Annotated in this window: 51 protein-coding genes and 1 pseudogene (2 of these 52 running past the window's edge); 18 read left to right on the top strand and 34 right to left on the bottom strand. The window is 37.9% G+C overall.

Annotation, left to right across the window (positions count from 1 at the left end; all coding sequences use genetic code 11):
- The 15 genes from topA to EQJ87_RS01380 form a co-directional block, all read left to right on the top strand.
- Positions 1 to 2,132: the 3' portion of a type I DNA topoisomerase gene (gene topA / locus EQJ87_RS01450; protein WP_130123010.1), read on the top strand. It extends 4 nt beyond the left edge of the window; 2,132 of the gene's 2,136 nt are visible here — the last part of the coding sequence; the start codon falls outside the window, past its left edge; it ends in the stop codon at positions 2,130 to 2,132.
- 295 nt (positions 2,133 to 2,427) lie between these two features.
- Positions 2,428 to 2,811 (top strand): ArsC/Spx/MgsR family protein, encoded by a 384-nt coding sequence (locus tag EQJ87_RS01445; protein ID WP_130123009.1) that lies wholly within the window; start codon positions 2,428 to 2,430, stop codon positions 2,809 to 2,811.
- A gap of 152 nt (positions 2,812 to 2,963) precedes the next feature.
- Positions 2,964 to 3,134: a DUF3042 family protein gene (locus tag EQJ87_RS01440; RefSeq protein ID WP_130123008.1), complete on the top strand. Its 171-nt coding sequence runs from the start codon at positions 2,964 to 2,966 to the stop codon at positions 3,132 to 3,134.
- A 133-nt stretch (positions 3,135 to 3,267) separates the two neighbouring features.
- Positions 3,268 to 4,608 carry a methylenetetrahydrofolate--tRNA-(uracil(54)-C(5))-methyltransferase (FADH(2)-oxidizing) TrmFO gene (gene trmFO, locus EQJ87_RS01435; protein WP_130123007.1) on the top strand — a complete coding sequence of 447 codons (1,341 nt, stop codon included), beginning with the start codon at positions 3,268 to 3,270 and terminating at the stop codon, positions 4,606 to 4,608.
- Positions 4,609 to 4,786: 178 nt separating this feature from the next.
- The gene (locus EQJ87_RS01430; RefSeq protein ID WP_130124559.1) at positions 4,787 to 5,566 is read left to right on the top strand and encodes an ABC transporter ATP-binding protein; all 780 of its coding nucleotides are present in this window, start codon (positions 4,787 to 4,789) and stop codon (positions 5,564 to 5,566) included.
- Positions 5,567 to 5,673: 107 nt separating this feature from the next.
- Positions 5,674 to 7,386, top strand: a complete 1,713-nt coding sequence (gene ilvD, locus EQJ87_RS01425) for a dihydroxy-acid dehydratase (RefSeq protein ID WP_130123006.1) — start codon at positions 5,674 to 5,676, stop codon at positions 7,384 to 7,386.
- A gap of 10 nt (positions 7,387 to 7,396) precedes the next feature.
- The gene (locus EQJ87_RS01420; protein ID WP_130123005.1) at positions 7,397 to 9,124 is read left to right on the top strand and encodes an acetolactate synthase large subunit; all 1,728 of its coding nucleotides are present in this window, start codon (positions 7,397 to 7,399) and stop codon (positions 9,122 to 9,124) included.
- Entirely contained in the window at positions 9,117 to 9,593 is a 477-nt protein-coding gene (gene ilvN / locus EQJ87_RS01415; RefSeq protein ID WP_010905839.1) for an acetolactate synthase small subunit, read from the top strand. The genes EQJ87_RS01420 and ilvN overlap by 8 nt, the downstream gene beginning before the upstream one ends.
- A 46-nt stretch (positions 9,594 to 9,639) precedes the next feature.
- A complete protein-coding gene (gene ilvC / locus EQJ87_RS01410) occupies positions 9,640 to 10,662 on the top strand; it encodes a ketol-acid reductoisomerase (protein WP_017864494.1) in 1,023 nt (340 codons plus the stop codon).
- Positions 10,663 to 10,729: 67 nt separating this feature from the next.
- The gene (ilvA, locus tag EQJ87_RS01405; protein ID WP_130123004.1) at positions 10,730 to 11,980 is read left to right on the top strand and encodes a threonine ammonia-lyase IlvA; all 1,251 of its coding nucleotides are present in this window, start codon (positions 10,730 to 10,732) and stop codon (positions 11,978 to 11,980) included.
- A gap of 547 nt (positions 11,981 to 12,527) precedes the next feature.
- Positions 12,528 to 13,241: a metal ABC transporter ATP-binding protein gene (locus EQJ87_RS01400; protein WP_130123003.1), complete on the top strand. Its 714-nt coding sequence runs from the start codon at positions 12,528 to 12,530 to the stop codon at positions 13,239 to 13,241.
- Between the two features lie 7 nt (positions 13,242 to 13,248).
- Complete coding sequence (locus EQJ87_RS01395) at positions 13,249 to 14,103, top strand: metal ABC transporter permease (RefSeq protein WP_130123002.1); 855 nt, start codon at positions 13,249 to 13,251, stop codon at positions 14,101 to 14,103.
- Positions 14,087 to 15,028 (top strand): metal ABC transporter substrate-binding protein, encoded by a 942-nt coding sequence (locus EQJ87_RS01390; protein WP_305034251.1) that lies wholly within the window; start codon positions 14,087 to 14,089, stop codon positions 15,026 to 15,028. The genes EQJ87_RS01395 and EQJ87_RS01390 overlap by 17 nt, the downstream gene beginning before the upstream one ends.
- Positions 15,029 to 15,351: 323 nt before the next feature.
- Positions 15,352 to 16,062 carry an acetolactate decarboxylase gene (gene budA / locus EQJ87_RS01385; RefSeq protein ID WP_130123001.1) on the top strand — a complete coding sequence of 237 codons (711 nt, stop codon included), beginning with the start codon at positions 15,352 to 15,354 and terminating at the stop codon, positions 16,060 to 16,062.
- A 38-nt stretch (positions 16,063 to 16,100) separates the two neighbouring features.
- Complete coding sequence (locus EQJ87_RS01380) at positions 16,101 to 16,481, top strand: RidA family protein (RefSeq protein ID WP_130123000.1); 381 nt, start codon at positions 16,101 to 16,103, stop codon at positions 16,479 to 16,481.
- 49 nt (positions 16,482 to 16,530) lie between these two features.
- Here the strand turns inward: EQJ87_RS01380 and xerS are convergent, their stop codons facing one another.
- On the bottom strand, positions 16,531 to 17,601 hold the full coding sequence (gene xerS, locus EQJ87_RS01375; protein WP_130122999.1) for a tyrosine recombinase XerS: 1,071 nt from the start codon (positions 17,599 to 17,601) through the stop codon (positions 16,531 to 16,533).
- Positions 17,602 to 18,053: 452 nt separating this feature from the next.
- The gene (locus EQJ87_RS01370) at positions 18,054 to 19,079 is read right to left on the bottom strand and encodes a 3-deoxy-7-phosphoheptulonate synthase (protein WP_130122998.1); all 1,026 of its coding nucleotides are present in this window, start codon (positions 19,077 to 19,079) and stop codon (positions 18,054 to 18,056) included.
- A gap of 660 nt (positions 19,080 to 19,739) precedes the next feature.
- Between EQJ87_RS01370 and EQJ87_RS01365 the strand changes: the two genes are divergently transcribed.
- A complete protein-coding gene (locus EQJ87_RS01365; protein WP_130122997.1) occupies positions 19,740 to 20,606 on the top strand; it encodes a histidine phosphatase family protein in 867 nt (288 codons plus the stop codon).
- Positions 20,607 to 20,725: 119 nt separating this feature from the next.
- On the opposite strand, the gene EQJ87_RS01360 is transcribed toward EQJ87_RS01365, so the two are convergent.
- The 17 genes from EQJ87_RS01360 to msrB all read right to left on the bottom strand — a co-directional run bounded on the left by EQJ87_RS01360 (position 20,726) and on the right by msrB (position 41,001).
- On the bottom strand, positions 20,726 to 22,114 hold the full coding sequence (locus EQJ87_RS01360; protein WP_130122996.1) for an APC family permease: 1,389 nt from the start codon (positions 22,112 to 22,114) through the stop codon (positions 20,726 to 20,728).
- A gap of 131 nt (positions 22,115 to 22,245) precedes the next feature.
- A complete protein-coding gene (locus EQJ87_RS01355) occupies positions 22,246 to 23,166 on the bottom strand; it encodes a choloylglycine hydrolase family protein (RefSeq protein ID WP_130122995.1) in 921 nt (306 codons plus the stop codon).
- Positions 23,167 to 23,347: 181 nt separating this feature from the next.
- On the bottom strand, positions 23,348 to 24,106 hold the full coding sequence (gene tpiA / locus EQJ87_RS01350) for a triose-phosphate isomerase (protein WP_130122994.1): 759 nt from the start codon (positions 24,104 to 24,106) through the stop codon (positions 23,348 to 23,350).
- Between the two features lie 110 nt (positions 24,107 to 24,216).
- On the bottom strand, positions 24,217 to 24,342 hold the full coding sequence (locus EQJ87_RS11765; protein WP_255411613.1) for a hypothetical protein: 126 nt from the start codon (positions 24,340 to 24,342) through the stop codon (positions 24,217 to 24,219).
- Between the two features lie 55 nt (positions 24,343 to 24,397).
- Complete coding sequence (locus EQJ87_RS01345; RefSeq protein ID WP_130122993.1) at positions 24,398 to 25,144, bottom strand: class A sortase; 747 nt, start codon at positions 25,142 to 25,144, stop codon at positions 24,398 to 24,400.
- An 85-nt stretch (positions 25,145 to 25,229) separates the two neighbouring features.
- Positions 25,230 to 26,315: an FAD:protein FMN transferase gene (locus tag EQJ87_RS01340; protein ID WP_130124557.1), complete on the bottom strand. Its 1,086-nt coding sequence runs from the start codon at positions 26,313 to 26,315 to the stop codon at positions 25,230 to 25,232.
- Positions 26,316 to 26,409: 94 nt separating this feature from the next.
- Positions 26,410 to 28,938, bottom strand: a complete 2,529-nt coding sequence (gyrA, locus tag EQJ87_RS01335) for a DNA gyrase subunit A (RefSeq protein ID WP_130124556.1) — start codon at positions 28,936 to 28,938, stop codon at positions 26,410 to 26,412.
- Positions 28,939 to 29,149: 211 nt separating this feature from the next.
- Entirely contained in the window at positions 29,150 to 30,136 is a 987-nt protein-coding gene (locus EQJ87_RS01330; RefSeq protein WP_130122992.1) for an L-lactate dehydrogenase, read from the bottom strand.
- 46 nt (positions 30,137 to 30,182) lie between these two features.
- Positions 30,183 to 31,085, bottom strand: a complete 903-nt coding sequence (locus EQJ87_RS01325; protein WP_130122991.1) for a bifunctional riboflavin kinase/FAD synthetase — start codon at positions 31,083 to 31,085, stop codon at positions 30,183 to 30,185.
- Between the two features lie 27 nt (positions 31,086 to 31,112).
- Positions 31,113 to 32,117, bottom strand: a complete 1,005-nt coding sequence (gene truB / locus EQJ87_RS01320; RefSeq protein ID WP_130124555.1) for a tRNA pseudouridine(55) synthase TruB — start codon at positions 32,115 to 32,117, stop codon at positions 31,113 to 31,115.
- A gap of 342 nt (positions 32,118 to 32,459) precedes the next feature.
- Positions 32,460 to 33,299 carry a nucleotidyl transferase AbiEii/AbiGii toxin family protein gene (locus tag EQJ87_RS01315; protein ID WP_190289014.1) on the bottom strand — a complete coding sequence of 280 codons (840 nt, stop codon included), beginning with the start codon at positions 33,297 to 33,299 and terminating at the stop codon, positions 32,460 to 32,462.
- Positions 33,296 to 33,889: a type IV toxin-antitoxin system AbiEi family antitoxin domain-containing protein gene (locus tag EQJ87_RS01310; RefSeq protein WP_130122990.1), complete on the bottom strand. Its 594-nt coding sequence runs from the start codon at positions 33,887 to 33,889 to the stop codon at positions 33,296 to 33,298. Before EQJ87_RS01310 ends, EQJ87_RS01315 begins: the two co-directional genes overlap by 4 nt.
- A gap of 192 nt (positions 33,890 to 34,081) precedes the next feature.
- A complete protein-coding gene (rlmD, locus tag EQJ87_RS01305) occupies positions 34,082 to 35,449 on the bottom strand; it encodes a 23S rRNA (uracil(1939)-C(5))-methyltransferase RlmD (RefSeq protein ID WP_130122989.1) in 1,368 nt (455 codons plus the stop codon).
- A 71-nt stretch (positions 35,450 to 35,520) separates the two neighbouring features.
- Positions 35,521 to 38,652 (bottom strand): AAA family ATPase, encoded by a 3,132-nt coding sequence (locus EQJ87_RS01300; RefSeq protein WP_130122988.1) that lies wholly within the window; start codon positions 38,650 to 38,652, stop codon positions 35,521 to 35,523.
- Positions 38,649 to 39,830, bottom strand: coding sequence for an exonuclease SbcCD subunit D (locus tag EQJ87_RS01295; protein ID WP_130122987.1), 1,182 nt, complete (start codon positions 39,828 to 39,830; stop codon positions 38,649 to 38,651). Before EQJ87_RS01295 ends, EQJ87_RS01300 begins: the two co-directional genes overlap by 4 nt.
- Before the next feature lie 112 nt (positions 39,831 to 39,942).
- Positions 39,943 to 40,311, bottom strand: coding sequence for an ArsC/Spx/MgsR family protein (locus EQJ87_RS01290; RefSeq protein ID WP_130122986.1), 369 nt, complete (start codon positions 40,309 to 40,311; stop codon positions 39,943 to 39,945).
- A 258-nt stretch (positions 40,312 to 40,569) separates the two neighbouring features.
- The gene (gene msrB, locus EQJ87_RS01285; RefSeq protein WP_130122985.1) at positions 40,570 to 41,001 is read right to left on the bottom strand and encodes a peptide-methionine (R)-S-oxide reductase MsrB; all 432 of its coding nucleotides are present in this window, start codon (positions 40,999 to 41,001) and stop codon (positions 40,570 to 40,572) included.
- A gap of 188 nt (positions 41,002 to 41,189) precedes the next feature.
- Between msrB and EQJ87_RS11760 the strand changes: the two genes are divergently transcribed.
- The gene (locus tag EQJ87_RS11760; RefSeq protein WP_255411611.1) at positions 41,190 to 41,324 is read left to right on the top strand and encodes a hypothetical protein; all 135 of its coding nucleotides are present in this window, start codon (positions 41,190 to 41,192) and stop codon (positions 41,322 to 41,324) included.
- Positions 41,325 to 41,439: 115 nt separating this feature from the next.
- The gene (locus tag EQJ87_RS01280; protein WP_130122984.1) at positions 41,440 to 42,921 is read left to right on the top strand and encodes an alpha-amylase; all 1,482 of its coding nucleotides are present in this window, start codon (positions 41,440 to 41,442) and stop codon (positions 42,919 to 42,921) included.
- A 37-nt stretch (positions 42,922 to 42,958) separates the two neighbouring features.
- Here EQJ87_RS01280 and EQJ87_RS01275 read toward each other — a convergent pair whose 3' ends face one another.
- From EQJ87_RS01275 to folE, 15 genes and pseudogenes are all read right to left on the bottom strand, one after another.
- Positions 42,959 to 44,332 (bottom strand): M24 family metallopeptidase, encoded by a 1,374-nt coding sequence (locus EQJ87_RS01275; protein WP_130122983.1) that lies wholly within the window; start codon positions 44,330 to 44,332, stop codon positions 42,959 to 42,961.
- Between the two features lie 233 nt (positions 44,333 to 44,565).
- On the bottom strand, positions 44,566 to 45,633 hold the full coding sequence (locus EQJ87_RS01270) for an ABC transporter substrate-binding protein (protein ID WP_130122982.1): 1,068 nt from the start codon (positions 45,631 to 45,633) through the stop codon (positions 44,566 to 44,568).
- 21 nt (positions 45,634 to 45,654) lie between these two features.
- Entirely contained in the window at positions 45,655 to 46,452 is a 798-nt protein-coding gene (locus EQJ87_RS01265) for an ABC transporter permease (RefSeq protein ID WP_130122981.1), read from the bottom strand.
- A gap of 2 nt (positions 46,453 to 46,454) precedes the next feature.
- Positions 46,455 to 47,243, bottom strand: coding sequence for an ABC transporter permease (locus EQJ87_RS01260; protein WP_130122980.1), 789 nt, complete (start codon positions 47,241 to 47,243; stop codon positions 46,455 to 46,457).
- On the bottom strand, positions 47,240 to 48,529 hold the full coding sequence (locus EQJ87_RS01255; protein ID WP_130122979.1) for an ABC transporter ATP-binding protein: 1,290 nt from the start codon (positions 48,527 to 48,529) through the stop codon (positions 47,240 to 47,242). Before EQJ87_RS01255 ends, EQJ87_RS01260 begins: the two co-directional genes overlap by 4 nt.
- Positions 48,530 to 48,779: 250 nt before the next feature.
- Complete coding sequence (locus tag EQJ87_RS01250; RefSeq protein WP_130122978.1) at positions 48,780 to 49,022, bottom strand: hypothetical protein; 243 nt, start codon at positions 49,020 to 49,022, stop codon at positions 48,780 to 48,782.
- A gap of 73 nt (positions 49,023 to 49,095) precedes the next feature.
- On the bottom strand, positions 49,096 to 49,995 hold the full coding sequence (murB, locus tag EQJ87_RS01245) for a UDP-N-acetylmuramate dehydrogenase (protein ID WP_130122977.1): 900 nt from the start codon (positions 49,993 to 49,995) through the stop codon (positions 49,096 to 49,098).
- 94 nt (positions 49,996 to 50,089) lie between these two features.
- Positions 50,090 to 50,689 carry a hypothetical protein gene (locus EQJ87_RS01240; RefSeq protein WP_130122976.1) on the bottom strand — a complete coding sequence of 200 codons (600 nt, stop codon included), beginning with the start codon at positions 50,687 to 50,689 and terminating at the stop codon, positions 50,090 to 50,092.
- A 260-nt stretch (positions 50,690 to 50,949) separates the two neighbouring features.
- A complete protein-coding gene (thrB, locus tag EQJ87_RS01235; RefSeq protein WP_130122975.1) occupies positions 50,950 to 51,840 on the bottom strand; it encodes a homoserine kinase in 891 nt (296 codons plus the stop codon).
- A gap of 1 nt (position 51,841) precedes the next feature.
- A complete protein-coding gene (locus EQJ87_RS01230; protein WP_130122974.1) occupies positions 51,842 to 53,128 on the bottom strand; it encodes a homoserine dehydrogenase in 1,287 nt (428 codons plus the stop codon).
- 270 nt (positions 53,129 to 53,398) lie between these two features.
- Positions 53,399 to 54,040, bottom strand: coding sequence for a deoxynucleoside kinase (locus EQJ87_RS01225; RefSeq protein ID WP_130124553.1), 642 nt, complete (start codon positions 54,038 to 54,040; stop codon positions 53,399 to 53,401).
- Positions 54,041 to 54,088: 48 nt separating this feature from the next.
- Positions 54,089 to 55,387 (bottom strand): bifunctional folylpolyglutamate synthase/dihydrofolate synthase, encoded by a 1,299-nt coding sequence (locus tag EQJ87_RS01220; RefSeq protein WP_130122973.1) that lies wholly within the window; start codon positions 55,385 to 55,387, stop codon positions 54,089 to 54,091.
- 14 nt (positions 55,388 to 55,401) lie between these two features.
- Entirely contained in the window at positions 55,402 to 55,905 is a 504-nt protein-coding gene (locus EQJ87_RS01215; RefSeq protein ID WP_130122972.1) for an NUDIX domain-containing protein, read from the bottom strand.
- The gene (gene folP, locus EQJ87_RS01210; protein ID WP_130124552.1) at positions 55,905 to 56,978 is read right to left on the bottom strand and encodes a dihydropteroate synthase; all 1,074 of its coding nucleotides are present in this window, start codon (positions 56,976 to 56,978) and stop codon (positions 55,905 to 55,907) included. Before folP ends, EQJ87_RS01215 begins: the two co-directional genes overlap by 1 nt.
- Positions 56,978 to 57,671 (bottom strand): annotated as a pseudogene (gene folE, locus EQJ87_RS11475) (GTP cyclohydrolase I FolE); it runs 352 nt beyond the window's last position. The gene folP and the pseudogene folE overlap by 1 nt, the downstream one beginning before the upstream one ends.

The raw sequence follows: 57,671 nt of genomic DNA, 5'->3' as shown, positions 1-57,671 counted from the left end.
CAACTACTACTGAAAATAAAATAAAAACAACAACAACTAAGAAAAAAACAACTCGGAAAAAGATTACACCGGGAAAAAATCTTGTTATTGTTGAATCACCAGCTAAGGCTAAGACAATCGAAAAATATTTAGGTCGCAATTATAAAGTTGTCGCCTCGGTTGGACATATCCGAGATCTCAAAAAATCAACTATGTCGGTTGATATTGAAAATAATTATGAGCCACAATATATCAATATTCGTGGAAAAGCACCGCTAATCAACTCTCTTAAAAAAGAAGCCAAAGCTGCAAAAGCTGTCTATCTCGCAAGTGACCCGGACCGAGAGGGCGAAGCTATTTCATGGCATTTAGCCCATATTTTAAATCTTCCACTTGAAGAAAGAAATCGAGTGGTTTTCAATGAAATCACTAAAGATGCGGTCAAAAATGCATTTAAGGAGCCTCGTCAAATTGATGTTGATCTTGTCGATGCTCAACAAGCACGCCGTGTTCTTGACCGTCTAGTAGGTTATTCAATCAGTCCTATTCTTTGGAAAAAAGTTAAAAAAGGACTTTCGGCAGGACGAGTTCAATCCATTGCCCTCAAATTGATTGTTGACCGTGAAAATGAAATCAATAGCTTTATCCCTGAAGAATATTGGACCATTGATGGTGAATTTAAAAAAGGGACTAAAAAATTCAAAGCCGCATTTTGGGGAGTTGATGGGAAAAAACGTCCTTTAAAAACGAATCAAGACGTAATCGAAGTCATGGAACGTTTGGATGGACCAGATTTTAATGTTGACAAAGTTGAAAAGAAAGAACGTCGTAGAAACGCTCCTCTGCCTTATACAACAAGTTCGATGCAACAGGATGCTGCAAATAAAATTAATTTCCGTACCCGCAAAACGATGATGGTTGCCCAACAGCTTTATGAAGGTTTGACACTTGGAAGTCAAGGCCATCAAGGGTTAATTACATATATGCGGACAGACTCAACACGAATTTCACCCGTTGCACAAAGTACTGCACATGATTTTATTTCTGAAAAATTTGGTGAAAAATATAGTAAACATGGTTCAAAAGTAAAAAATGCAGCCGGTGCTCAAGACGCCCATGAAGCTATTCGTCCTTCAAATGTATTTAACACCCCAGAATTAATTGCCAAATATTTAGATAAAGATCAATTGAAGCTTTATACACTTATTTGGAATCGCTTTGTTGCTAGCCAAATGGTTCCTGCAATTTTTGATACTGTGAAAGTTACTCTATCGCAAAACGGTGTTGTTTTTATTGCCAATGGTTCTCAGGTAAAATTTGATGGTTATTTAGTAATTTACAATGACTCTGATAAATCAAATATGTTGCCAGAAATGGTAGAAAATGAAATAGTCAAAAAATCAAATATCAAACCTGAGCAACATTTTACTCAGCCACCAGCCCGCTATTCAGAAGCTACCTTGATTAAGACTTTGGAGGAAAATGGAGTAGGACGTCCTTCAACATACGCTCCAACTTTAGAAACTATACAGAAAAGATATTATGTAAGGCTGGTAGCCAAGCGCTTTGAACCTACAGAACTTGGCGAAATTGTAAATAAACTCATCGTAGAATTTTTCCCAAATATCGTTAATTCAGAATTTACTGCAGAGATGGAAAAAGATCTTGACGAAGTTGAAGAAGGAAAACGTCAATGGATTGAAGTCGTTGATCAATTTTATAAACCATTTGCAATTGAACTTGAAAAAGCTGAAGAAGGCATGGAAAAAATCCAAATCAAAGATGAGCCAGCAGGTTTTGACTGTGATGTTTGCGGAAATCCAATGGTAATCAAACTCGGCCGCTTTGGGAAATTCTATGCTTGTAGCAACTTTCCTGACTGTCGCAATACCAAAGCAATTGTGAAAGAGATTGGTGTGAAATGCCCACTTTGTCACGAGGGTAATATTATTGAACGAAAAACTAAGAAAAATCGACTTTTCTACGGTTGCGATCGGTACCCAGAGTGCGAATTTACAAGTTGGGACAAACCAATCGGACGTGATTGTCCAAAATCAGGACATTTTCTCGTTGAAAAGAAAGTACGTGGTGGTGGGAAACAAGTTATTTGTTCCAACGAAGAATGTGATTATCAAGAAGAAAAACAAAAATAGATATCAATATTTAGTGTTTCAACCTTGCTCATTTTAAAAATAGTTCCTCTCGTTAAAATAATTTAACCTTTTCCAAAAGGCCTTGCTTCAAGATAGAATATAAAAAATAATTCGTAGTGGTCGAATTATTTTTTTATATCTTTCTATGCCAGGCTCAAATAAAACATAATATTATTTTCTAAGAATTTATCAATATAAAAACTCAAAAGTTATTGCAAAGAATCCAATTAAATTGTATAATTAACTAACGTTTTTAACACTTCTACAACATATAGTATAAAAAAGAAATAAAAATATGATTACAATTTACAGAGCAAAAGCTGGATCCGTATCCACAAGGCAAGCCATCAAATTCATGGAACATTACCATATCCCCTTTAAACTCAAAGATACAACTGGAATAGACAAAAAGGACTTACGAAAAATTCTTCAGCTTTCGAATGGATTTGAAGATATTTTAGTTTCCAAAAAGAAAGCTAAGAAAGTCTACCTCCATGTTGAAGAAGAAGTCAGTTTAGATGACTTAAGCTTTAACGAAATGATAAAACTCATTTATCAAAATCCTCAATTACTCAGGCAACCTATTATCTTTGATGACCATAAACTATTAGTTGGCTATAATTCCGATGATATCCGTACTTTTCTTCCTCGCTCCCTGAGAAATGACAACACTTTTTAACAGGAGAAGGTAGAGCTATCCATTTCATCTTCAAAAATAAATAAGAAGTAGTTGTTTCTGAGTTTGGAATAAAATTAGTATTCAAATCACTATTTGATTATTATATTTAGTGGTAAAATAGTAGTAACAGGAACAAAAAGGAGGAAAATCAGATGAAACACACTTTTATTAAAGGTTTCGCTGCCGGAAATGCAGTCATCTTACTAGGACTCGCTGCAACAGCTCTTGGAGTCAAAGCAAAAATAATTAACCCAAGCAAACAAAAAGAAGCCAAGATTGAATTGGGTCGAAAAAGAGCGGCAAGGAAACGAATTGCACCCTAAAGAATTTTGAATGTGAAAACCATAGGATTATCTATGGTTTTTTTACTGTTTCCCATTTTAAAAAAATTAAACTAATCTTGACAATAAGAGTTCAAAATAAATATTGCTGAATAGTGTATGGTATAATAAGAGAATGAAAAAAACACACATCAATGTTATTGGAGCAGGCCTTGCAGGCTCTGAAGCAGCTTATCAGATTGCAAAACGTGGCATCCCCGTCAAATTGTACGAGATGCGTGGAGTAAAACCGACTCCGCAGCATAAAACAGACAAATTTGCAGAATTAGTTTGTTCAAATTCTCTGCGCGGTGCAGCCATTACTAATGCTGTTGGACTTTTAAAAGAAGAGATGAAGCGTTTGGATTCAGTGATTATTCAAGCAGCACAAGCCACTCAAGTACCTGCAGGTGGAGCTTTGGCTGTAGATAGAGAGGGGTTTGCTGATTTTATTACTGAACGTATCTCTAACCATCCATTGATTGAAATCAATCGTGGAGAAATTACCGAAATTCCTCAGGATGAAATTACAATTATTGCGACAGGGCCTTTGACTTCGGATGCTCTCGCAGCTAAAATCCATGAATTAAACGGTGGCGATGGTTTTTATTTTTACGATGCCGCAGCGCCGATTATCGATGCTAATTCTATTAATTTCAATAAGGTTTATAAAAAATCACGCTACGACAAGGGAGAAGCAGATTATATCAATTGTCCGATGACAAAGGAAGAATTTCAGGCTTTTCAGGAAGCTTTGATTTCAGCAGAAGAAGCACCACTCAATTCCTTCGAAGACATGAAAGTTTTTGAAGGGTGTATGCCAATTGAAGAAATGGCAAAACGTGGTTATAAGACAATGTTGTTCGGTCCAATGAAACCAGTTGGACTTGAATATCCTGAAGATTATAATGGACCAAGAGATGGTGAGTTTAGAACACCTTATGCTGTTGTTCAACTCCGTCAAGATAATGCCTCAGCATCACTATATAACATCGTTGGCTTCCAAACACATCTCAAATGGGGTGAGCAAAAACGCGTCTTCCAAATGATTCCAGGTTTGGAAAATGCTGAGTTTGTACGTTATGGTGTAATGCACCGCAACTCTTATATGGATTCTCCTAATCTCCTAAAACAAACTTTCCAATCTCGTAAACAAGAAAATCTATTTTTTGCGGGTCAAATGACAGGAGTAGAGGGATACGTAGAATCTGCGGCTTCTGGCTTAGTGGCAGGAATCAATGCTGTTCGCCTTTTTAACGAACAGGAAGATGTTATTTTTCCACGTACAACTGCTATCGGAAGCTTACCTTACTACATTACTCACACAGATAGCAAACATTTCCAACCAATGAATGTTACTTTTGGTATTGTTGGGGAATTGGAAGGTCCACGTATTCGTGATAAAAAAGAACGGTACACGAAAGTTGCTGAACGAGCATTAGGCGACTTAGAAAAAATTATCAATACTTTAGATTAACAAAAACCCTCTGATTAAAACAGAGGGTTTTTTATTCGCATATAAATATACTGTTATTTTATTGACAATTCCAAATATTAAGAGTATTATAATTGAAAACAATAAATTAACCCTTTCTCCTACAAGGCTCTAACTAGAGGAGAAATTGGATGAAACAAAAAGAAAATTTGAGGAGTTTATGACTATTATTGATTTTAAAAATGTTGATTTGATCCGAAATAAAAGACAAATTTTATCGAATATAAGCTGGCAAGTCAACCAAGGAGAACATTGGGCAATATTGGGTTTGAACGGTTCAGGAAAGACAAGTTTACTCAAACTTATCTTAGCTGAAGAATGGAAAACTAAAGGCTCAATTTCTGTTTTAGGAACGGAATTTGGCAAGGGAGAAATTCCAAAATTGAGACGACGAGTGAGCGTAGTAGGATCCTATATCGCTGAGCGTTTCACATCAACTATAAAATCTGAAAATGTAGTGTACACAGGGAAATTCAATTCTAGTATGCTCTATAAATTCTATACTGATAAGGAGCTTGATGAGGCCAGAGAACTTTTGAGAACAATTGGGGCGGAAGCGCTAATTGGAAGAGCTTATGGAAGTTTATCTCAAGGTGAGAAACAAATTTTACTTATTGCTCGTAGTTTGATTTTACAACCCGATATCCTGATTTTAGATGAAGCTACAAATGGTTTAGACTTATTTGCAAAAGAGAAATTCTTGTCACACTTGCATCATATTATCGTGCTAGATAACTCGCCGACGGTAATTTATATTACGCATCATTCTGATGAAATTACAGATGACTTTAGCCACCTCCTATTATTAAGAAAAGGGACAATTGTTAAACAAGGAGATAAAAATCAACTCCTCACTAAAGAAGTTTTATCTGATTTCTACGAACGAGCTGTGGAACTTCACCGAATAGCTCATAAAATATTCGTTATCCCTACACAATAAAAGAAAAGATTTAAAATTGGTTTGAATTGTATGAAAAATTATTGATTTTTTTGTTTTTTATTGTTAAAATGTGGATATTAAAAATTTTTGAAGAGGGTCATTATAAAATGGAATTTAAATATAACGGTAATACGGAAACTATTGAACTCAATAAATATTCTAAAACATTGACGCAAGATCCAACACAGCCAGCGACTCAAGCGATGTACTACGGCATTGGTTTTAAAGATGAGGATTTCAAAAAAGCTCAGGTCGGAATCGTCAGCATGGATTGGGACGGAAATTCATGTAATATGCACTTGGGAACACTTGGGAGTAAAATCAAAAGTTCTGTCAACCAAACTGACGGATTGATTGGACTTCAATTTCATACAATTGGAGTTTCTGATGGAATTGCCAACGGAAAGCTTGGCATGAGATACTCTTTAGTCAGTCGTGAAGTTATTGCTGACAGCATCGAAACCAACGCTGGTGCTGAATATTATGACGCCATCGTTGCCATTCCTGGTTGTGATAAAAATATGCCAGGTTCAATTATCGGACTGGCTCGCTTAAATCGTCCGTCAATTATGGTCTATGGCGGAACGATTGAACATGGCGAATATAAAGGTGAAAAATTAAATATTGTTTCGGCCTTTGAAGCTCTGGGACAAAAAATCACTGGGAATATTTCTGATGAAGATTATCATGGCGTCATTTGCAATGCCATTCCAGGACAAGGTGCTTGTGGAGGAATGTACACTGCTAATACCCTGGCTGCTGCTATTGAAACTTTAGGAATGAGTTTACCTTATTCCTCTTCCAATCCAGCAATCAGTCAAGAAAAACAAGAAGAGTGTGATGAAATTGGTTCAGCCATCAAAAATTTATTAGAAAAAGATATTAAACCAAGTGATATCATGACCAAAGAAGCTTTTGAAAATGCCATAACAATTGTCATGGTCCTTGGAGGTTCAACCAATGCTGTGCTTCATATCATTGCAATGGCAAATGCTATAGGTGTAGAAATTACGCAAGATGATTTCCAACGAATTTCAGATATTACCCCTGTTCTTGGCGATTTCAAACCGAGCGGAAAATATATGATGGAAGATTTGCACAAGATTGGTGGCCTTCCTGCTGTTTTGAAATACCTACTTAAAGAAGGCAAACTTCACGGTGATTGTTTGACCGTCACAGGTAAAACTTTGGCTGAAAATGTTGAAACAGCATTAGATTTGGACTTTGACAGTCAAGATATTATGCGACCGCTAAAAAATCCAATTAAAGCAACTGGACATTTACAAATTTTGTACGGTAATCTTGCCCAAGGAGGTTCTGTTGCAAAAATTTCTGGTAAAGAAGGCGAATTTTTCAAAGGAACTGCTCGTGTTTTTGATGGAGAACAACACTTTATCGATGGCATTGAGTCTGGCCGATTGCATGCTGGTGATGTTGCGGTCATTAGAAATATTGGCCCAGTCGGAGGTCCGGGAATGCCAGAGATGTTAAAACCAACTTCAGCATTAATTGGAGCAGGACTTGGAAAATCTTGTGCCCTCATTACTGACGGAAGATTTTCTGGCGGCACACACGGCTTTGTTGTGGGTCATATCGTCCCTGAAGCAGTTGAAGGTGGGTTGATTGGTTTAGTTGAAGATGATGATATTATCGAAATTGATGCGGTGAATAATAGTATTAGTTTAAAAGTTTCTGATGAAGAAATTGCTAAACGACGTGCCAATTATCAAAAACCAGCCCCTAAAGCAACGCGTGGTGTTCTTGCAAAATTTGCCAAACTTACACGCCCCGCTAGTGAAGGTTGCGTTACAGATTTATAAAAAGGTTTGAATGAAAAAAATAAAGTTAGAAAAACCTACTTCCGGTTCCCAACTTGTTCTCCAAACCTTAAAAGAACTTGGAGTAGAAATTATTTTTGGTTATCCTGGTGGGGCCATGCTCCCCTTGTATGATGCGATTCATAATTTTGAAGGAATTCAACATATTTTAGCCCGTCATGAGCAAGGAGCAACGCATGAGGCTGAAGGTTACGCTAAATCGTCTGGTAAAGTTGGTGTCGTCGTTGTTACATCTGGGCCGGGGGCGACTAATGCAGTAACCGGGATTGCTGACGCTTATCTTGATTCAGTCCCATTGTTAGTTTTCACAGGTCAAGTTGGCCGTCAGTCAATTGGTAAAGATGCTTTTCAAGAAGCAGATACTGTTGGAATTACAGCCCCAATTACAAAATATAATTATCAAATTAGGGAAACCGCAGATATTCCAAGAATTGTTACAGAAGCCTATTATTTGGCAAGGACAGGACGTCCTGGACCAGTAGAAATTGATTTACCAAAAGATGTTTCAACTCTTGAAGTCACTGAAATTAATGATCCAAGTTTGAATCTTCCCCATTATCACGCAAGTGAAGAAGCGACTGATGAGCAATTACAAGAATTACTGACGCAACTTTCTGTCAGTAAAAAACCAGTCATTATTGCTGGCGGAGGAATTAATTATTCTGGATCAGTTGATATTTTCAGAGCATTTGTCGAAAAATATCAAATTCCAGTTGTTTCTACACTACTTGGCTTAGGAACATTACCAATCAGCCATGATTTGCAATTAGGAATGGCAGGGATGCACGGTTCATACGCTGCAAATATGGCTTTAGTTGAGGCTGACTATATTATTAATTTGGGATCACGTTTTGACGATAGAGTTGTATCCAATCCTGCAAAATTTGCTAAAAATGCTGTCGTTGCTCATATTGATATTGACGCTGCTGAACTTGGCAAAATTGTAAAAACTGATATTCCAATCCTTTCTGATTTGAAAGTGGCTTTAAGCAGACTTTTGCAATTAAATAAGGTCAAGACTGACTTTAATGATTGGATTAAAACTGTCATTGAAAATAAAGAGAAAGTACCATTTACTTATGAGCCCCAAAACCATGATATCCGTCCACAGGAAACAATTAAATTAATTGGAGAATACACTCAAGGAGACGCAATCATTGTGACCGATGTTGGGCAACATCAAATGTGGGTGGCGCAATATTATCCTTATAAAAATGCAAGGCAGCTTATTACTTCTGGGGGAATGGGGACAATGGGCTTTGGCATTCCTGCAGCAATCGGTGCAAAGCTGGCACAGCCAAATAAAAATGTCATTGTTTTTGTTGGCGATGGTGGCTTTCAAATGACTAATCAAGAATTAGCATTACTTAATGGCTACGGTATTGCAATCAAAGTTGTTCTGATTAATAATCATTCATTGGGAATGGTACGTCAATGGCAAGAATCATTCTATGAAGAGCGACGTTCACAATCCGTTTTTGATGTTGAACCCAATTTTCAATTGTTAGCCGAAGCTTATGGCATCAAACATGTTAAGTTAGATAATCCAAAAACTTTGGCTGATGATTTAAAAATTATTACAGAAGATGAGCCAATGCTTATTGAAGTTCTAATTTCAAAATCTGAACATGTTTTACCAATGATACCAGCTGGATTACACAATGACGAAATGATTGGACTTCATTTTACTGATGAGAATGAGGAGGTAGATAATGCGTAGAATGATTATCGCAAAACTTCATAATGTGACAGGAATTATGAATCGATTTACCGCCGTTCTCAATCGGAGGCAAGTGAATATTCTCTCAATTACCGCTGGGGTTACTGAAAGTCAAGACTTAACTCATACCACTTTTGTTATTGAAGTTGATCATCTTGATGAAGTAGAACAAATCATTAAACAATTAAATCGCTTAATAGATGTGATTGAAGTAGCTGATATTACAGATTTGCCTCATGTAGAACGTGAAGTCGTCTTGATTAAAGTATCAGCTCCACCGACCATTAGGGCAGAAATTTTTACAATGATTGAACCTTTTAGAGTAAATGTGGTTGATGTCAACCTGGAAAATGTCACCATTCAATTAACGGGTGATTCAGCAAAAATCGAAGCACTTATTGATGTTGTTAGTCCTTATGGCATTCTAAATATGGCTCGGACAGGTAGTGCAGGCTTCGAGCGTGGCTAAATTTAAATAAGTTAACAAATAAATAGAAAAAATAGAGGAAACAAAAATGGCAGTTACAATGTATTATGAAGATGATGTAGAAGTATCAGCACTTGCTGGAAAGCAAATTGCGGTAATCGGTTATGGTTCACAAGGACATGCTCACGCACAGAATTTGCGTGATTCTGGTCACAACGTTATCATTGGTGTGCGCCACGGAAAATCTTTTGATAAAGCAAAAGAAGATGGCTTTGAAACATTTGAAGTAGGAGAAGCAGTAGCTAAAGCTGATGTTATTATGGTTTTGGCGCCAGATGAACTTCAACAATCCATTTATGAAGAGGACATCAAACCAAACTTAAAAGCGGGTTCAGCCCTTGGTTTTGCTCACGGATTTAATATCCATTTTGGCTATATTAAAGTACCAGAAGATGTTGACGTCTTTATGGTTGCACCTAAGGCTCCAGGTCACCTTGTCCGTCGGACTTATACTGAAGGTTTTGGTACGCCAGCTTTGTTTGTTTCCCACCAAAATGCAAGTGGTCATGCACGTGAAATCGCAATGGATTGGGCCAAAGGAATTGGTTGTGCTCGAGTGGGAATTATCGAAACAACCTTTAAAGAAGAAACTGAAGAAGATTTGTTTGGGGAACAAGCTGTTCTATGTGGAGGTTTGACAGCACTTGTTGAAGCCGGTTTTGAAACACTGACAGAAGCTGGATACGCTGGCGAATTGGCTTACTTTGAAGTTTTACACGAAATGAAATTGATTGTTGACCTCATGTATGAAGGTGGTTTTACTAAAATGCGTCAATCCATCTCAAATACTGCTGAGTTTGGCGATTATGTGACTGGTCCACGGATTATTACTGACGAAGTTAAAAAGAATATGAAGCTTGTTTTGGCTGATATTCAATCTGGAAAATTTGCTCAAGATTTCGTTGATGACTTCAAAGCGGGCCGTCCAAAATTAACAGCCTATCGCGAAGCTGCTAAAAATCTTGAAATTGAAAAAATTGGGGCAGAACTACGTAAAGCAATGCCATTCACACAATCTGGTGATGACGATGCCTTTAAAATCTATCAGTAATAGATTTTGGATACTAAAAAATAAAAAGCGACGGTACTTTTGTGCCGTTTTTCTAGGAGGTTTTTAAATGGTATCAGCAAAAGATGTTAAACAAGCTTATGAAGTGCTCAAAACAATTGTTGTAAAAACGCCTTTGCAGTTTGATCCTTATTTATCAGAAAAATACCAAGCAAATATATATCTAAAAGAAGAAAACTTGCAACGTGTACGTTCTTTCAAACTTCGTGGAGCATATTATTCTATTAGTCAATTGAGTAGTGAGCAAAGAAAACAAGGTGTAGTTTGTGCAAGCGCGGGAAATCACGCTCAGGGCGTCGCTTTTGCTGCGAACCAGCTAAATATCGGGGCTACAATTTTTATGCCTGTTACAACTCCAAACCAAAAAATATCACAAGTTCGCTTTTTTGGTGGAGATCATGTGGACATCCGTTTAATTGGCGATACTTTCGATGAATCTGCGCAGGCTGCTAAGCTTTTTTCTAGCAAGGAGAAAAAGCCATTCATTGACCCTTTTGATAATGACCATGTTATTGCTGGGCAAGGAACAGTTGCACTAGAAATTTTTGATCAGTCCAAAGCGCTTAATATCGATATTGATCAAGTTCTTGTCCAAATCGGAGGAGGGGGCTTAATTGCTGGTATTACAGCTTATGCTTCTGAGTGCTTCCCAAAAGCGGAAATAGTTGGCGTAGAAGCTAAAGGAGCAACTAGCATGAAAGCGGCTTTTGCCTCTGGTCATCCCGTGACTTTAGAACACATCGATAAATTCGCAGATGGAATTGCTGTAGCAACAGCAGGACAAAAGACTTACCACCTCATCAAGGATAAAGTAAAGCGTTTGCTTTCTGTTGATGAAGGATTAATTTCACAGACGATTTTAGAGTTATATTCTAAGTTAGGGATTGTTGCTGAGCCTGCTGGTGCAACATCAGTGGCCGCTCTTGAACTTATCAAAGATGAAATTAAAGGTAAAAATATTGTTTGCATTGTGAGCGGTGGAAATAATGATATTAGTCGAATGCAAGAAATTGAAGAACGTGCTTTGGTTTATGAAGGTCTAAAACATTATTTTGTCATTAACTTTCCTCAAAGACCGGGAGCCTTAAGAACTTTTGTCAGTGATATTTTAGGCCCAAATGATGACATCACACGTTTCGAGTATATTAAGCGTGCAGATAAGGGAAAAGGCCCATGCTTAGTTGGAGTTTTGTTGGCTGACCGTAATGATTACGATGCTTTAATTGAACGGATTGAGGAATTTGATACGCATTATGTGAACTTGCATGGTAATGAAAGCCTTTATGAACTCCTTGTGTAAAATATAAAAACCATTTTTTTTAGATTTATAAGCAAATAAAATAAATAATGGATAGATAATAGAAAAATGTAGCGAGGATAGAATTGTCTGACCGATGACCCATTTAAAAAGTGCAGCACCGGAGACACCCTAGTCACGGCAGAAGTCTGTTTGAGTTTTACCTTCAAGGTAATGGTCAAACAGACTTTTTAATTCGTCTTAATTCGTCGCCATATGCTTGATTTCTCCCATAAAAAGAATTCCTTTTTAATGCTGATTGAAAATATTATAGCATAGCTCCAGAGTAAAGCTCCTCCTAATATCTAGACAATAAGAGCATCCGAAAAATGAAGGGTATACTGAATCTCTTAAAAAACCAATTAATTTTTTGTAATATAAAATTATCAGAATAAAGATAGATATTTTTTATGATATATTATTCAGGTTAAGTTATTGATAGCTTACATGAAATATATTGATTATAAAATTAGTCAATGCTATAATTTGTTTAGAAGTGCTATTTAATTTTCATATGTTATTTAGCATATCACACTTTAAGGAAGAAGCAATGATAAACATTAATGGTATAAATGTATTTTATAATGAAATCAAAGTATTATCAGATATTAGATTAAAAGTGAAACCCGGCAAAATTACTGGAATTATCGGGCCAAACGGTGCGGGTAAATCAACACTGATTAAGGCTATTCTTAACGTTATTCCTCATACTGGGGAAACACTAATAAATGGTGAAGAGAGTAGAAAACAATTAAAAAATATAGCTTATGTAGAACAGAAAAGTGATATTGATCCAACTTTTCCTATCAAGGTAAAGGAGTGCGTATCACTTGGAACTTATACGAGCTTAAAGCTATTTCAGAAGCTTGGGATTAATGAATGGTCAAGAGTATCTAAAGCATTAGATAAAGTTAATTTATTAGATTACGAAAATAGACAAATAGGTGAGCTTTCTGGTGGACAGTTTCAAAGGGTTTTATTAGCACGATGTCTAGTTCAAGAAGCAGATTTTATATTTTTAGATGAACCTTTCGTGGGAATTGATTCAATAAGTGAAAGAATTATCATTGATATTCTTAAAGATTTGAAAAATCAAGGGAAAACGATATTAATTGTGCACCATGACTTAAGCAAAGTAAACGAATATTTTGATGATATCATTATTTTGAATAGAGAATTAATCTCATATGGACCAATAAAAGATAGTTTCAATCCCCAAAATTTAAAAGCAGCATACGGAGATAATATTTTTATAGGAGATTAGGAATCAAATGATACAGAATTTTATAAATGGTTTATATGAGTTTCATTTTTTACAAAACGCTTTAGTTACAGCAGTTGTAATAGGTATAGTTTCAGGAGCGGTGGGTTGTTTCATCATTTTAAGAGGAATGTCCTTGATGGGTGATGCTATTTCCCATGCAGTACTTCCTGGTGTTGCTATCTCCTATATTTTAGGAATAAATTTCTTTGTAGGGGCAATCATTTTTGGATTACTATCATCAGTAATTATTACTTTCATAAAAAACAACAGTATTATTAAAGGAGATACTGCAATCGGAATTACATTTAGTTCCTTTCTAGCTTTAGGAGTTATTTTAATTGGAATTGCCAACAGCTCGACGGATTTATTCCATATCCTTTTTGGTAATATTTTAGCAGTACAAGATATTGATAAATGGTTAACAATAGGTGTGTCGGTAGCTGTCCTACTAGCCATTGTTCTATTTTTCAAGGAGCTTTTAATCACATCATTTGATCCATTGATGGCAAAAGCAATTGGAATGAGTGTTAATTTTTATCACTACCTTTTGATGGTTCTATTGACGCTAGTATCCGTAACTGCAATGCAAAGTGTGGGAACTATTTTAATCGTTGCCATGTTAATTACGCCAGCGGCAACAGCATATTTATATACTAATAGCTTGAAGAAAATGATAATTCTTTCTTCATCAATAGGGGCAAGTTCTTCCGTTTTAGGTTTATTTATAGGTTATAGCTTTAATATTGCTGTTGGTTCAAGCATTGTTATTACTTCAGCTGTTATTTTTGCAATTAGTTTTTTAGTTTCACCAAAACAAAATTTTATAAAAAAGAAAGTTAAAATTGATGATCAAAAAACATAAAAATATATTGATAACTTTTATAGCACTAGGTGCTATCGTTTTTCTAGTAGGTTGTTCAAATAAAAAAACAGACCAAGTAACAGATAAAAAATTAAATGTGGTTGTGACTAACTCTATTTTGGCAGATATTACAAAAAATATTGCTGAGGATAAAATTAACTTGCATAGTATAGTTCCCGTTGGAAAAAATCCGCATGAATACGAGCCATTGCCTGTAGATGTTCAAAAAACTTCTCGAGCAGATTTAATATTTTATAATGGTTTAAACTTGGAAACAGGTGGAAATGCCTGGTTTACAAAACTAGTAAATAATGCAAATAAAAAAGAAAATACTGACTATTTTCCTGTAAGTACTGGAGTTGATGTCATTTATCTTGAAGGAAAGAACACTGAAGGAAAAGAAGATCCACACGCTTGGCTCAATTTAGAGAATGGGATTATTTATGCAAAAAATATTGAACAACAGTTATCTAAAAAAGATTCAGCTAATAAGGATTTTTATAAAAATAATTTAGATAAATACGTTAAAAAATTATCTAATCTTGATCAGCAAGCGAAATCTAAATTTTCTTTAATACCTGAAAATAAAAAGGTGATTGTAACAAGTGAGGGATGTTTTAAATATTTTTCTAAAGCTTACAATATTCCATCTGCTTACATCTGGGAGATCAATACTGAGGAAGAAGGTACACCAGACCAAATAAAAACTTTAGTTAGAAAGTTAAGAGCTACTGAACTCAAATCCCTTTTTGTGGAAAGCAGTGTTGATAGTCGACCAATGAAAACAATCTCTAAGGATACAGGAATTCCAATCTATTCAACAATTTTTACAGATTCAGTGGCAAAAAAAGGAGAAAATGGTGACAGCTATTACCGGATGATGAAATGGAATTTGGATCAAATTTATAATGGACTTGCTAAATAGTTTCTAAGAGCAAAAAAACAAAAGTCAATTAGAAATAATTGCTTTTATTTTTTTGCAAGATATTATATTGAAGCTAGTATAGATTCTCAATTAAAAAAATATATCATGGTATGGTATAACGATGAAATCGATGAAAAGGTATAATAATGGCACTTTCATCTGGAAGAAAAAATTATAAAAATAAGAAAATACCAAAATTAAAGGGGGATCAAAAAAATAAAGATATCAGCAAGTACATTACTTAGGAGGTGGTTATACAAAAAGTAGGTGCTTTTTGCTATAATTGAAACAGATAATCTTTTAGTTAAAAAAGGGGAAATTATATGTCAGAAATTACGCAACTTTTTCAATATAATACTCTAGGGGCTTTGATGTCGGGGCTTTACGAGGGTACAATGACCATTGGTGAACTATTAAAACATGGCGATTTGGGAATCGGAACTTTAGATTCGATTGATGGTGAGCTAATTATTCTTGATGGAAAGGCTTATCAGGCTAAGGGAGATAAAACGATTACTGAGCTTGAAGAAGATGTGCGTGTGCCCTATGCTGCTGTTGTCCATCACCGAGCAGAGGTAACTTTTAAACAACGCTTTGCGGCTACTGATAAAGAGCTTGAAGAGCGTATGGAAAGTTATTTTGACGGTCAAAATTTATTTCGTTCAATTAAGATTGAAGGTCTATTCTCAAAAATTCATGTAAGAATGATCCCTCGTGCTAAAGAGGGCACAAAATTTGTTGATGTGTCGCAGCATCAACCTGAGTATTTTGAAGAAAATGTACAAGGAACAATTGTTGGAATTTGGACGCCTAAAATGTTTCACGGAGTGAGTGTGGCTGGTTATCATCTTCATTTTATCAGCGACGATCATACTTTCGGGGGGCACGTTTTGGATTTTGTTATGGAAAATGGTAAGGTTGAGATTGGGGCAATTGACCAGCTTAATCAGTCTTTCCCTGTGCAAGATCGTAAGTTTTTATTTGCTGACCTTGATATTGAGGAACTTAAAAAAGATATTGATATTGCGGAATAAACACATACTTTGATTATTAAAATAGAAAGGAAACTTTAATGGAAATTATTTCTACGGAAGATGCACCGAAGGCAATAGGGCCTTATGTTCAAGGTAAAATTGTTAATGGAGTGTTATATGCTTCAGGACAAATTGCCTTAGATCCTATCAGTGGCGAGTTGGTGGGGGAAACGATTGAGCTTCAAACAGAGCAAGTGATGAAAAATATTGCTGCTTTGCTAAAGGCTGGAAATTCTGATTTTGACCATGTTATTAAAACCACTTGTTTTTTGGCTCATATTGATGAGTTTGCTAAATTTAATGAAGTTTATGCTCAAGCTTTTGGAACGAAGTTTCCTGCTCGTTCTGCAGTTGGCGTAGCAGGGCTTCCTAAAGGAGCTTTGGTGGAGATTGAGGTGATTGCCGAGGTTAAAGCTTAAATTTTTCTAAACTAAAAAAACTGCGAGTATTTCTCACAGTTTTTTCTTTTTAAAGTTTGTCTAGGGCTTTTTGGTTTTCATCATTGATGATATGGGTATAGATATCCGTTGTTGCAGTGTTTTTATGCCCGAGCTGCGTTCCAACTAAAGCCTGAGATTTTGTTTCAGCATAAAGTCTTGTGGCAAGCGTGTGGCGAAGCTTGTGGGGAGTAATTTTTATCTTAAAGCTTGCTGAATATTTGGAAACTAAATTTTCAACTGTTCGATTATCAATCCGGTTGGCGACGCCTTTATAAGTGCTGAGAAAAAGGGCTTTGTCATCTTTTAAGGCATTGTAGCGTGCCTTACGAATGTTTAAGTATTGTTCCAAATAAGGTTTAGCAAATGGGGCAATATTGACGGCGTCTTTTTTCCCACCTTTTCTGATTACTTCAATCACTAAGGTGTTTAAATTGAGGTTTTGTAGGTCTGCATTGGTACATTCTGATAAACGCAAACCCGATGCAAGCATCAAAGCAATAATTGCTAAATCTCGTTCTTTATTTTTTTTGAAACTAGCTAATGCACGCTGAGATAGTGTTGTTTCGTAAATTTGGTCAATATAATCAAGAAACTCTTGGGTTTCTTCACCGAGAAAGAGCTTTTCCTTAATATTTGCCGCTTGTTGTCTAAGAGTTTGAGTTTCTTTTATTGTCTTGATTTTATCCATGACATTACGGTAGAAGTAGGGTTCACCTTCCTCGTTTTCAGTTTCTCTAGTAAGATAATTAAATAAGCTGGATAAGGCAGAGATTGTTCGATTAATTGTTTTTTGACTGACACCGTACTGTGTGGTCTTACTTGTCATTTTTGGACGTTCACGCAAGTAGATGATGTAACTCTCTATTTCAGATTTTTTGAGGTGTTCAAGAACTTCGATAGGGATGTCTTTGAAGTTAGCCTTATCAACAATATTTGAATCAATTAACCAATCAAAGAAACGGTGATATTCTTTAAGATACTCATACAAGGTGGCTGGAGAACGATTGATGACATTCATTGAGTGGATGTATTCCAAGACAAACCAAGGCATCAATGCTTTTTCATTTTCAATGTGTTGAAGGAGGAGTGTTTTATTCATAATTCTATTATATCATACTTCACTTAAAATACTTATTTTCCGAACACTTGTTATTAGCTATCTTGAGAATAGGCTGAATTTCTCCATTTATGCCCTATGGACGATTATCATTCTGTGTGCTATTTTTTCTTTTTTTGTGGCTAGAAACTTCAAAAATATTTTTTTCTACTTGAATTTATATTTTTTGGCTTGATTTTTTCTCGGATAATCGCTGACTGATTGAATAAATTGAATAAAAATGAATAACTTAATCAGAAATGGGGTATTAAGTATGTTGCTGATAATTATTGCTAATTTTGAAGCTTTTGAGAGTTATTTACTAAATCTCTATCCTTTTTTCCAGCTTTAGGTTACTTATATTATTTGCTAAAGTTTGTGAATTTTTTAACTTTTTTCTTGGCTAATTCTATCAATAAAAAAAGATTATTTCATAGAATAATCTTTTGCATTTTTTATTTTGTATTATAGATTTCTTTAATCAATTGTTCAGTTTTATCCCAACCAAGGCAAGGGTCGGTGATTGATTTTCCGAAAACATCTGGTTGATCCTGACGACCGTCTTCTAAGTAAGATTCAATCATGAAGCCTCTAACATGTTGATGGATTTGGGTGTCCCAATTGCGGTTAATGAGTGTTTGTCGAACAATACGGATTTGTTCCATATATTTCTTCCCAGAATTATCATGGTTAGTATCAACAACGATGAATGGATTTTTTAAGCCCATTTTTTCATAAATTTCGATTGCTTCTAATAGATTGTCTGTGTAATAGTTTGGATGATTTTTGCCGTTTTCATCTAATCCACCTCGCAAAATAATATGGGCAAAGGGATTTCCTGAGGTTTTCACTTCAGCATTGCCAAAAAGGAAATCTTGAGATTGTTGAGCAGCGTAAACCCCATTGAACATCACGTTTAAGTTACCAGATGTAGGATTTTTCAAGCCCGTAGGCGCATCAATTCCTGAGGCAACAAAACGGTGTTGCTGATTTTCAACGGAGCGGGCACCTATTGCGTAGTAGCTTACCAAATCATCGACGAGTGGAAGATTTTCAGGATAGAGCATTTCATCTGCGGTTGTTAATCCTGTTTCTGTGATTACTTTATAATGCAGATCGCGGACCATTTTTATTCCATTGATGAGGTCAGTGCGACCATCGGCGCTTGGTTCATGAATGAGGCCTTTATAACCGTCCCCATTTGTTCTTGGTTTTGCTGTATAAACACGCATGACAATGAAGATACGATCTTTTACTTCTTCTTGTAATTTAGCAAGTCGGTGGGCGTATTCGAGAACAGCTGCTTCGTTATCTGAAGAGCAAGGACCAATGATAAGGAGAAGACGTTGATCTTCGCCTTTGATGATCGCTTCTAATTCTTTGTCCCGTTCTTTTTTCTTAGCTTCTTGTGCTTCGTTGAGGTGATTAGTTTGTTTGAGGTGTTTGATATTGATATTTGCGCTTACTTTTGTGAAAACCATTGTTTCTCCCTTATTGATTGTTTTTAGTTTTAGTTGTTTGCTGTTGGTTGATTTTTTGGACTTATTTCCCCTTTCAGTGGTGGATTAAACGACAAAAAGACGCCCATTGAGGACGTCTTTTTTATCCTCAAGATGACTTAAACCTAACGGACATCAAAGAGGGATCCACATATTTAGACAAGGTCTAGTGTGGATCCTTTATAAAGATAAAATAAAATTTGTTATGTTTGTTCATCATCTTAAAGCCTCTATATTTTACGTTTTATCTAGTATAATCGAAATATTTTGATTTGTCAATTATTTATAATAAGTGGACACCGTCGCGTTTTTGGTTAGATACCTACTATACATGGATTTAGAATACTAACTCAAAAAAACCAGAAATATCTCAAGAGAATGATTCCTTACAAAACATTAAAAAGCGCTTGCAACAAAAATGATAAGTGGTATAATATTAATAAAAAGTAGGGTTGTTACTAAGTATTAGGCAAGACCGAAGCAGAATAAACATCATTTTTAATGATGATGTTTATTCTGCTTCGATTTTTTATTTAATACGATCCAATAGTTTTCATTCCTGACATAGAACTGGAGGTGGATTGATAAATATAGCAAATATTTTAATAAATTTCTAACTGACTCAAAAGATAGGAGAATAAAATGAAAAAATTTATGATTGCATTAACTTTATTATGTACACTAGCAGTTCTTGGCGCCTGTAACTCATCACATCTCAATAGTAAAAAAAATGGTACAAAACAAATTACTATATATATAGCCCGTCATGGAAAGACGATGTTGAACACAACAGATCATTCTCAGGGTTGGAGCGATGCTCCTCTCACTCCAGCAGGAATTAAAGTTGCAGAGGATTTGGGGAAAGGCTTAAGTGATATTAAATTTGATTCAGTATACTCTAGTGACAGTGGGCGAGCAATAGAAACCGCCAGTATAATATTGAAAAATAACGGACAAAAGAATTTAGTTAATAAAATTAATAGAGATCAACGATTAAGAGAATTTAATTTTGGAACTTTTGAAGGAGTTCCAAGCGGGGAGATGTGGTCAAGTGTCGCAAAAAAAGAAGGATTAACCCTTGCCCAATGGCAAACAAATATGAGGAAAAAAGGGTTTATAAGTACAATAAAAGATTTCTCAGATACACTTAATAAACTGGATAAAGAAAAATTAAATCAATTGGGAAAATCAGCAAAAATACCAAGTAACAAAGTGAGCTGGCTAGCTGAAGATTACAATACAGTCGTCGCTCGTTCAAATAAAGCATTAGAAGATATCGTTACCTCAGCTAAGAAAAATAATTCAAATAATATTCTTATTGTTTCCCATGGAATGACTATTTCAGCGCTTGTTTCTTCACTCGATAATTCTGTTAAAATACCATCAACAGGGCTTGGTAATGCTAGTATATGTAAAATTACCTATGAAATTAAAAGTGGAAAATTTTTTGTCAAATCCGTAAATGATTTAAGTTATGTGGAAGATGGAGAAAAACAGAAAGAACAATGAAAATATAATTGTCTTTTTACTAGACATATTAGAGTTAGCTTTAAATCAAAAGGAAAAAACTTACTTCGATTTTTTATATGATTTATCGGAGATTAAAAAAAGCAGAGTTTCTTCTGCTTTTATTTTTTTCTTAATTTTGAATGGTATCGTCCGTAGGTGAAATAAATGATTGTGGCGCCCAGAATGAGGATACCTAATGCAATCCAGCTACTGCGATCATAATTGATTGCTAGGCTTAGGCTGATGAGAATTGAGAAAATCGGCAAGAGCGGAACGAAAGGAACTCTAAATTGGCCTTTGGTGGGTTCACCATAATCATGGCGGAGCTTGATAAGGCCAACAGCCAGCATCATCAAATAAATCAGTGTACAGAGATTGAGGAAACTTGAAAGTGAGGTGATTGGCACTAATCCTGTCAGAAGTGTGGCTAAAATTCCTGCGGTCAGTGTAGCATTTTTGGGAATGCGATATCTTCCTGATAAACGGCTGAGTTTTCGAGGGAGTAGTCCGTCACGACTGATACTATAAAGGGTTTGAACGATAGCATAGGTCATTGTTATGCCAACAGTGATTAAGGTAAAAATAGCAACAATTGAAATTACATTTCCAAGCCAAGTCAGACCGACAGTCTGGAGAGCGTAGGAGATAACATTGGAAACATCAAGTTTAGTGTAATGGACCATACCTGTCAAGCTGGCGGTAATCAGAATATAAATGACTGCTGTCACAAAAACTGCTCCGATAATCCCTGCAGGAAGGGAGCGCTGCGGATTTTTTGTTTCGTCAGCAGAAACCGAGATTGTTTCAAAGCCAATGAAGGCCATAAACATCAATGATGCTCCTGCCAGTACTCCTTTGCCACCGAATGCTGTTGTCCAGCCAAATGGGGCAAAATTTTGCCAATTGTCAAGGTTAAGATAAAAGAGTCCAGCGATGACAAAAACGGCTAAGGTAGCAAGTTTTATCACAACGAGGGTCCGATTAAAACGCATCATGGTTTGAGTTCCTAAAAAACCCAATATGGAAATGGCAAAAATAATTAGAATTGGAATTAAATCTATCGAAAAATGGGAGGAGCTGCCTAAAGGTCCGTTGATAATCGCTGGAAGATGAATGTTGAAGAGTCCTTTGACGTAGGCACCCCAACCACTTGCTGAGATGGACAGAGCAGTAAAAAATTCAACCAAGAGTAAGATACCAGCCAACCAAGCAGGATATTCACCAAAAACAACGTAAAGGTAGGCATAAGGCCCGCCTTGTGCGGGGATTCGCGAGGCAAATTCAGCAAAAATGAGGGCAAATAAACCAACGGCAACTGCAGCGATAGCAATTGAAATCATGAGTGCTGGCCCAGCAACGGTGGCGGCAGCGCGGCCTGTGAAAGTAAAAACTCCTGCGCCAATCATGCTCCCTAATCCTAAAAAAACTAAGTCCATGCTATTTAAACGTCTGACTAATTCGTTTTTTTCATTTTCATTGCTAATTTTCTTTTTTCTAAATATTTCCATTTGTTATGTCCTGTTTTAGATTTAAACGTGATGTTCTATCATTTAATTTTAACACAATTTAAACACTTCTCAAAATTCTTTCAATAAAAAAGCACGGTTGCCCGAGCTTTTTGGAAGGTGTGAATGAAAATTTAAGCGTCTGGAAATTGATAAACTTGGATGCTAAAATCATTGTAAGTCTGCAGGTAAAGTTTTCGGCTGTTGACCTCAACTGCGCTGCGGTAAATGGTGTAGGTGCCAGAGCGGCCGGACGATTTGGGCACTGTGACGCTATTGAGGATGTGCCAAGTTTCGATAACATTTTCGTGTTCATTTTCAGGGAAAATGGCGCGCTCTTTCAAAACGCTAGCACGTATAAAGCGCGAGGTCGGAGTGAATCCACCAGGAAAAACGGGTTTTCCGTTGAAATTTCCAGTGGAAACTTGATTGGGATTGAGAGAATTTGCTGACGTAATTTCCGTCAGCGGTTTGAAATCCATATAAGTGCTTAATTTTTCAATTTCGCGGTCAAATTTTGGGGCATTTGTGACCACACCAATGGGATTGTCACTGACGAGAAGTTCTCCCTGCTTGCACGGCTCAATATTGATCATCTGCCCTGTCGGATCTGTGGCCGAAAAATGGAGATCGTTTCTGCCAAATTTAAAAGCAGAAAACTGGTCAGTCATCAGCTGAACTTGGGAAATTTTTTGACGAATATCAGCGACAGAGCGACAATTTCCTAGCAACCAAAGGACTAGTTCAAAGGCGGCAAGTTGAATTTTAGAGGGCTGAGCGTGGTCAGCGTATTCAGACTGATTGGAAAAAGTGAGCTTTTGAACAGCCAAGCCATGTTCGTTGACCCCATCAGAAATGTCAGCGTGCGGGCGAGCAGCAAGATTTCCCACACCCAAAATAGCGTATAAATTGGTCACTTTTTGACCGCTATAAACGCTTGTCCAACTGTATTTTTGAGGCAAAAGGAGCGCACCAGCATTGTAAGTATGCCAGTCCATTGTTCGTGCGAAAAGTAAGCCGCCGTCAGCGGATTTCATTTGAATTGAGGTACACATGAGTTTATTTTATCATAAAAAAGGAGAGACTTAGAGCTTTGACAGTCTGGAAAATTTACGTCAGCAATTTCTCTGGATTTTTTCACCTTCTTTTCTAGAGAAATTACTGACGTAATGCTTTTTTATAGAAAAAATACTGACGGAAATTTCCATCAGTATTTTTTCTTATTAAAATGAGAAATTATTTGTAGATTTCAAGCAAGCCGAGGAATGAAGCTGCTTCAAGTGCAGCACCACCAACGAGCGCGCCGTCAATGTTTTCTTTGCTCATCAATTCTGCAACAGTTTCAGGTTTAACTGATCCACCGTATTGGATACGAACAGCGTCAGAAACTTCTTTACCGTAAAGTTTTTCAACAGTGCTACGTACAACACCGCAAGTTTCGTCAGCGATTTCTGCAGTTGCAGTTTTACCAGTTCCGATTGCCCAGATTGGTTCGTAAGCGATAACCAATTTAGCAACGTCTGCAGCGTCGATGCCAGCAAGACCAGCTTCGATTTGAGCAGAAACCCATTCAGCTGTTTTACCAGCTTCGAAAGTTTCCAAAGTTTCACCGCAGCAAAGGATTGGTGTTACGCCAGCAGCGATAAGTGCTTTAGCTTTTTTGTTGATGTCTTCGTCAGTTTCGTGGAAATATTCACGACGTTCTGAGTGACCAATAACTGAATATTCAATTCCTTCAGCAGCAAGCATTGCAGGTGAGATTTCACCAGTGAATGCACCAGCATTTTCGAAATAAACATTTTCAGCAGCAACTTTAAGTGGGTTTTTACCACGGTGGTGTACAAGTGGAACCAAGTACATAGCTGGTGCAGCGATTGCTACTTCTACTTTATCTTCTGAAGGCAATTTGCCGTCGATTTCAGCCATAAATGCAAAAACTTCTTTGAGGTTTTTGTTCATTTTCCAGTTACCAGCGATAATTGGTTTACGTGACATTTTCTTCTCCTTTGGCTTTTGAAAGCCTCTTAAATTTTGAACTTTTCAGTTCATCTTTTACATCGTCTATTTTATCACAAAGCGGCAAATTTTGCAGAAATCAACTCGTTTTAAAATTGAGCTAAAAATTTGGCAAGTTCATCATCCGTTGCTTTGAGTTGTTTTTGGCAAAGCCGAACAACTTCTTTATTTTCTCCGACCGCTATTGCTTCGCTCGCATTTTTCAGAAGTTCCAAATCAAATACAAATGAAAAAACACGCTATTAGGCAGCGTGTTTTTTCATTTTTTATTTAAAAATTCTTAATTTGATTGTATTTTTTCTCAAAAGCATTGGTCATCGAAGCTGGTGCATTCGCAAAGGCAGTCTTATTGACAAAAGTGCCATGAACAATGATACGATGGGTTGCTTCAACATCAGCGCAGGTCACCAGAGTAATTTCAGTCTTACCGGGCGTATCATCAAGGACTTCGACATGCTCAGGCGTAACCACATTGATTTTGTCTATTTTATATTCATAAATATTTTCTTTATCTGTCACATAAATGACCATTCCTGTTTTAGCATTTTCGAGTGGTGTAAAAAGAATCGATAAATCAGAGTTAAAGCCTGTCATATTATGACCCGCCAAAGTATAATTGCCTTGTCCCATGACTTGATCAGCTTTCATCGTTCCTGCTCCATACAAAAGCGAGGTATTGCCCACGCCGCGGAAGATTGGCAAATTAATCCCTAACTCTGGGATTGCAATGCCACCAACTACTGGCAAGGGTTGACGGTCAAATTGACTAGACACAACCGATTGGAAATCAACGGATTTCACAGCGCTAAAATCAAAACTCGCCTCGGCTTTTTGATTCTTTTCAATCTTTTCACGACTGACTTTGTGCAACTGGTAATGGTTACTATTTGTAGCAATGAGCATATTGCGGATGGGTTTGTTAAAAATCAAGGCCAACCCGATGAGGAAAAGAATAATAATTAGGCTATTAATGAGCCAATTACGTTTTCCTTTTTTGTTTCTTTTTCGTTTTTCCATTTTTCTCCGCCTTTTCTAGCCTTATTTTAATTCCATTGTAACAACATTAAAATATATTGTCAATTCTATTGAAATGAAAATTGTTTTACTTTAAATCAGCAATATTTCCGATTTTGAAGTTTTTCTTTTCGGTCAGCTGAAATTTGTCTTTCAAGCCTGGTGTGATATAGACTTTATTATCCTTGTCCACAAAAACAGCTTGGACGTTTTTCATTTTTTCAATGTATTCATAGCCTTTTTTGGTTCCCATGGCATAAATCATGGTTGACAACCCGTCACCATTTGTTTTATCTTTACCCGAGATGAGCAAGGTGATGCTCGCGATATCATTATCAAAAGGGTAGCCAGTTTTAGGGTTCAAGATGTGACTGTATTTATGCCCATCAACTTCTAAGTAGCGCTCATAAATTCCGGACGTATTGACGTGCTGATTGCTGGCTTGCAAAATGCCCATTTGATTGGCTGTCGGGTCATTGGGGTCTTTAATCCCAATACTCCATGGATTTTCAGGTCCTCTTGGTGAATGGCCCATAACGTAGATTGAACTTGAACCAAGATTAACAATACCCGTTGTGACGCCATCTTTTTTGAGCGATTCGACCATTTTCATCGCGACAAAACCTTTGACAATTGAACCCAAGTCCATCCGAATCCCTTTCTGGGTCAAATAGACACTTTTAGCTTTATCATCGAACTTAATATAAGTATAACTGATTAAGGGCAAAACATGGTCAATTTCGCTTTGAGAAGGTTTTCTAGCGTTGTCCATCCCGATATTCCACAAGCTTGTCAACGAACCAATCGTTATGTCATATCCGAGATTTTTTCGAGAATAATTATAGCCTGCTTTAATCAATTCATAAACGCCAGCATCTACTTTTACAGGTTGGATTCCTGCATTTTGGTTGATTTTGTCAATTTGTGAACCAGATTGATTCACTGTGGTTAGATTGTTGTATTTAACAGGAATTTTCAGTGATTTTTCGACTGCCGCTTCTTTGCCTTTATCATACACTGTGACTTTTACAAAAGTTCCCATTGTTGTCACATCTTTATCAATTGGTGTTTTTAGTAAATTTCGTGTATCTTTTACCGCTGAATTTCCCTTGCCACAGGCCGCTAAAGAAAATAAACTTAAACTTAGCGTTGCAACAATTATTATTTTTTTCATCATCACTTTTCTATGAACATTTTTACTGACGGAACTGTCAGCACCTTTTATTTAATCAGAAAGTCTGCCAAATCACTGACAGACTTTCTTTTGCTTATTCTTTGGTATCCTCAGCAGGAGTTGTCTCTTCCGCATTTACTGACGGAATGTCCAAATCACTGACGGATTTGTCAGAAACATTTTCGTCAGTAAATTCTTCTTCTGCCACAGCATCAACAAGAGCAAAAGTAACAATTTGTGCTGCTTCATCAAGTCGCATCACTTTGACCCCTTGTGCGGCCCGACCTGTTTGAGAAATATTAGCTACATTTGTCCGAATGATAACTCCTGTGTCTGTAATGACCATCAAGTCTTCATCGCCATTCACGGCAGTCAAACCAGCCAATTTACCTGTTCGTGCGGTCACATTCATGACCTTAATTCCTTTACCGCCACGGCCTTTTGTAGGGTACTCAGAAGCTGCTGTTCGTTTTCCAAGTCCATTTTCTGAAATGACCAGAACTTCTTGTTGATTATTGATCGTTGAGGTTCCTACCACAAAGTCGCCTTCACGTAAGTTGACCCCTTTGACTCCTGTCGCTGCACGTCCCATATCACGAACCACTGAACCTTTAAAGCGAACTGAATAACCTAAGTGTGTCCCGATAATCACTTCATCTTCACTAGAAGTCCGTAAAACGTTGATCAATTCATCACCTTCACGCAGGTTCAAAGCCTTCAGTCCGTTTGTCCGAATATTTGCAAATTGAGCCGTTGCGGTACGTTTCACAAGTCCATTTCGTGTTGTAAAGAACAGGAAATTCGCTGCTTGATCGCGGTCTACATTAATAATTGTCGCAATTTTTTCGCCATCTTCAAGTTTTAGCAAATTGACAATTGGTAAGCCTTTCGCCGTCCGACCATACTCAGGAATCTCATAACCTTTCATGCGGTAAACGCGTCCCAAGTTAGTAAAGAAGAGCAAATGATCGTGTGTTGACGTTGAAACCAAATGTTGAACAAAGTCATCATCTGACATTCCCATTCCTTGCACACCACGACCTCCACGGTTTTGCGCACGGAATTCATCATTTGCCAGACGCTTGATATAACCTTTATTTGATAAGGTAATCAAAACATCTTCTTCTTCAATCAAATCTTCATCTTCAAGATTAAGCACTTCGCCGACCAAAAGCTCTGTGCGACGTTTATCAGAAAATTTACGTTTAACTTCTTCAAGTTCTTCACGAATAATTTTCTTCACTCGTTCTGGTCGAGCCAGAATATCAGCCAAATCAGCAATCAAAGCTACTAATTCCTGATATTCATTTTCAATCTTGTCTCGTTCCAAACCAGTCAAGCGACGCAAACGCATATCAAGAATCGCTTGAGATTGTTTCTCAGAAAGCAAAAACTCATCCATCATCGCTTTTTGAGCAACGGCATCCGTCTGAGACTCGCGAATGATGCTGATGATGCGGTCAATATTGTCCAGCGCAATCCGCAAACCTTCCAAGATATGCGCGCGAGCTTCTGCCCGAGCCTTATCAAAGCGAGTACGACGTTCCACGACTTCGATTTGGTGGTCAATATAATCTAAAAGAATTTCTTTGAGCGAAAGCACTTTTGGAATTCCTTTTTCAATGGCTAACATATTGAAACCAAACGAAGTTTGTAGGCTAGTCAATTTGAAAAGGTTATTCAAAATCACATGAGCTGAAAGGTCACGGCGCACTTCAATGACCACGCGAATTCCTTCACGGTTAGATTCGTCACGAACAGCCGTCAGGCCTTCGATTCGTTTTTCATGGTTCAAACGTACAATGTGTTCAACCAAGCGTGCTTTATTGACCATATAAGGTAACTCAGTCACAACGATACGCTCTTTACCGCCAGGCATTTCTTCAATATGTGTCTTGGCCCGTAAGGTAATTGATCCTTTACCCGTTTCATAAGCGCGACGGATACCTGCTTTCCCCATCACCAAAGCTCCGGTTGGGAAATCTGGCCCAGGAAGGACACTCATCAACTCTGTTGTTGTTACCTCAGGATTTTCCATCACTAAATCCACAGCAGCAATTGTTTCTCCGAGGTTATGTGGCGGAATATTCGTCGTCATCCCAACAGCAATTCCGGTTGTCCCATTTACCAAAAGATTAGGAAAACGTGCAGGTAAAACAAGAGGTTCACGTTCTGTACCGTCAAAGTTATCCATGAAATCAACCGTGTTTTTGTTGATATCACGTAACATTTCAAGCGCAATCTTGCTCAAGCGCGCTTCAGTATAACGCATTGCCGCGGCGCCATCGCCGTCCATTGAACCAAAGTTACCATGTCCATCAGCTAGCATATGACGGTATGACCACCATTGCGCCATACGTACCATCGCTTCATAAATTGAACTGTCGCCGTGTGGGTGATATTTACCCATAACTTCCCCGACAATACGCGCTGATTTTTTATGTGGTTTGTCTGGCGTGTTGCCCAGTTCATTCATCCCATAGAGAATCCGACGATGAACAGGTTTTAAGCCATCACGGACATCGGGTAACGCACGTGCCACGATAACTGACATTGCATAGTCACGAAATGACGTCTTCATCTCCTCAACTAAATTGACATTGATAACATTTTTGTCTTGCATTTTTGTGTTGTGAGAACTCTCAAAATGAGCTTTCACTTTCCTTTCTTGCTTTCGGAAAAGTTTACCTAACTAGGTAAAACAGATTAGTTCTATTATACCAAAAAACAGCCGAAAAATCAGCTTTTCTATCGTATTACCTTATGCGTTCTCTGTTGTTTTTAAAATAAAAAACCTGATTTTAGAAAATCGAGGTTTTTTACTGAAAAATTTACTATCTATATGTGCTAACTCGCGTTACTTTTTCTTTAATGGACTCAAAGTTTTCTTTCAACACCTTAGCAGAGTGATCAAATTTAGCTTGCTCTGCTGAAGTTAATTCTAACTCAAGGACTGTTTGCACACCAGTACGTCCAATGATTGCAGGACTCCCTGTATAGAGGTTGGATTGGCCATATTCTCCCGTCAAATAAGCAGAAACAGGCAAAATCACGTTTTCATTACGAAATATCGCACGTGTCAAACGGGCAAGTGAAGCAGCTATCCCATAGGAAGTATTTCCTTTTTGCATAAAAATATCTAGACCAACTTCGCGAATTTCTTGATCAATTTCATCAAAAGTTGGGAAATCTGGATTAGGATATTTTTCTAACCAGCGTGTTAAAGGAATTGCACCAACTGTGACATTTGACCATGCTGTAAAACTTGATTTGCCATGTTCAGCCAGTACATAACCGTGGATACTTTTCGGATTGATTGCCAACTTATCAGCCACAATTTGACGCATTCGACTCGTTTCCAGCAGAGTTCCTGTCCCAATCACTCGGTTTTTAGGAAGCCCTGAAACCTCTGCGACAACCTGAGCCAAAACGTCAACAGGATTAGATGCTACAAGGAAAATACCATCAAAGCCCGCAAGCATCGTTTTTTCAGTAATATCCCTAATCATTTCCACATTGTTTTCCAAGAGTTGCAAACGATCCGGCTTTTTACCAAAAGTTGCCGATGGGGCATTGGCAGAAAGAACCACAATATCCGCATCCGCCACATCACAATAATCAGCCGCATAGATATTTTTAGGCGCTGAATTAAGATAAGGTAGCGCGTGAAGTAGATCTAAACTATTAGCAGAAGCTTTGCTTTTATTCGTATTGATAATGGCAATTTCATCTGCCAAATCATCGACCACAAGATTATGTGCATAGGTTGAACCAACAGCACCAGCTCCGACAATAACGACTTTTTTATTGTTGATTTTCATTTTCTTCCTTCCAAGATTTTATTTCTGAGCGTAATATTAGATGAGTTTAAGCCTGAAAATTCCGGGCGATATTTTCATCATCTTTCATTTGTTTGATTAGGCTATCGATGCCATCAAATTTAATCATTTCCCGAATCTTATCTAGCCAAAGCACCGTCAAATTTTCACCATAAATTTCGCCTGAAAAATCAAAAATATGGACTTCGACAGTTTTTTCAGTACCGTTAAAAGTATCATTATATCCAATTGAAGCAAAACCGCGGTGACGCTCACCAGCAAAAATAACATCACACGTGTACACGCCAACCGCTGGGAGATGTACGTAATCTTTAATAACCAAGTTAGCCGTTGGATAACCCAATTGACGACCACGAGCAAATCCATGAACCACTCGTCCTGACGTTTCATAAGAATAACCTAAGAGCTGATTTGCTTCACGGATATCCCCTGCTTCAACAGCTTGACGAATCCGAGTTGAAGAAATTTTTCCCTTTTCGTCTGCTTGCTCGGGGATAGTCACCACGCGGTAATCTTTCGTAGACTTGAGATTTTTCATGTCAGATCCAGTTGTGTAATCAAAACCTGTTACGACAACTTTTGGACGAAACTTCATCACCACATTTTTAGAAAATTCACTAGAAGTTTGCTTGGCAAATTCAGAGGTAAAATCTTTAAAAACAAGGTAGTCTACGCCATTTTCCGCAAAAAGTTCTTCTCTCTTTTTATCAGAGGTCAATTTCAGCAACATTTCTGGTTTAAATTTTTCAAAAGTCAAAGTTGGCTTTTCAGGAAAAGTCAAGACAGCAATCTTAAGATTTAAGATAGACGCAATCTTTCTAGCTTCAGTAAAGAGGCTCTGATGTCCTCGATGCAAGCCATCAAAATAGCCTAAAACAAGGATGAGTTCTTCATTGAACTTTAGGTTTTCATTAAATTCTAATATTTCCATTTTTCTCACTTTTACCAAATTCAGTAATCAGACCAAGACTTTATTTGGCTTCCAGATTCCTTCTTTTTCGGGATGTTTCATATAAACAGCAACTAGTTTTTCGTCATAAAAAGCAGCAAATTTGTCTTGCGTCAGCTCAGATAAATCCGTCAGTAAAAATTCTGCTTTATTTTGCTTATTCATCGATTCGTCAGCATTTTCTCTAGCTTTCGACCAATCTTTTTCGGCAAATTTTTTACCCACTCGTGCCATTTCATACTGCTCCGTTGTCAAATCAATTCGGATCAGATCGCTCACAGCATATTCTGCAGGATAAAATAAATTGACTAAATTTCCCGTCGCTTGTGCTGCTTCAATTTCAGAAAGAGATTTTGCTTCTGCCAAAATCAAACCGTTACTGGCTGTCCGTTGAAGTTTTGACATATGTCCAGCAAAGCCTAATTTCTCTGCCAAATCGACGGCCAAGGTACGCACATAAGTCCCTTTACTACACGCTACTTTGAAAGTAAATGTTACCACATCCCGTTCTGCATCAATGATTAGTGGACTTGTCCGTTCAAAAGATTTAATCAGCACTTCGCGTGCTGGTCGTTCAACAGTTTGGCCAGCTCGAGCGTATTCATAGAGCTTTTTACCTTGAATTTTTACCGCTGAGTACATTGGAGGAGTTTGCTGGATTTTGCCAACAAAGCTTGCTATTGCATCGTCAATTTGAACTTCATTTAAAGGACAACGCCCCTCAACCAGAAGGGGTGTTTTACGAACCAACGCACCATCAGCATCTTCTGTCTCAGTGGAATAACCAATTGTCACTTCACCTTCATAAACCTTACCCGCTGCTTCCATATATTCCAAAAGTCGTGTAGATTTTCCGACAGCGACTGGCAAAACTCCTGTCACCGAAGGATCTAAAGTTCCACCATGTCCAATTTTTTTCGTTTTCAAAATTCCACGAAGTTTTGCAACAACATCAAAAGATGTCCAACCAGCTTCTTTATAGACATTTAAAATGCCATTCCAATTTTCATTCATCATTGCAAATTATACCATATCCGACGCCTGAAAACACTTTTCACTGACTAAGTGTAGGACATTTCCCATTTTCAAGTCATCAGAAAATGAGACTCTTGTTGGTAAAAGTCTCATTTTATCTAGTTTTGTTAAGATTTTTTGGTAAATGCTGCTACCAATTCAATATGCCTAACCGCACTTTTATAGGCTTTTGGTGGGTTTCCAACGTGTTTTGAGTGTGATTTTTTGTGTACTGAAACACTTTTCTTCTTTAATTATCTATGTCTTTAAAATGCTTGTTTGAGGGAATAATTCAATACTTTTTTACTTATTCCAAGTACTGGCTAGTAGTTCATCTATTCCCTACAACGACAATTTATCCATCACTTCAAGCACTGCATTACAGGTTTCATTAAACTCAATTTCTTTTGCATAATCAAAACTTCGTTGATACATTTGCCATTGCTCATGCATGAAATCACTGCTCTTTACAACATCTATCGTTCTCTGATAAGCTTTCATAATTTCCAAAGCACCACGTTTATTGGCTGTCGCAGTCAAAGCTTGTGATAAATGTTCAAGGTTGATGTTTGCACCCTGCAATTTCCACAAAATATAGACATCATAATAATCACGAGGTCGTGTGGTTTGATCCCCACGTGATAAGATTGCTTCTAACTTCTCTGCCATAACTGTTTCTAGGTTATAGGCAAGGACGGAAATCAATCTATCATCCATCATTGTTCGATATTCATATTGGACTTCTTTTGGCGTAATCTTATCACCAGTTGTTATATCAAGCTTTAGTGGTACTGACATCGGAGGGAAGTTTCCTGTAAGATGTACACGATAACCAGTATAATCATCACCTTCACGAATTTCGCTAATCGTTTTAAATTCAAAAGTGATACCATCATCTAATGGCATGAGAATAACTTCATCAAAAATTGCTTTTATATTTTCTTCAGTCACCAGCTCGCCTTTTATGGTCACATCCATATCCATTGTGGCACGAGTATCTAATCCGACTATTGATGCAATCAAGAATCCGCCTTTAAGAATAAAATTATCGCGATATTTAGATAAAGAAATTCTCTCAAGCAGACGTTCAAGCATATAATTTTGCAAAACCAGTTGCGCTGATATTTTCTTTTGTTTCGATATATTCTTTACAATGGCTTTAAGCTGCATTGCATTTTTCATAGAAGAACCTCCAAATAGGACCGAACCTTTTCTTCCACTTTTAATATTTTAGCATAATCTGATAGAAGGGGGATGTTTTTACTAGGCTTAGTAACATATCGTTTGAAGGCTTCTGCAATTACACCCGTTTCTACACCGCTCCTTGGACGCAAAATATCGCAAAGTGTTTTTTCCGCATTATATACTCTCACCAGATTCCCCGATGGAGACTTAACCGTCTCAATCCCAAGACCATAGAATTGTTCTATAGAGCGATTGGCAATAATTCCATCTGCTTTTACTTTTGATAAATTATACCCGTCTGGGAAAGTCATAGAATAAGCCAGAGGCGTTCTGTCCGTTAAGTCGTGTAAAAATAAGGCAGTTTCTTTTGAAAAAATTCCTTTTTTAAATTGTGCTTGTACGTTAATGAACTCATCTTCCCAAACAGTAGGTAAGACATAAACGCCACGAGTTGATTTTTCTAATAATCCTTGATTGACAAGGTTGGTTAGATATTGACGAGCAATTCCTTCTGATTGTACCATTGCAGTAGTAATAGTGCCATTATTCTCTCTAGCCTTGGATAATACTAAATCTGATTTTGACATATTAACCACCTCGTTTACTTTCTTGCCCTCTATTATATCACAAAAGGGCATGAAAGTAAAACATATTTTTATATGAATAATGAAAAAAGACTACTAACAATTCAAGCCAAATATTTAGTAGTCTATTCTATTCTTTTCTAAAGTCTCGATTTTCTTCGTAAAACCCCGCATTCATGGTATTTATCGAGTTTTCTACTTCTTCCTTGTGAACAAAGCTACTGTCTCAACATGGTGTGTTTGTGGGAACAAATCCACAGGTTGAACCTTTTCAAGCTGATAGCCTTGAGCTTCGAAGCGGACAACATCACGCGCAAAGGTAGCTGGGTTACAAGAGATATAGATAATTGCTCGAGGATTTGCTTCAGTTGCTGATTCTATGAAACTTTCATCAAGACCTTTCCGGGGTGGATCAACGAAAATAAGATCGGGCGAAATTCCTTCAGCTAGCCATTTAGGCATAATCGTTTCAGCAGTCCCTACTTCATAATGAGCATTTTCAATATGGTTAAGTTGCGCATTATGTTGAGCATTTTCAACTGCTGAGGCGATAACTTCCATCCCGTAAACCTTCGCCACACGATCCGCCATCCCTAAACCAATGGTTCCAATACCAGAATAGGCATCGATGACAACATCGGTTGGCAAGAGCTGAGCAAAATCATAAGCTGTTTGATAGAGTTTTTCTGCTTGAGCAGTATTCACTTGATAAAAGGCTGGAGCTGAGATTTGGAAAGTTTTGTCTAACATTGTATCACTAATAAAATCTTGTCCATAGAGTACAACGAACTCTTTACCCAAAATAAACGAGCCAGTTCCTTTATTGATATTCAATTGAACAGACTTGAGATTTGAAAATTGTGCAGCTAACTTGTTGACCAACACCTTAATTGGAACAGGTGCTTTTTTGTTGGTTACAACGAGAGTAACCATAACTTCACCTGTATGGTAAGCTCGACGAACAACAATGTGTCGTAACCAGCCTTTACGGCTTTTCTCATCATAGGCTTGGACAGCCATCTGGCGACATTCATCGCGGATGAAGAGAATAATCGCATCTAGCGCTTTATCTTGAATATAAAAATCTTCCACAGGAACCAATGTGTGTGAATTTTTACGATAAAATCCTGTGGTTAGCAATCCATCAACCATCTGAACTGGAACTTGCGCTTTATTACGGTAAGCTAGTGTTTGCTCTGCAGCAAGGACAGGTAGAACGGGAAATTCTACTTTACCCGCTGTTTTACGTAGAAGCTCACTGACTTGTTTTTGTTTAAATTTAAGCTGTTCACTATAAGCAAGATGGCCAAAATCAGCAATACCTGTACGTAAATAATCCAAATTAATTCCGCTTATACGATGTTCACTTTGACTTAAAAACTCATCAACGCGTCCAAAACCAAAAGATTTTCCAACTTTCAGCACGCGCATTTTGATGCGCTCGCCTGGTAACGCATTGTCAACAAAAAAGGGAAAACGATTGATTTTAACTACACCTTGACCCTCATGAGTTAAGTCAATCACTTCCGCTTCAAAAGTATCATTTTTCTTGAAATTTTCCATACTTTATTATACCACAAAGCATCCCACTTCCTAATTTTCATCTTGAATTTTATTAAACGCCTGTTGAATACTTAGCGATTGATTAGCTCAACTTTGCTGCGCCCGTCACCAATTTTTGTGATTAAGAGTTGTTGACCAATTGATTTTTTCATTGCTTCGACATGGCTAATAACACCAACCATCCGATTTTCACCGATTTGCTCTAAAGCTGTCATAGCTTTTTGGAGCGTTTCGTGATCAAGTGATCCAAAACCTTCATCCACAAACAGAGCATCAATTTGCACGGCATTTGTTGAATTTTGGACAACTTCACTTAAAGAAAGCGCAATGGATAAGGCGGCAATAAATGTTTCTCCTCCGGATAAAGTATTGGATGAACGCGTTGCGCCGGTCTCATTGTCATAAATATTGATAGCCAAACCTTGACTACCGTTACCTTTTACTGTTTCTGAGAGTTCAAATTGATAGCGGTGATTAGAGAGGAGATTGATAAAATGATTATTTGCATATTCTAATACTTTTTCGAGATAAGTCTGGACAACAAACGTTTCAAGTTTTAACTTATCAAGAGTTTTTCCGTTGATTGCGTTCCATAGTTTTGTTATTTCTTCGGTTTCAGTTGCTAAATTTCCTTGCTTGGCTAGGATTTTTTTTAATTTTTCGTGTAAATGATTGACTCTTTCTACTGCTTCCTCACTTAAAGAGAAAAGCTGAGCAGCTTTGAGGTGTTCAGTATCCCTATTATCTTTATAAACCTTAAGTTTTTCAAGCTCTGGTGGCTCACAATCTTTTAAAGCTTCTTCCAATTTTTGAATTTCGGATTCTATTCTTACTTTATCTTGTTGGTAGGTTTGAATCTGATTAGATAAGTCTTCCAAGTCTTCTGATAACCAATTTTTTATAAGTTCAAGATCTTGGCTCAATGCAGCAGAAGCGGCCATTTTTTGTGCAATTTCGCTTTGACAGTTGCTTATTGTTTGATCAGCTCTCTTAATTTGCTCTTCTAATTCTTCGAGTTTTGCTTGCGTTCTTTCGTGAAGCTTTTCTAACTCGGTTAGTTCTTGTCGCCCTTCTTCAACCGCTCGAAGATAGCTATCGAGTTCTTCATTTAAATCTCTTTTACGTGCTTTCAGATTTTCACTAGAAACGAATGCTTTTTTACTGTCTAAACTTTTCTTTTGAACTTCTATTTTGGAGTTAATCTCTGTGAGTTGAAGAGAAATTTTTTGAATTTCTTTTTCGACTTCTTCATGAAGTTGCTTTTGAAGGATTTCTATTTGATTTTGTCGTGCTTTATTGAGTACTTCTTGATCAGAAATAGCCCTTAATTCTTTTTGGAGCTGATTTTCAATGCTTTTTTCGTCAAAATCAAGGGGGAAAACAAAATTTTTCCCTGAACAAAACGTGTGGTATGAACGGCTGAGATCAGCTTGTTTTTGCTTAATTTCCTCTGTCTTGGCTTTTTGCTTTTCTTGAAGGTCTGTTTTATTTTTTAGAGCGTGAGAATAGCGTGCCTGGGCAGTCGCAAAATCTTTTTGACTTTGGTCTACTTCATCAATCGCTTGTTTTAGCGTTTCATCCGATACCTCTACTGGATGAATGAGCAGATGTTCTGTTGCTCCACAAACTTGGCAAGGCTCGCCAGCAACAAGTTCTTTTTGGAGCTGAGCAATCATTAACTTCCGGCGATTTTTTATTTTGAGCTGGTAGTCTTCTTGTTTGTTTTGTAAGTCTTGCAAAGCTTTTTTCTCTTCAAGTTCCGCTTGAACCAACTCTTCTTTGAGTCCTTTTGATTCTTTTGATAATCTTGTCAATTCTGAGGCTATCGGAAGGAGATTTTTGTTAAATTTAAGTTGTAAATCAAGAACTTCTGCTTTGGCTTTTTCAAGTGTTTCTTTGTTGATGATTTCTTGTTTTTGCTTAGAAATGCTGGCTTGGATATGTTCTTGATCTTTTTTTGCCTGTAGTAACTCTTCTTCTCCTGCTGATTTTTGCGTTTGTAAGACTTCTATTGCTCGAAGAAGTTGTTCGGCCTCTTGAGCTTGAGGAATTTGGAGGGTGAGTTGGTCGATTTCTGCCTTTATTTTGAGGAATTTATCATTTTGAGTTTGGAGGGTTTCAACTGTCGCTTGGGCTTGGCTGATTTTTTCTTTTTCTCTTCGCACCTCTTCTTCGTATTTTTTCTTGGTGGCTTTATGTATAAGTTGGGCATTTTGGGAATTTTCAAGTTGAGTGAGGGTTTCACCAAATGTCTTTGCCCATTTTAATTCCTTGAGATGCTGGTTGTTTTTGGTAAATTGATCATTTTGTTCGCTAATTTTTTCTTGATATTCTTTTTCATAACGAGATTTGAGCGCGAATTTTTGGCTTATTTCTAAAGCCTTCTGGTAGCTTGCTTCAGCTTTGTCTTTTTCTTCTTTTAATCTTAAGAGTTTTTCTTCTTGATGCTTTTTTTCCTGCACTCTGTTTTTTTGAAAAGAAGTGACAAGCGTAAATTTATCGGCTTCTGGACTTGCTTCAAGTTTTTCTTGTTCTTCTTTTGTCCAGATTTGAGAGTGATATTGGAGTTCTAGAGCATTTGCAAATTGTTTATTGCGCTCGATAACATCATGATAATGTTCTTTGATTTCATGAGAAAAATTCGTGAATAAGGCTGTCCCAAAAATTTTCTTTAGAATAGCTTCTTTTTCATCGGTTTTTGATTTTAAAAATTTTGAAAAATCATTTTGGGGTAGGAGGACGATTTTTTTGAATTGTTCAGCATTGAGATTCAATAAATTTCCGATTTCTGTGGCAACATCGCTGGGTTTCGAGGCAAGATTTTTTGTTTCGGGACCACTGACGGATTCAACAACAGCGAGCTGGGCGCTACTTTTTTCAAGCTTTGTGCCCTCACCACGTTGTTTTTTGACTTCTTGGTCTGGACAGCGTTTAATTTTATAGATAAAATTGCCCTGTTCAAAATAAAATGTAACGCTTGTCTTTTGCGACGGATTTGCAAATTGACTGCGCATTTCTTTGGCTTCACGCTCACTGGTTGTGCTCCCAAATAGAGCATAAGTCATCGCATCAAAAATAGTGGACTTTCCAGCACCTGTGTCACCACTAATGAGAAAAATTGGAGCTTCATCAAGTCGAGAAAAATCAATGACGGAATGCTCGTGCGGACCAAAATAATTCATTTCCAGATAAAGAGGCTTCATTTTTGTTCTCCTTCAAGTTTGATCAGTGTGTTTTCGATAATTTTAGTTTGAAAGGGGCTGATTTTGGCGCCAGTCACGCGCTCATAAAAGCTAGAAATGATTTTTTCATTGCTCATCGTTTCAATATTTTGTCTTGCTTTTCTCTTGGCTGCTTGTTGTTTATCTTGATAATCCAGCTCGATGATGGTGCCATAAATCGTTTGCAGTTGTGCACGTAAATTTTCTCCAGCGTGAGCCACGCGCTCAAAATCTTTGATAGTAATCGCAAACCAAGCTTTGTGACAAGGGTAGTTGCTGTAAAATTCCTTATCCATCAAGGTTTCCCAGCTTTCTTGCAAAACAATCAAATCGGTTTTGGGCGTGAGAGGAATGAAGCGTGAATGAATTGGTGCATCGCTAGAAATTTCTAAAAGATAAACGCCTTTTTGATTTTTGGCTTCTTTGGTATTGAACTTTACAGGACTTCCCGAATACTGAACTTTAGTACTTGGCGAGGCGAGTGCTGTGTGAATATGTCCTAAGGCGACGTGGTCAAAAGCAGCAAATTGAGTGGCACTGATGCTTGCTAGTCCTCCTACTTTTGACAAGGTTTCACTGGTTAATTCTAGCTCATCTTCTTTCCCTTTGGTTACGGCAAAGTGAGTGATAAGGATATGTTTCTTGTTAGGCGTAAATTGTGAAATCATTTTTTCAATGACGAGTGCCATTGCGTCTGAGATTGTTTTGATTTTTTGAACTTCTTCTTCAGGTTGACCTTTTTGAGAAAAATAAATACGAGCATCAATCGGATCAAAAAAAGGAAGTAAAAATAACTGTGCTTCTGGTGTTTCTATCGCTTCAAAAGCTTCTTCTAGCAAGGTATTGAGGTAGAGCTTGTTATAGCTAAGCCAGTCACGACCATAATTGAGACGCTTCGCGCCGTCATGATTTCCACTAATCATATAAAGGGGGAATTTTTCAAGAATATTAAGCCTTTTGAGCATTTCGTTAAAAGCAGTTACGGCAGCTGTGCTAGGAACAGCACGGTCGTAGAGGTCTCCCGCAATAATAATCCCGTCAACTTTTTCTTTTTTGGCAATGCTTACGATTTGTTCAAAGGCGTGTTTTTGTTCGTCAAGCAAATCATAACCATTTAAAGTTCTTCCAATATGCCAATCTGCCGTGTGCAACAATTTCATAACTGTCTCCTCTGTTTTTAAAAACTCATTTCTCTGTTTCTTATTATACTCTTTTTCACATCAAGATTAAAAATCAAAAAAAGATATTCAGCAAAGAATATCTTTTTTATTTTTAATGAAATCTTGGGAGGAAGGTGCGAATGTCATCCGTATTGTAGCCGACCAGTAAACGCTGTTCGTCAAAGGTAATCGGCGAGCGCAAAAGTTGCGGGTGTTCTAAGAGAAATTGAATCATCTCATCCGTCGTCATTTGCTCCAAATCTCGAGAATTTCGCAGTTGAGAGTATAATTTTGGCGCTTTGGACTCGGAAACCATGATTTCGTCAAAACCTTTGTTAGACAAGGAAAGTACACGCATCAAGTCTGCTTTTGAGAGCGAAGACTTCGAAATCGTTTGATAAGGAATTGCCCGCGCCGTCAGCCAGTCGCGCACGCGTTCTGTTGATTGATTGGTTTGTGATTTTTGATAAATTTTGATCATCAGCGCTCCTTTGGCTTTTCTTTTTATTATAACTGATTTGGAAATTAAAAAAATCAGACTTTCGATGTATTTTTTCCATAAAAAGCGAGAGAAAATACTGACGGATTCTCCGACAGCTCAAAGAATTTGCTGACGTAATCTCTTTCAGGAAGAAAAAATGCTGACGTAAATTTACGTCAGCATTTTCTCTGATTATTTCAATTGCTCAACCGCCAATTTGGCTCATATGACGCCAGGTTGGTTTTTGAAAAAATTTTATCAGTCAAAATAGTGACGGTAACTGCCGTAGCCTTGTGTTTCCAAATCCGACAAAGGAATGAAGCGTAAAGCAGCCGAATTGATACAATACCTCAGTCCTCCTCTATCCAATGGCCCGTCAGTAAAAACGTGTCCTAAGTGGCTGTCAGCTTGACTGGAACGCACTTCTGTACGTTCCATAAGAAAACTACGGTCACGTTTTTCTTTGACTGCCTGCCGTTCAATGGGTTGGGTAAAGGCCGGCCAGCCACAACCTGATTGATATTTATCAAGACTGGTAAACAAAGGTTCACCACTTACGATATCAACATATAAACCTGGCTCAAAAAAATTGTCAAATTCATTCGTAAAAGGTGCTTCTGTGCCATTTTCCTGAGTTACTTTATAAGCCAGAGGACTTAATTTTTCTCTGAGTTTTTCCTTTTCATCCATGATAACCAACTTTCTAAAATCTGATTTTCTATAGTATTCAACAAGCTATCTATTATCTGCTAAGTTCATTATAAATCAAATCGAACGAGCAAAACAAATAATTCGTTCACAAAAACAAGATATAAAATACCCAATATTCAGAATATTATGTTACAATCATTTATAATCTTAAGTTTTGGAGGTACATCATGGATTTCAAACATTTTTTACTGCTCTCACTTGCCGCAGTATCCGCAGTTGATCCTTACTTACCAACCATTTTTATTACGGCAACAACGCTTGCCGATATTGAGTTTGATAGCTCCGTAGAAGCACTAGATTAGCGTAAAATAAATAATACATATTTTTTTGGCTTTATCTTCTTTTTGTGTATACTATAGATAATTAAAAAACATAATATGAAATAACCTCGTCGCTTACAGTTAAAGGAGATAATCTATGAAAGTCATTTTGCAAGCTTTTGAATGGTACTTACCCGCTGATGGAAAACACTGGAAAAAGTTGACCAAAACTATCCCTGATTTTAAAAAAATGGGCTTCTCAGGAATATGGCTTCCACCAGCTTCTAAAGCAGCTTCAGGGATGGAAGATGTGGGATACGGTACTTATGATTTGTTTGACCTGGGTGAGTTTGATCAAAAAGGTACTGTTTCTACGAAATATGGAACAAAAGAGGATTATCTTGAACTAATCAATAAACTCCACGAAAACGACTTAGAAGCTTATGCAGACATCGTTTTTAATCACATGATGGGTGCCGATGAAACGGAAACCATCGAAGCTGATGTCAAAGCAGAAGACGATCGCCTCAATGAAGTCGAATCTGACAAAGCCGTTGAAGTATGGACCAAATTTACTTTCCCAGGACGAAAAGGGAAATACGATGACTACATCTGGACCTCGCATAATTTTACAGGAGTAGATTATGATGAACGAACAGATGAAAATGAAATACTTGAATTTGAAGGTCATGATTGGGATGATAACGTCGACGATGAGAATAATAACTTTGACTTTTTGATGGGAGCAGACCTTGATTTTAGTGTCCCAGAAACGGTAGCCCAACTTGAAAAATGGGGAAAATGGTTTGTGGACACAACGAAGATTGATGGCTTCCGACTTGATGCGATTAAGCACATTGACTTTGAATATTTCAAAACCTGGCTTGATAAACGCAAACAACAAATGGAGAAAGAACCTTTTGTTGTCGGAGAGTATTGGTCAGATGACATCGAAAAGTTAGAATACTATCTTAGCCAATCTGGCGGTCAAATCCAACTTTTTGATGTGCCACTTCACTTTAATTTGGATCAAGCTGCTTCTACTAACGGCGATTTTGATATGCGAGGGATTTATGCCAATACAATGATCGAACGTCATCCAGAACTAGCGGTATCTTTTGTAGACAATCATGATACGCAAGAAGGTCAAGCGCTTGAATCATGGGTTCAACCTTGGTTTAAGGAACAAGCTTATGGCTTAATTTTACTCCGTAAAAGAGGAACTCCTTGTGTATTTTGGGGAGATTTATATGGCATTCCAGAGCAAAATGTTGAACCTGTCGGTATAAACCTGCGCCGTATGCTTGCTTTATGCGGTCATGCAGACTTTGTAAGTGAGTATGATTATTTTGATGACGCGGATCGAATTGGTTGGACAAACGAAATCGAAATTGAGGGCGAAAAAACTGGACTAGCCACACTCTTAACCAACCGCAAGGGCGGAACAAAATATATGATCGTTAATGAATCTCAAGCTGGAAAAGTATATGTAGATCTTTTAGGTAGACACACTATCCCTGTAACCCTTGACGAAAAAGGCGGCGCAGAATTTCACGTGGATGATGCGAGCATCTCTGTCTGGATAGACCAAGACTTACTTTCAAAAATTAATCCTCTGGCTGAGCTTGAAGGAGAATAAAAAGTTACTGACAGCTCTGTCAGTAACTTTTTTCTATTCATCGTGCCGTCAAAATTGAACTTTTATCCAATAAAAATGGACGCAGATAAGCTGTAATATTACTCGTAGGCAAGATTTCCTCAGAAATATGAATTCCTAACTCCTCAATGAGATAAGCCCGTCGATTTTTTATCCTTTGCCACAGGGCAGGATACTCCTGCTCAATTTCCTTTCGTAAGGCTTCATCAGCTAAGAAAATCCCACTTTCACAACTTACGCCATTGTAACCAGCAACTGAGGGGATAATATCAATCTGAAACAGCATACCACTCCGCAAAAGCTCTGTTGATTCAGGGTATACGGGCGAGCTTAGCCATTCTTCATCAGCGGTCAAATGTCCTGGATTTAAATGCCAACCATAGGTCTTTTTAGGCAAGATAGCCTCTATGGCTTGATACAGTTCTTGACCTTTCATTCCTATTTTGATGGTTTCCAACCAGATTTTAACAGCCTTAAAGTAAGGAATCGCGATGCGTTCTAGATAATCTTGTTCGCCTTTTGGAAGTTCTTCTTGTCTTGCTACGGCATAGCCTGAGCGACTTTGCAGCCCACCTTTATAGCCTGTGGTTAAAGCTAAGCGTTCTCCTAATTGTATTTGTTTATGCGTGGGATAGAGATTTGCTTTCACAAAGCGTTCTCCACTAGCTAAAATGGTCACAACATTATGAGCTTGTCCTAAAGCAGATAAGCTTGTAGCCAGCTCCATCTCAGTTTTGCCTATCTCGATTCGGTTCATTGTTTCCAACATACAATTTCCAGCTAAAGCAGCCCCGAACTCATAATGCGCAAATTCATTAGCATTGTTTGTCGTGCGCACACCCTCTTCACCAATAAAAAGTGCTGTGGCATTCGAAAATGTAACGCTTGGAAACATTTTGAATAAAGTCTCTACGATAAAATAAGGAAGATCAAATAAGCTCCTATTATCTTCTGTTTGACTCGTAAAGTTTTTCCAGCCAACTAAACCAACTCTTCCATGGGACGGTAAATCACATGCAAGGAAAGCTTCGTTAAGGTTCTTCTCAGGATCCATCGGTTGATTAGACAAAGAAAAATGCGGGAGATGAATAGCTTTTGCAGGAATTCGGGACTTGTCTGCTTTATTTAAATTTTCATTTCCTAAGATTAGAAAACTCTCTCCAGACTGATGTAACACTAACAACGCTTCCTCAAATCGTGGAAGAAAACCTGTTAGATATTCAAAATTTGCACCATGCTCTAAATCTGCGTAAATAACTAACGAATCATAATCAAAGGTTTTCATCTTGGAGCAAAGCATAGCCTTGCGCTCTCGCATGGTCTCATCCGTTAGAAAAACGGGAACTAAATCCTTATCCAAAGAGGGGGAAACTGCTTTTTTCAACGCTATCATTGACTTTACTTCTCCTTTTTATTTGTATTTTAATTATACCAAACTTTGTAAAAGGACAATGATAAAATGATCTCTAAGCTTTGAATTAAAATTGAATAAAAAACCTCCTTTATTTCCTTAAGTTTTAAAACAGCTGGAGAAAGTAGAAAATATACTTAATAGGATAAATAAAAATTTAAAATTTGGCACATAGAAATTAAAAAGAGCTTAACCACAGGGATTAAACGCTCTTTTTATTTATTCATCTTAAATTCAAGATAGAGATCATTATAGACCCCTGTCCAGTAAGGTGTCAGATTTTTATATGCTTCGTCGTCTTTGATAACAGACTCGGTAGGATAGAAGGATTTGTCTTCTCGAATGCTCTTAGGCAAGAGAGCTTTCCCTTTGGTATTAGGCGTAGAATAGCCAACCCACTCTGCGTTTTGTGCAGCATTTTGTGGTTTTTGCATGAAATTGATGAAAGCATAGGCTGCTTTTACATTTTTAGCAGATTTGGGAATGGCAAGGTTATCGTACCAAATGTTTGTCCGCTCTGGAATCACATAATGTAAATTTTCATTTTCTGCGGTCATTTCTGCAGCTTGTCCACTATAAACAACGGCTAATGGCGTCTCGTTGTTTATCATATAATTCATGATTTCATCACCTAGGATTGCTTTTACATTGGGTGTTAGTTTGAGCAAGTTTTGATAAGCTGTGTCAAGTTCGGCACGATTTGTGGTATTGAGTGAATAGCCATGTTTGCTCAGAACCATTGCCATCACGTCACGGACGCTATCCGTCAACAAAATTGAATTTTTATAAGTTGGTGACCAAATATCGTTCCAAGTTTTTGGTGGATTTTTGACGATTTTAGCATTATAAACGATACCCAATGTTCCCCAGAAGTAAGGGACTGAATAGTGGTTACCTTGGTCAAATGCTGGATTAAGTAATTTGGGGTCATCATCTTCCAAGCCTTTGATTTTAGTATGATCAAGTTTCATGAGTAGCCCTTCTTGCGCCATTTTCTCAATCATATAATCTGAAGGAACAACGATGTCATAGGATGTTCCACCTTGCTTTACTTTGGAATACATGGCTTCATTGGAGTCAAAAGTCATATAATTAACTTTGTAGCCTGTTTCTTTCTGAAACTTTGTAATCAAGGCGGGATCAATATACTCACCCCAGTTGAAAATGGTCAGGCTGTTATTTGCCGTTTTTACACCGTCAGCGGCTTTCATCCGATTAGCTGTAAAACCGAGTAAAACTATAATTGTCAGGATTCCGACAAGAAAATAGAGTAATTTTTTCATTTTTCTCCCTTCGTCATTTTTCTAAGTTAAGGTTGAAGATTTGCCGACGGTATCTGAATCTCTCATAATATAATAATAACCTATTACAAGGAAAATTGAAAAGAGAAAGACTAGAGCCGAGAGTGCGTTGATTTCTAAAGAAATTCCAGCACGGGCGCGTGAATAGATTTCTACAGATATTGTTGTAAAGTCATTTCCGGTAACAAAGAAGGTTACTGCAAAATCATCAAGTGAATAGGTGAAGGCCATAAAGAAACCGGCGATAATCCCTGGTGTTAGGTAGGGCAAAATGATTTCACGCATGGTTTGTGCCGGTGTTGCTCCCAAATCATTGGCTGCATCAATCAATGATTTATCCATTTCTTGATATAAAGGCATGACCATCAAAACCACTATCGGAATTGAGAAGGCGATGTGGCTAAGGAGCACAGAAAGAAATCCAAGTTGCATTCCAATCAGGGTAAAGAGAATCAAAAATGATGCCCCAATGACAACGTCAGGAGAAACGATGAGAACATTGTTTAATCCTAGGAGGGTTTCTTTTTTACGTCCTTTGAGTTTGACCAGATAGATTGCACCAATTGTTCCGATCACTGTCGCTAGTAGAGAACTTAAAAAAGCAAGGAAGAAGGTTTGAACAACAATCAAGATTAAGCGGCTGTCAGCAAATAAAGTTTGAAAATTTTCCAAGGTAAAGCCTGTAAATTTGCTCATATCCCCGCCCGCGTTAAAGGCGTAAAAAATCAGGTAAAAGATTGGGGCATATAAAAGAATCAACACAAAAGTGAGGTACGCTTTTCCTAATGTATTTTTTTTCATGTCTAATCTCTCCTTTCTTTGGTTAGTCGCATAACAACAAGCATGGCAACAACCAGCACTACGGCAATGGTTGAACCCATTCCCCAGTTTTGTGTGGTCAGGAAATGTTCTTCCACGGCGGTGCCGAGTGTGATGACTTTATTTCCACCAATCAAGCGGGTCAACATAAAGAGCGAGAGGCTCGGAATGAAGACGGCTTGAACTCCGGCACGTACACCATTGAGCGATAGCGGCCAAATAACTTGAGTGAAGGTTTGAAAACGTGAGGCACCAAGATCCATACTCGCACTCACAAGGTTATCATCTAAATCATTGAGGGCATTAAAGATGGGTAGAACCATGAAAGGAATCGAAATATAACTAGCAACTAGAATAAAACTGGCGTCTGTAAAGAGAATCTGTGTGCGGCCAAGTCCTAAAAATTGCAAAAAGTTGTTGACTGATCCATATTTACCAAAAATACCGATAAAAGCGTAGGCCTTAAGCAGAAGATTAACCCAAGTCGGCAAAATAATGAGCATAAGCCAAAATTGTTTCATCTTGAGCTTGGTCAATACAAAGGCAACAGGATAGGAAATCACAAGGGTTGCTACGGTGATAATCAGTGCATAAAGAACAGAGTTCCATGTCATCAATAGATAAGTGCCGCTAGAAAAATAAGCAATATAGTTATCGAAGGTAAAATGTCCGTTCAAATCAAAAAATGATTCCCATAGGAGCATCCCTAGTGGAACGAGGACAAAAAAGACAATCCAAAGAAAATAAGGGACAGAATAAATTCTCTTGGTCACGCTTTGTCCTCCCCATTTTCATCCGTTTGAGCGGCCTCTTGTTCTTGTTTTTGGAGGATTTCGTTGACCGTTTCGGCAAGTTCTGTTAGCTCCATTGTATTTTCAAGGGCTTCTTTGACGGCTTCCTGAATGGCGGCTTCTTCTTCGGCATTTTCTTCTTCGACAGCGTTAGCGAGTCCAATTGTTTGTTCTTCTTCTTCGACGTATTCTTCGATGCGGGCGTCAAATTCTTCTTCGGTTTCGTGCAAGCGCATGATGTGAATGGCTTCTGGATCAAAGTCAACGCCAACGGTTTCACCCACGATGGCTTTATGGGTGGAATGAATGAGCCACTCATTATTGAATTCGTCATAGGCTACGATTTCGTAATGGACGCCACGGAAAAGTTGGGTGTCTACTTTAACGTTGAACTTGCCTTCATCAGGGAGGGTAAACCAGATGTCTTCTGGACGAATGACAACTTCAATAGGTTCGTTTTTGCGCATCCCTCCATCGACTGCTTCGAATTCTTGACCGTTAAATTCTACCAAGTAGTCTTTAATCATCGTTCCGTTCAGAATATTTGATTCTCCGATAAAATCAGCAACAAAATGATTGATTGGTTCGTCATAAATGTCTGTTGGTGTCCCCGATTGGACGATTTCACCTTCGTTCATGATGAAAATCCAGTCACTCATGGCTAATGCTTCTTCTTGGTCGTGGGTGACAAAAATAAAAGTAATGCCCAAACTTTGCTGGAGTTCACGCAATTCATATTGCATTTCTTTGCGGAGTTTCATGTCTAAAGCAGACAGGGATTCATCAAGGAGGAGTACTTTGGGACGGTCAATAATGGCGCGAGCAATGGCAACCCTTTGTTTTTGTCCACCAGATAATTTGGCGATGGAGCGTTTTTCGTAGCCGGCAAGTTGGACAAGTTTTAGACTCTCAGACACACGTTGCGCGATTTCGTCTTTGGGAACTCCTTTGATTTTGAGGGCAAAGGCGACGTTATCAAAAACGTTCATGTTAGGAAAAAGAGCGTAAGATTGGAATATTGTGTGAACGTCACGCTTGTTGGCGGGAAGGTCGTTGATGCGCTTATTATCAAGGATGACATCGCCTGTTGTTGCATCCAGCAAGCCAGCAATGATGTTCAAAATCGTTGATTTTCCTGATCCTGACGCCCCAAGCAAGGTGTAGAATTTTCCTTCTTCAAGTTCAAAGGAAATGTCCTTAAGCACAGTGGTATCGGTATCAGCATAGGTTTTGCTGACATTTTTAAATTCAATAATTGTTTTTGGCATTTTAGTCATCAATCCTTCAATTTATTTCAGTCTAGCCCTGGTTTTCAAAAACGTTATATAAAACATACAAAAAACCAAGCTGAATCGCTTGGTTTCATCATCAATTTTAGTTTCGATTTCTCAATTAAAGCTCAAAAAATTAAAAAAATCGAGTGCAGAGTCTATACAGCAGAAGAACTTTTAATACTCTTATTGATGCGCCAAAGCGTGTTTTTCTTGGGTGGGGTTGTTCAATGAGAACCCCCATAACTCACAAGTGCGAGCTAATCAATAAGGCAACGAAAGTCGCCAATTTCGGCTTTTGACCCGGCTGTCCGTCTGGCCTTGGCTCAATTTTTTGCATCAGCGAAAGAGATTTTACTGACGAAACTTTAAAAACTTTTTTCGTCAGCATTTTTTCTGTCTGACGAGATTTCGTCAGTATTTTCTCTGGCTTTTTTATTTCCGTCAGTAAAACGGAAACAAATTGAGCGGTCAAATCTTCTGTTTGCACAGAACAAAACTAATTATAGCTTAAATTAGTGAATATTTCAAGTTGAAAAATTGATTCGTCAGTAAAATTTCTTTTATTTTTCTCCAATAATTCGAACTTCTGGTTCTAGAGTAATCTGAGTCTGCTGCTCAACTTCTTTAATCACATGAGCAATGAGCGCTTCGTAGTCGGTCGCTGTTCCGTTTGCAACATTAACCATGAAACCAGCGTGTTTTTTGCTGACTTCAACGCCGCCGATCCGCACACCTTGCAAGTGAGCTTCCTGAATCAATTGTCCAGCGAAATGACCTTCTGGCCGTTTGAAAACAGAGCCACAACTTGGATATTCAAGTGGTTGCTTGCTTTCTCGTAAAAAATTCAATCGATTCATTTCATTTTGAATTTGAGTAGGATCTCCCGCTTGAAGTTCAAATTTTGCGGAGATAACGACTAAATTTTTATCCCGAATGGCTGAGTGCCGGTAACCAAATTGCATTTCGCTGGCTGTCAGTACAGAGATCTTTCCGTTACTGTCCATTACTTTACAGCTGACTAAAACTTGAGCAATTTCGCCGCCATAGGCGCCTGCATTCATGAAGACAGCACCTCCGATTGACCCCGGGATACCGCAAGCAAATTCGAAGCCAGTCAATGCATTTGCTTGGGCCACCTGTGTGACATCTTTTAATTTCGCACCTGCTTGGGCTTCAATTGTGTACCCTGCAACTTTGACAGTGTCTAGCTTTTCAAGCAAAATAACCAAGCCACGTATTCCACCGTCGCGAACAATCAAATTCGAAGCGTTGCCCAACACCGTCACTGCTGTCTGCGTCTTTTTAGCCGCTTCGCTCAAGGCCACAAGTGCCTCTACCGTTTTCGGGAATGCTAAGATATCAGCTGGACCACCAACTTTGGTGTAAGTGTAATTGGATAAAGGTTCATCAAATTTGACAAGCAAATCTGGAATATTTTCAAGGTCTATTTCTTTTAACATAGTTAATATTATATCAGAAAACAGCTTATTTTTTTCACATTTATTCATTTTTATAACCTAAAAAGCCAGACTGAAAATGTCGGCTTTTATTTTTTTAAATTTCTACTTCTGCTTTTTCTCTAATCAAAAAAGATTTTGCTCGTTCAAAAATATCAATTGAGAAGGCTTTACTCAATACACTGCAAAGTCCAAGGGAGAGATTAAAGTCAATCATGCTGTGAATCAGACCGCCAAAACTAATCAAAAGTAAGAAGTTAAAGAGCGCGTGCTGATCAATTTGTGCAAATCCGAGTGAGTAGAAGACATAAACCACCAAGGTTTCTAAACCAGCATGAAAAATACCTAAAATAAGATTGAAAATTTGAATTTTAACTTTTTGGTGAACCAACTCAGGATATTTCTTTAAAACCAAAGCACCAACTGTCATAACAGGAAGGTGCATGAGCGCGCGCAACCAAATTGTTGGGACAGGGATACTAATCATAAAGCCAATCGTCGTTCCAATAGCGACAAACGCAGCCATAACAGGACTAAAGAACATCGCTGCCATGACAGGAACATGGGAGGCTAGCGTAAATGAGGCGGGACCAATGATAATTTTTGCAGGCATCATTACAGGAATCAAGATTCCTAAGGCGGTCAGCATAGCAGCAATAATTAAATTTCTGACTTTTGCTTTTCTTGTTCGGGTCATTTTCATTTCCTTCGTTTTTTACTTTTGCTTTCAAAAAGCAGACAATGGGCGACAGACGGTTTCTGGAGATTTTTCTCATTTTGTTCACATTTTATGAAATAGCCTTGATTAACTTGGCAGTTAATTCTAATTTTCTATAAAATACGTGATGAAACCTCAGAAATATCAAGGATGTAGAAAGTTAGTGAACTACTTCTCATTCTTTTTTCCTTTAATGATTATATCATTTTATATAGCAAATAATCAAAAAAAATCTCCTTTTAAGGCAGATTTTTTTCGACACGGAGCCCTTTTGTATCAATTTCGAGGGCATAAATTTCTCCCTTGAGCTGGGTTGCTTTTATTTTTTCGAGTAATAAGGGGCGTTTTTCATCTGAACACAAGAGCATTACCGTTGGGCCAGCGCCGCTCAAATAAGTGCCATAGGCGCCAAATTGATGTCCAATTTCCCGCAAAATTGCTAATTCGGGAATCAAGGCGGCCCGATAAATCTCATGGAAACGATCCGTTTCCAACACTTGACCTGCCGTCTCTAAATCTCCTGTCAACAGGCTTGCCGTCAGGACATTGGCGATGGCGCTTGCTGCCACCGCTTCTTTGTAGGGCAACACCTCCGGCAAAACTTTGCGACTTTCCACGGTTTTTAACTCATGGTGCGGAACGAATGCTAAAAATTTACAGTTAGGAAATGCTGCTTTAATCGTGTTAGTGACAGTATCAACGGTACTTGCGACGACTAAATTTCCAAAAATCGCTGGTGCTACGTTATCAGGGTGCCCCTCGATTTGGCAGGCTAAATCTAATTTTTCTGTTGGGCTGAGTTTCAAATCGGCTAACTGATTGGCTAATTCAATACCCGCGACAATTACTGAGCTAGATGAGCCTAATCCACGCGCCAGAGGAATTGCTGACGTCATTTTTAAATGATATTTTGCTGACAAAACGGTCTTTTTTGCTGACAAAACGTCAAACAAGGTCGTCAGTAAGAGATTATTTTCGTCTGTCGCAATTTCTGAGCCCAAATTATGATCAATTTGCCAGAAATCTTGGCGTTCAAGTACTTCAACGGTGAGATATAAATTAAGCGCAATTCCAATAGAATCAAAGCCCGCACCCAGATTTGCTGAGGTGGCTGGTACGATTATTTTCATCTTATTCTCCTAATACTTTAAAGTAGTTAAGCAGGTCAAAGTCAGCTTCTTGCTGTAATTTTTCAATCACTGCCGCAAGTTGTGTTCGACTGATTTCGTGAGAAATGATGACGACAATAGCACGTTCACCATCGCCTCTTTGTTGCAAGACTTGATCAAACGAAACATTTTCACTTGTGAAAAGTTGGACTAATCGTAAAAATTGCCCTGTGGTATCCGGAGTTTCGACTGAAAAATAATATTTGTTCATCACATCGGCTGGATTTGCCAATTGAGTCGGGCGTGAATACTCGTTGAAATTTTTCCCAAGCGTACCATTTTGGATTCGTTTAGCTACCCGAACAATATCAGCTAAAACACTTGTCGCTGTGGGTTTTTGACCTGCCCCTGGCCCGTAAAACATGGAAGACCCAATCCCCACCGACTCAATAAATACAGCATTCATCACGTCATTTACGGCAGCGAGCGGATGCTTTTTAGGAAGGAAAGTTGGGCTGACTTCAGCAAAAATTCCTGACTGAACTTCGCGGATTTCTCCTGTTAATTTCAACACATAACCAAGCTGACGAGCAATCTCGACATCCGTGCTTCGAATGCTTCGCAAACCAGAACACGCGATTTCAGTAGGTGCAAGCGTCATTCCGAAGGCAAATTCACTTAAAATTGCCAACTTGTAACTCGCATCAATCCCGTCCACGTCATTAGTTGGATCCGACTCGGCATAGCCTAATTCTTGCGCTTTTTGCAGTGCTTTTTCATAAGCCCAGCCTTCTTCGCTCATTTTTGTCATCATAAAATTACTTGTACCATTGACAATTCCCAAGAGGTGGCTAATTTTATCTGATGAATATGAATTTGCCAAAGTTCGTAAGATTGGTATGCCACCAGCGACGGCCGCCTCATAATAAAGAGCAACTTGATGTTTTTTGGCCAATTCGCGCAGTTCACTTCCATGTACCGCTAACAAGTCTTTGTTGGCAGTGACGACAGATTTTCCAGCTGCTAAAGCTTGTGAAATATAAGTTTTTGCTGGCTCCAGACGTCCCATGAGTTCAACCACGATAGAAATCTCAGAATCTGCCAAAATATCATCAACTGATAAGACAAAATCATAAGAGAAGCCTTCCTTGCGAGCCGCTTCAATCGTTTCTTCACTTCTCATCAAAACTTTAGAAATCACAATTTCTTCACCCAAAAGTGCTGCAAGTTTCTCCTTATTTTCTGAAAGCAAGAAAGGCAAGCCTGTCCCAACTGTTCCAAATCCTAGTATTGCTATTTTTATTGCCATGTGGCCCCCCATTGTCCTAAAAAAAATCTCGTTGTCTATATTTGACAAGCATAATCAATTATTTTCTTAATATTATAACATTTTTATCTAAAAAAATAACTGCCAAAGTCAAAATAAACAGAAAATTTACTGACGAAAGTCAATCCATCAGAGAAAATGCTGACGTAAACGTCGACAGCATAGAGAATTTGCTGACGTAATTGTATTTTTGATTTACGTCAGTAAAAATGTCAAAAAAGAATCAGTAATTTCTACTAATTCTTCACTTTTTTATAGCAAATCTAACTTTTTCAAAGCCCCGTCAATTTGCTCAAGCACCAACTGCAAATCCTGAGGATTATTGACAAAATCAATCGCATCCCCATCAATTCGCAATTTTGGTGACACATCATACTGCTCAAACCATTCCGGATATTCTCCATGAACTTGATGATAGTAGGCTTTCAAGCCCGCTTGCGTTTCAATTTGCTCAAAAGAACGGCCCCGTTGCGCGATTCGCGTCAGCATCGTTTCGAAAGAAACATCGATATAAACCAGCAAATCTGGCCGCTTTTTAGGCATTCCTTCCAACTCTTCGAGCATATTGTCGAGCAATTCCTTATAAATATCCAGCTCTGTTTTGGTCACATTGCCATTTTTATAATTCAAAGTCAAGAAAAGCTCATCTTCAAAAATCGAACGGTCTAATACATTATTATCCTGCTGATAAGCCCGTTTTATCGACTCAAAACGCTTATTTAAAAAATAAATTTGCAATAAAAAGGCATATTTTTGCGGATCCTGATAATAAAGATCCAAAACAGGATTATTATCTACCGCTTCATAAAAAACATCAGTCTGTAAATGTTCTCCCAAAGCTTTTGCTAAACTTGATTTTCCTGCCCCAATAGTCCCTGCTAATACGATCAAAATAGTTTTTTCCTCCCCAATATCACTCACTAGGATATTCTTAAATTTTTATTAGAGCTGAGCAGTCTTCCGATTTTCCAAAAGAAATTCGCGAACCTGCGATGAAAAATAGAGTGAACCTGTCACAATTAAAACCTCATCATCGGCTAACGTTTTTTTCAGTTGAACTAAAGCCGCTTGCCAGCTTGGAGCCAATTCAACCCCTTCATCTTCTAAAGCCTCAAAATCCGCTAACTTAAGCGCCTTAGGGTAATCAAAAGTCGTCAAAATCAAACGCGAATCCGCCACCGTCTGTAACATTCTAATCATGTGCTGAATATCTTTAGTGGTAATTGCTGAAAAAATAATCGTAAGCTTACGACCAGAAAACTCTGCTTTCAAATTTTCCAACAAACGCGTCATCGCATGAACATTATGCGCACCATCAAGCAAAATCAAAGGTTTTTCACCCAGCTTTTCCATACGGGCTGGCCAGAAAGCCTCTCGAATTCCGGCCCGAATCACTTCCTCCGTCAAATTCAAACCCACTTTATCAGCATAGACCAAGGCCAGCTCGATTGCCATTGCAGCATTTTCTACCTGATGCAGCCCAACCAGCGATTTTTCCAAATGAGGCAATATTTCTTGCTTAGCTTGAAAAGTAAAATGCTCAGCTGCTTCAAGTTCTACTTTATAATCATAACCAAACTGGTAGACACGAGCCGTATTTTTTCGAGCAACTTCCCAAATGACCCGTAAGGCTTTCAATTCAATGTTTCCCGTCACAACTGGAATACCTGGTTTGATAATCCCAGCCTTTTGAGCAGCAATTTCTTCAATCGTTGACCCCAAAATATCAATGTGATCTAAACCAATCGTTGTAATCCCTGAAACCACTGGAGTGATAACATTGGTACTATCCAAAAGTCCACCAAGCCCAACTTCAATAACTGCCAAATCAACCTTCTCGTCCGCAAAATAACGAAAAGCCATCGCTGTGATTATTTCAAACTCAGTAATGCCAGCTAAGACTTCATCAGCATCCATTTTTTCAACCAAAGGTTGAATCATTTCCACATAATAAATCAGTTTTTCATCTGGAATTGCTTGTGCATTGATGCTCATTCGCTCGCCAAAAGACTCGATAAAAGGACTTGTAAAAGAAGCCACTTTCAAACCAGCCTGCATAAAGATTGACCGTGTGAAAGCAACAGTCGAGCCTTTACCATTTGTTCCAGCCACATGAATCATCGATAATTCCGTTTCTGGATTTCCCAATAACTTCAAAAGTCCTTCAACACGGCTCAAACCAGGACGAATATTAAATTTTAAACGCGAATGAATCCATTCCAATGCTTCTTCAACAGACATTTTTAACCTTCTTCTCATTTATTTTTAAAGTGATAATACTTTTGAAACTCTTGTGGCGCCTCATTTTCCGTCAATAAAAAGACTGGAAGTTCAGCAAGTTCTGGCTTCATCTGCTTTTTCTTAAGCAAATAGCGAAAATCAATATGCCAATGTTCCTTCTCATCCTTTTTTTCATTGAAAGGTATTTTGATGAGGTTGACATCTACCAAGCGCGCTAGGTCTTCAACAAAAAAACCTGTTTCTTCTTGGAATTCTCGGCGAGCCGTTTCTTCTGGGCTTTCTCCCAATTCCACGTGTCCTGCGGGCAGAAGACAAATTTTTTGATAAGGATGTTCAATAAAAAATAATTTTTCATCCTCAAAAACCAAACCACTCGCCGAGAGTTGTAAATTAGGATTTTCTCTGCCTCGCAATTCAAAATTCGCATTGGCTAATAAGGCGCAGACTTCATTTAATTTTTCTTCATCCTCAAAAAGATAAAGGCTTTGAATTTGGTCAATTTCTTTTTTATTGTTCATCAGAATTTTTGGTAAATTTCAATCGCATCAAGTAACCGTTTAGTCTCCTTGACATCATGTACTCGTAAGATCCGGCCACCATCGGCGACCATTTGGGCTTCAAACATTAACGTAGAAAACAGTCTTTCCTCACCATTCACACCAAAAACATTTCCCATAAATGATTTACGTGAAATTGCAATCATGACTGGTAAGCCTAAACGGCTTAACATTTCAGTTGTTTTCACTCGTTGAACACTGTCCACTCCTGAATCTCCTGAGAAAAAACCAACTCCAGCATCAACACAGATTTGTTCTTTATGCAGGCCCAATTCTTGTAATTCTTGACTTTTGTGCTGGAAAAAAGCAGGTAATTCTTCAAAGACATTATTGGCGTATTTAAAGCCCTGCCGCCCATTATTCATCGCAACAACTGCTGGACGATAATGTTCAATAACTTGCAGTTTATCCGGCTGATCAAAGCCATCAATATCATTAATAATATCAACACCGGCATCCAGCGCTGCTTCCATGACTTCTGCTTCATCACTATCAACCGCTAAAATTGCTTTCGGAAAATGCTTTTTAATCTCTTTCAAAGGTTTTTCTAGTCTTTGCCATTCTTCACGCGGACTAATATCCGAATAGCCTGGTCGCGAAGACTTACCACCTAATTCAAGTACAGCTGCACCATTTTCCAAATCCGACTCTACCCGTTTGAGAATATGGCTTAGTGTCAAATTTTCAGCCGCACCATCATAAAAAGAATCCGGCGTGACATTGACAATAGAATAAACAATTGGTTTTCTCGTCAAATCAAATCTAAAATTTTTACCAGAAAAAATCACTAAGTGCCGGTCATAAATCGTGCGCAACTGACTTTTAATCATTCCTTCTTCAAAATGTTCAATCAAAAAAGCCAGCTCATCAATACTTAAAAAAAGTAAAAGCTCATCAGGAGTCAGCCAAACTTTACTCCCGTTTCGCTCCAGCTTTTGATTGAGCCAGAGTCGTTCTTGAGCAGAAATTTCGGCAAATTTGATACCGATATTTTTTAGAGAAAAATTGTCCTGTGCTAATTCACTGATTTTTATCATAGACTTTCCAAAAATTCCATTCTTTTTTCACTATTTTCTTTAAATTCACCTAAAAAATAGCTGGTTTTCGTAAGAGAGCTTAACTTTTTGACCCCACGCATCTCAACGCACATATGGCGCCCCTCAACAAGGACAGCAACGCCCTTAGGATTGAGAATTTCTGTGAGAATATCCGCAATATCATGCGTAACATTTTCTTGTACCGAAAGTTTACGTGACACATAGTCCACTAAGCGAGGAATCTTGGATAAGCCAATAATTCGTCCTTCTTGCGGAATATAGGCTACATGAGCTTTCCCAAAGAAGGGGAGCATATGGTGTTCGCACATTGAATAAAACGGAATATCTTTAATAAGAACAGTAGAGTCTGTTTTTGTTGGATCAATCTCAAACAACTTGTATTCTTCAAATTGACTTAAACGCTGTGATGAAAGGATTTCCTCGTACATCTTAGCTACTCGTTGAGGCGTTTCTAATAAACCTTCTCGTTGCGGATTTTCACCAACAGCAAACAAAATTTCCTTGACTGCCGATTCAATACGTTGTCTAGGGCAATCTCTTCAGGGACAATAACCAGTTTTTGTTGGCTTTCTGACAGCTGTTGAATTGCTTTTCGGAGTTTCTCATGATACTTGAAATCTTCTGGAACAAGCTCTAGCAGAGGGACTAGCACAAATAGGCGTTGAAAAA

Origin of the sequence: Lactococcus sp. S-13, assembly GCF_004210295.1 — a bacterium.
Taxonomy (GTDB): domain Bacteria; phylum Bacillota; class Bacilli; order Lactobacillales; family Streptococcaceae; genus Lactococcus.
The sequence above is the reverse complement of the archived record's forward strand: the minus strand, read 5'-3'. Positions and strand labels throughout refer to the sequence as shown.

Bases quoted from the DNA above. Each gene is read 5' to 3' on its own strand.
- murB (WP_130122977.1), bottom strand. From the start codon at position 49,995: ATGTTAAAAGAAATAGACCTTGAAAATATTCCAGATTTGCTTGTCAAA.
- EQJ87_RS01270 (WP_130122982.1), bottom strand. From the start codon at position 45,633: ATGAAAAAATTACTCTATTTTCTTGTCGGAATCCTGACAATTATAGTT.
- EQJ87_RS01420 (WP_130123005.1), top strand. From the start codon at position 7,397: ATGAAAAAAATAAAGTTAGAAAAACCTACTTCCGGTTCCCAACTTGTT.
- EQJ87_RS01220 (WP_130122973.1), bottom strand. From the start codon at position 55,387: ATGTCTGTTGAAGAAGCATTGGAATGGATTCATTCGCGTTTAAAATTT.
- tpiA (WP_130122994.1), bottom strand. From the start codon at position 24,106: ATGTCACGTAAACCAATTATCGCTGGTAACTGGAAAATGAACAAAAAC.
- ilvA (WP_130123004.1), top strand. From the start codon at position 10,730: ATGGTATCAGCAAAAGATGTTAAACAAGCTTATGAAGTGCTCAAAACA.
- EQJ87_RS01300 (WP_130122988.1), bottom strand. From the start codon at position 38,652: ATGAAGCCTCTTTATCTGGAAATGAATTATTTTGGTCCGCACGAGCAT.
- EQJ87_RS01395 (WP_130123002.1), top strand. From the start codon at position 13,249: ATGATACAGAATTTTATAAATGGTTTATATGAGTTTCATTTTTTACAA.
- EQJ87_RS01365 (WP_130122997.1), top strand. From the start codon at position 19,740: ATGAAAAAATTTATGATTGCATTAACTTTATTATGTACACTAGCAGTT.
- EQJ87_RS01215 (WP_130122972.1), bottom strand. From the start codon at position 55,905: ATGAACAATAAAAAAGAAATTGACCAAATTCAAAGCCTTTATCTTTTT.
- EQJ87_RS01315 (WP_190289014.1), bottom strand. From the start codon at position 33,299: ATGAAAAATGCAATGCAGCTTAAAGCCATTGTAAAGAATATATCGAAA.
- EQJ87_RS11760 (WP_255411611.1), top strand. From the start codon at position 41,190: ATGGATTTCAAACATTTTTTACTGCTCTCACTTGCCGCAGTATCCGCA.
- thrB (WP_130122975.1), bottom strand. From the start codon at position 51,840: ATGAAAATAATCGTACCAGCCACCTCAGCAAATCTGGGTGCGGGCTTT.
- EQJ87_RS01370 (WP_130122998.1), bottom strand. From the start codon at position 19,079: ATGGTTTTCACAAAAGTAAGCGCAAATATCAATATCAAACACCTCAAA.
- EQJ87_RS01380 (WP_130123000.1), top strand. From the start codon at position 16,101: ATGGAAATTATTTCTACGGAAGATGCACCGAAGGCAATAGGGCCTTAT.
- EQJ87_RS01430 (WP_130124559.1), top strand. From the start codon at position 4,787: ATGACTATTATTGATTTTAAAAATGTTGATTTGATCCGAAATAAAAGA.
- EQJ87_RS01230 (WP_130122974.1), bottom strand. From the start codon at position 53,128: ATGGCAATAAAAATAGCAATACTAGGATTTGGAACAGTTGGGACAGGC.
- msrB (WP_130122985.1), bottom strand. From the start codon at position 41,001: ATGGATGAAAAGGAAAAACTCAGAGAAAAATTAAGTCCTCTGGCTTAT.
- ilvN (WP_010905839.1), top strand. From the start codon at position 9,117: ATGCGTAGAATGATTATCGCAAAACTTCATAATGTGACAGGAATTATG.
- EQJ87_RS01310 (WP_130122990.1), bottom strand. From the start codon at position 33,889: ATGTCAAAATCAGATTTAGTATTATCCAAGGCTAGAGAGAATAATGGC.
- ilvC (WP_017864494.1), top strand. From the start codon at position 9,640: ATGGCAGTTACAATGTATTATGAAGATGATGTAGAAGTATCAGCACTT.
- EQJ87_RS01340 (WP_130124557.1), bottom strand. From the start codon at position 26,315: ATGAAAAAAATAATAATTGTTGCAACGCTAAGTTTAAGTTTATTTTCT.
- EQJ87_RS01390 (WP_305034251.1), top strand. From the start codon at position 14,087: ATGATCAAAAAACATAAAAATATATTGATAACTTTTATAGCACTAGGT.
- EQJ87_RS01280 (WP_130122984.1), top strand. From the start codon at position 41,440: ATGAAAGTCATTTTGCAAGCTTTTGAATGGTACTTACCCGCTGATGGA.
- EQJ87_RS01290 (WP_130122986.1), bottom strand. From the start codon at position 40,311: ATGATCAAAATTTATCAAAAATCACAAACCAATCAATCAACAGAACGC.
- EQJ87_RS01440 (WP_130123008.1), top strand. From the start codon at position 2,964: ATGAAACACACTTTTATTAAAGGTTTCGCTGCCGGAAATGCAGTCATC.
- EQJ87_RS01275 (WP_130122983.1), bottom strand. From the start codon at position 44,332: ATGATAGCGTTGAAAAAAGCAGTTTCCCCCTCTTTGGATAAGGATTTA.
- ilvD (WP_130123006.1), top strand. From the start codon at position 5,674: ATGGAATTTAAATATAACGGTAATACGGAAACTATTGAACTCAATAAA.
- EQJ87_RS01355 (WP_130122995.1), bottom strand. From the start codon at position 23,166: ATGTGTACCTCAATTCAAATGAAATCCGCTGACGGCGGCTTACTTTTC.
- EQJ87_RS01445 (WP_130123009.1), top strand. From the start codon at position 2,428: ATGATTACAATTTACAGAGCAAAAGCTGGATCCGTATCCACAAGGCAA.
- rlmD (WP_130122989.1), bottom strand. From the start codon at position 35,449: ATGGAAAATTTCAAGAAAAATGATACTTTTGAAGCGGAAGTGATTGAC.
- xerS (WP_130122999.1), bottom strand. From the start codon at position 17,601: ATGAATAAAACACTCCTCCTTCAACACATTGAAAATGAAAAAGCATTG.
- EQJ87_RS01265 (WP_130122981.1), bottom strand. From the start codon at position 46,452: ATGAAAAAAAATACATTAGGAAAAGCGTACCTCACTTTTGTGTTGATT.
- EQJ87_RS01240 (WP_130122976.1), bottom strand. From the start codon at position 50,689: ATGACCCGAACAAGAAAAGCAAAAGTCAGAAATTTAATTATTGCTGCT.
- EQJ87_RS01360 (WP_130122996.1), bottom strand. From the start codon at position 22,114: ATGGAAATATTTAGAAAAAAGAAAATTAGCAATGAAAATGAAAAAAAC.
- EQJ87_RS01345 (WP_130122993.1), bottom strand. From the start codon at position 25,144: ATGGAAAAACGAAAAAGAAACAAAAAAGGAAAACGTAATTGGCTCATT.
- EQJ87_RS01255 (WP_130122979.1), bottom strand. From the start codon at position 48,529: ATGCCAAAAACAATTATTGAATTTAAAAATGTCAGCAAAACCTATGCT.
- EQJ87_RS01400 (WP_130123003.1), top strand. From the start codon at position 12,528: ATGATAAACATTAATGGTATAAATGTATTTTATAATGAAATCAAAGTA.
- EQJ87_RS01330 (WP_130122992.1), bottom strand. From the start codon at position 30,136: ATGAAAATCAACAATAAAAAAGTCGTTATTGTCGGAGCTGGTGCTGTT.
- EQJ87_RS01295 (WP_130122987.1), bottom strand. From the start codon at position 39,830: ATGAAATTGTTGCACACGGCAGATTGGCATATTGGAAGAACTTTAAAT.
- truB (WP_130124555.1), bottom strand. From the start codon at position 32,117: ATGAATGAAAATTGGAATGGCATTTTAAATGTCTATAAAGAAGCTGGT.
- budA (WP_130123001.1), top strand. From the start codon at position 15,352: ATGTCAGAAATTACGCAACTTTTTCAATATAATACTCTAGGGGCTTTG.
- gyrA (WP_130124556.1), bottom strand. From the start codon at position 28,938: ATGCAAGACAAAAATGTTATCAATGTCAATTTAGTTGAGGAGATGAAG.
- trmFO (WP_130123007.1), top strand. From the start codon at position 3,268: ATGAAAAAAACACACATCAATGTTATTGGAGCAGGCCTTGCAGGCTCT.
- EQJ87_RS01325 (WP_130122991.1), bottom strand. From the start codon at position 31,085: ATGGAAATATTAGAATTTAATGAAAACCTAAAGTTCAATGAAGAACTC.